The organism is Pseudomonas sp. HP_14 (assembly GCF_055283875.1).
In genome coordinates this window covers 57,672-114,574 of sequence record NZ_JBTOQI010000010.1, presented here as the reverse complement: position 1 = coordinate 114,574, position 56,903 = coordinate 57,672, and the positions used below count along the sequence as shown (strand labels likewise).

Annotated in this window: 55 protein-coding genes and 3 tRNA genes (1 of these 58 only partly in view); 16 read left to right on the top strand and 42 right to left on the bottom strand. The window is 57.9% G+C overall.

Annotated elements, in window-relative coordinates; all coding sequences use genetic code 11:
- Positions 1-37 precede the first annotated feature (37 nt).
- The gene (gene dctA, locus ACYASS_RS09495) at positions 38-1,339 is read left to right on the top strand and encodes a C4-dicarboxylate transporter DctA (RefSeq protein WP_463585943.1); all 1,302 of its coding nucleotides are present in this window, start codon (positions 38-40) and stop codon (positions 1,337-1,339) included.
- A gap of 86 nt (positions 1,340-1,425) precedes the next feature.
- Here dctA and ACYASS_RS09490 read toward each other — a convergent pair whose 3' ends face one another.
- Positions 1,426-2,298, bottom strand: a complete 873-nt coding sequence (locus ACYASS_RS09490) for an HDOD domain-containing protein (protein WP_463585942.1) — start codon at positions 2,296-2,298, stop codon at positions 1,426-1,428.
- Positions 2,299-2,548: 250 nt separating this feature from the next.
- Between ACYASS_RS09490 and ACYASS_RS09485 the strand changes: the two genes are divergently transcribed.
- Together ACYASS_RS09485 and ACYASS_RS09480 are read left to right on the top strand one after the other, a co-directional pair.
- Positions 2,549-3,688, top strand: coding sequence for a nitrilase-related carbon-nitrogen hydrolase (locus ACYASS_RS09485; protein ID WP_463585941.1), 1,140 nt, complete (start codon positions 2,549-2,551; stop codon positions 3,686-3,688).
- A gap of 2 nt (positions 3,689-3,690) precedes the next feature.
- Positions 3,691-4,731, top strand: coding sequence for an AraC family transcriptional regulator (locus tag ACYASS_RS09480; RefSeq protein ID WP_463585940.1), 1,041 nt, complete (start codon positions 3,691-3,693; stop codon positions 4,729-4,731).
- Positions 4,732-4,765: 34 nt separating this feature from the next.
- Here the strand turns inward: ACYASS_RS09480 and ACYASS_RS09475 are convergent, their stop codons facing one another.
- Entirely contained in the window at positions 4,766-4,891 is a 126-nt protein-coding gene (locus ACYASS_RS09475; RefSeq protein WP_463585939.1) for a hypothetical protein, read from the bottom strand.
- A 357-nt stretch (positions 4,892-5,248) separates the two neighbouring features.
- On the opposite strand from ACYASS_RS09475, the gene ilvA reads away from it, so the two are divergent.
- Positions 5,249-6,772 (top strand): threonine ammonia-lyase, biosynthetic, encoded by a 1,524-nt coding sequence (gene ilvA, locus ACYASS_RS09470; RefSeq protein ID WP_463585938.1) that lies wholly within the window; start codon positions 5,249-5,251, stop codon positions 6,770-6,772.
- A gap of 112 nt (positions 6,773-6,884) precedes the next feature.
- Here ilvA and ACYASS_RS09465 read toward each other — a convergent pair whose 3' ends face one another.
- Complete coding sequence (locus ACYASS_RS09465; RefSeq protein ID WP_463585937.1) at positions 6,885-7,700, bottom strand: DUF2242 domain-containing protein; 816 nt, start codon at positions 7,698-7,700, stop codon at positions 6,885-6,887.
- Positions 7,701-7,958: 258 nt separating this feature from the next.
- On the opposite strand from ACYASS_RS09465, the gene dapA reads away from it, so the two are divergent.
- From dapA to ACYASS_RS09425, 8 genes are all read left to right on the top strand, one after another.
- Entirely contained in the window at positions 7,959-8,831 is an 873-nt protein-coding gene (gene dapA / locus ACYASS_RS09460) for a 4-hydroxy-tetrahydrodipicolinate synthase (RefSeq protein ID WP_243247685.1), read from the top strand.
- A gap of 19 nt (positions 8,832-8,850) precedes the next feature.
- Positions 8,851-10,017: an iron-containing alcohol dehydrogenase gene (locus ACYASS_RS09455; protein WP_463585936.1), complete on the top strand. Its 1,167-nt coding sequence runs from the start codon at positions 8,851-8,853 to the stop codon at positions 10,015-10,017.
- Entirely contained in the window at positions 10,014-11,276 is a 1,263-nt protein-coding gene (locus tag ACYASS_RS09450; protein WP_463585935.1) for a four-carbon acid sugar kinase family protein, read from the top strand. Before ACYASS_RS09455 ends, ACYASS_RS09450 begins: the two co-directional genes overlap by 4 nt.
- Positions 11,269-12,291, top strand: a complete 1,023-nt coding sequence (gene pdxA, locus ACYASS_RS09445; RefSeq protein ID WP_463585934.1) for a 4-hydroxythreonine-4-phosphate dehydrogenase PdxA — start codon at positions 11,269-11,271, stop codon at positions 12,289-12,291. The genes ACYASS_RS09450 and pdxA overlap by 8 nt, the downstream gene beginning before the upstream one ends.
- 75 nt (positions 12,292-12,366) lie before the next feature.
- Entirely contained in the window at positions 12,367-13,797 is a 1,431-nt protein-coding gene (locus ACYASS_RS09440) for a sodium:solute symporter family protein (protein ID WP_463585933.1), read from the top strand.
- Positions 13,784-14,908 carry a sialidase family protein gene (locus tag ACYASS_RS09435; protein WP_463585932.1) on the top strand — a complete coding sequence of 375 codons (1,125 nt, stop codon included), beginning with the start codon at positions 13,784-13,786 and terminating at the stop codon, positions 14,906-14,908. The genes ACYASS_RS09440 and ACYASS_RS09435 overlap by 14 nt, the downstream gene beginning before the upstream one ends.
- Before the next feature lie 177 nt (positions 14,909-15,085).
- Positions 15,086-15,769, top strand: coding sequence for an SDR family NAD(P)-dependent oxidoreductase (locus ACYASS_RS09430; protein ID WP_463585931.1), 684 nt, complete (start codon positions 15,086-15,088; stop codon positions 15,767-15,769).
- A gap of 79 nt (positions 15,770-15,848) precedes the next feature.
- A complete protein-coding gene (locus tag ACYASS_RS09425) occupies positions 15,849-16,616 on the top strand; it encodes a DeoR/GlpR family DNA-binding transcription regulator (protein WP_463585930.1) in 768 nt (255 codons plus the stop codon).
- A 5-nt stretch (positions 16,617-16,621) separates the two neighbouring features.
- Here the strand turns inward: ACYASS_RS09425 and ACYASS_RS09420 are convergent, their stop codons facing one another.
- Positions 16,622-17,539 carry a LysR family transcriptional regulator gene (locus ACYASS_RS09420; RefSeq protein ID WP_463585929.1) on the bottom strand — a complete coding sequence of 306 codons (918 nt, stop codon included), beginning with the start codon at positions 17,537-17,539 and terminating at the stop codon, positions 16,622-16,624.
- A gap of 106 nt (positions 17,540-17,645) precedes the next feature.
- On the opposite strand from ACYASS_RS09420, the gene ACYASS_RS09415 reads away from it, so the two are divergent.
- Both ACYASS_RS09415 and ACYASS_RS09410 read left to right on the top strand, forming a co-directional pair.
- Positions 17,646-18,524 carry an MBL fold metallo-hydrolase gene (locus ACYASS_RS09415; RefSeq protein ID WP_463585928.1) on the top strand — a complete coding sequence of 293 codons (879 nt, stop codon included), beginning with the start codon at positions 17,646-17,648 and terminating at the stop codon, positions 18,522-18,524.
- Positions 18,521-19,168 (top strand): DsbA family protein, encoded by a 648-nt coding sequence (locus tag ACYASS_RS09410; RefSeq protein ID WP_463585927.1) that lies wholly within the window; start codon positions 18,521-18,523, stop codon positions 19,166-19,168. Before ACYASS_RS09415 ends, ACYASS_RS09410 begins: the two co-directional genes overlap by 4 nt.
- Before the next feature lie 336 nt (positions 19,169-19,504).
- Here the strand turns inward: ACYASS_RS09410 and ACYASS_RS09405 are convergent.
- From ACYASS_RS09405 to ACYASS_RS09260, 30 genes are all read right to left on the bottom strand, one after another.
- Positions 19,505-19,581, bottom strand: a tRNA-Asp gene (locus tag ACYASS_RS09405).
- A gap of 128 nt (positions 19,582-19,709) precedes the next feature.
- Positions 19,710-19,786 (bottom strand) — tRNA-Asp (locus ACYASS_RS09400).
- A 56-nt stretch (positions 19,787-19,842) separates the two neighbouring features.
- Positions 19,843-19,918: transfer RNA gene (locus ACYASS_RS09395), tRNA-Val, on the bottom strand.
- A gap of 178 nt (positions 19,919-20,096) precedes the next feature.
- Complete coding sequence (locus tag ACYASS_RS09390) at positions 20,097-20,861, bottom strand: SDR family oxidoreductase (protein ID WP_243247696.1); 765 nt, start codon at positions 20,859-20,861, stop codon at positions 20,097-20,099.
- A gap of 11 nt (positions 20,862-20,872) precedes the next feature.
- Positions 20,873-22,084, bottom strand: coding sequence for an O-succinylhomoserine sulfhydrylase (locus ACYASS_RS09385; protein ID WP_122807826.1), 1,212 nt, complete (start codon positions 22,082-22,084; stop codon positions 20,873-20,875).
- Between the two features lie 18 nt (positions 22,085-22,102).
- Complete coding sequence (gene purF / locus ACYASS_RS09380) at positions 22,103-23,611, bottom strand: amidophosphoribosyltransferase (protein ID WP_111755670.1); 1,509 nt, start codon at positions 23,609-23,611, stop codon at positions 22,103-22,105.
- Between the two features lie 12 nt (positions 23,612-23,623).
- Positions 23,624-24,211: a CvpA family protein gene (locus ACYASS_RS09375; protein ID WP_243247698.1), complete on the bottom strand. Its 588-nt coding sequence runs from the start codon at positions 24,209-24,211 to the stop codon at positions 23,624-23,626.
- A 97-nt stretch (positions 24,212-24,308) separates the two neighbouring features.
- A complete protein-coding gene (locus tag ACYASS_RS09370; protein WP_463585926.1) occupies positions 24,309-24,974 on the bottom strand; it encodes an SPOR domain-containing protein in 666 nt (221 codons plus the stop codon).
- Positions 24,958-26,265 carry a bifunctional tetrahydrofolate synthase/dihydrofolate synthase gene (folC, locus tag ACYASS_RS09365; protein WP_463585925.1) on the bottom strand — a complete coding sequence of 436 codons (1,308 nt, stop codon included), beginning with the start codon at positions 26,263-26,265 and terminating at the stop codon, positions 24,958-24,960. The genes ACYASS_RS09370 and folC overlap by 17 nt, the downstream gene beginning before the upstream one ends.
- A complete protein-coding gene (gene accD / locus ACYASS_RS09360) occupies positions 26,262-27,182 on the bottom strand; it encodes an acetyl-CoA carboxylase, carboxyltransferase subunit beta (RefSeq protein ID WP_243247701.1) in 921 nt (306 codons plus the stop codon). Before accD ends, folC begins: the two co-directional genes overlap by 4 nt.
- Positions 27,183-27,457: 275 nt before the next feature.
- Positions 27,458-28,078 carry a phosphoribosylanthranilate isomerase gene (locus ACYASS_RS09355; RefSeq protein ID WP_463585924.1) on the bottom strand — a complete coding sequence of 207 codons (621 nt, stop codon included), beginning with the start codon at positions 28,076-28,078 and terminating at the stop codon, positions 27,458-27,460.
- 60 nt (positions 28,079-28,138) lie between these two features.
- Complete coding sequence (gene truA / locus ACYASS_RS09350; RefSeq protein WP_463585957.1) at positions 28,139-28,963, bottom strand: tRNA pseudouridine(38-40) synthase TruA; 825 nt, start codon at positions 28,961-28,963, stop codon at positions 28,139-28,141.
- 156 nt (positions 28,964-29,119) lie between these two features.
- Complete coding sequence (locus ACYASS_RS09345) at positions 29,120-31,945, bottom strand: motility hub landmark protein FimV (RefSeq protein WP_463585923.1); 2,826 nt, start codon at positions 31,943-31,945, stop codon at positions 29,120-29,122.
- A 115-nt stretch (positions 31,946-32,060) separates the two neighbouring features.
- Positions 32,061-33,071, bottom strand: a complete 1,011-nt coding sequence (locus ACYASS_RS09340; RefSeq protein WP_463585922.1) for an aspartate-semialdehyde dehydrogenase — start codon at positions 33,069-33,071, stop codon at positions 32,061-32,063.
- 80 nt (positions 33,072-33,151) lie between these two features.
- Entirely contained in the window at positions 33,152-33,712 is a 561-nt protein-coding gene (locus ACYASS_RS09335; protein WP_463585921.1) for a DUF1285 domain-containing protein, read from the bottom strand.
- A gap of 10 nt (positions 33,713-33,722) precedes the next feature.
- Positions 33,723-34,328: a DUF4823 domain-containing protein gene (locus tag ACYASS_RS09330; RefSeq protein ID WP_122664931.1), complete on the bottom strand. Its 606-nt coding sequence runs from the start codon at positions 34,326-34,328 to the stop codon at positions 33,723-33,725.
- Positions 34,329-34,479: 151 nt separating this feature from the next.
- Complete coding sequence (locus ACYASS_RS09325) at positions 34,480-35,142, bottom strand: TetR/AcrR family transcriptional regulator (protein ID WP_243247706.1); 663 nt, start codon at positions 35,140-35,142, stop codon at positions 34,480-34,482.
- 450 nt (positions 35,143-35,592) lie between these two features.
- Positions 35,593-36,378, bottom strand: a complete 786-nt coding sequence (locus ACYASS_RS09320; protein ID WP_463585920.1) for a TatD family hydrolase — start codon at positions 36,376-36,378, stop codon at positions 35,593-35,595.
- Positions 36,379-36,389: 11 nt separating this feature from the next.
- On the bottom strand, positions 36,390-36,746 hold the full coding sequence (locus ACYASS_RS09315; RefSeq protein WP_243247708.1) for a PilZ domain-containing protein: 357 nt from the start codon (positions 36,744-36,746) through the stop codon (positions 36,390-36,392).
- 41 nt (positions 36,747-36,787) lie between these two features.
- Complete coding sequence (locus ACYASS_RS09310) at positions 36,788-37,774, bottom strand: DNA polymerase III subunit delta' (protein WP_463585919.1); 987 nt, start codon at positions 37,772-37,774, stop codon at positions 36,788-36,790.
- A complete protein-coding gene (gene tmk, locus ACYASS_RS09305; RefSeq protein ID WP_243247710.1) occupies positions 37,767-38,399 on the bottom strand; it encodes a dTMP kinase in 633 nt (210 codons plus the stop codon). Before tmk ends, ACYASS_RS09310 begins: the two co-directional genes overlap by 8 nt.
- A 19-nt stretch (positions 38,400-38,418) precedes the next feature.
- Positions 38,419-39,576, bottom strand: a complete 1,158-nt coding sequence (gene mltG / locus ACYASS_RS09300) for an endolytic transglycosylase MltG (protein WP_463585918.1) — start codon at positions 39,574-39,576, stop codon at positions 38,419-38,421.
- On the bottom strand, positions 39,576-40,394 hold the full coding sequence (gene pabC / locus ACYASS_RS09295; protein ID WP_463585917.1) for an aminodeoxychorismate lyase: 819 nt from the start codon (positions 40,392-40,394) through the stop codon (positions 39,576-39,578). Before pabC ends, mltG begins: the two co-directional genes overlap by 1 nt.
- Positions 40,394-41,638, bottom strand: coding sequence for a beta-ketoacyl-ACP synthase II (gene fabF, locus ACYASS_RS09290; RefSeq protein WP_463585916.1), 1,245 nt, complete (start codon positions 41,636-41,638; stop codon positions 40,394-40,396). The genes pabC and fabF overlap by 1 nt, the downstream gene beginning before the upstream one ends.
- 109 nt (positions 41,639-41,747) lie before the next feature.
- The gene (gene acpP, locus ACYASS_RS09285) at positions 41,748-41,984 is read right to left on the bottom strand and encodes an acyl carrier protein (RefSeq protein WP_007253394.1); all 237 of its coding nucleotides are present in this window, start codon (positions 41,982-41,984) and stop codon (positions 41,748-41,750) included.
- A 185-nt stretch (positions 41,985-42,169) separates the two neighbouring features.
- Positions 42,170-42,910, bottom strand: a complete 741-nt coding sequence (gene fabG / locus ACYASS_RS09280; RefSeq protein ID WP_122664939.1) for a 3-oxoacyl-ACP reductase FabG — start codon at positions 42,908-42,910, stop codon at positions 42,170-42,172.
- Positions 42,911-42,924: 14 nt separating this feature from the next.
- Positions 42,925-43,863 carry an ACP S-malonyltransferase gene (gene fabD / locus ACYASS_RS09275; protein ID WP_463585915.1) on the bottom strand — a complete coding sequence of 313 codons (939 nt, stop codon included), beginning with the start codon at positions 43,861-43,863 and terminating at the stop codon, positions 42,925-42,927.
- A gap of 154 nt (positions 43,864-44,017) precedes the next feature.
- Complete coding sequence (gene plsX, locus ACYASS_RS09270; protein WP_463585914.1) at positions 44,018-45,025, bottom strand: phosphate acyltransferase PlsX; 1,008 nt, start codon at positions 45,023-45,025, stop codon at positions 44,018-44,020.
- A 4-nt stretch (positions 45,026-45,029) separates the two neighbouring features.
- Positions 45,030-45,212 carry a 50S ribosomal protein L32 gene (gene rpmF / locus ACYASS_RS09265; RefSeq protein WP_002552688.1) on the bottom strand — a complete coding sequence of 61 codons (183 nt, stop codon included), beginning with the start codon at positions 45,210-45,212 and terminating at the stop codon, positions 45,030-45,032.
- A 13-nt stretch (positions 45,213-45,225) separates the two neighbouring features.
- A complete protein-coding gene (locus ACYASS_RS09260; protein ID WP_122664942.1) occupies positions 45,226-45,753 on the bottom strand; it encodes a YceD family protein in 528 nt (175 codons plus the stop codon).
- Between the two features lie 105 nt (positions 45,754-45,858).
- Between ACYASS_RS09260 and ACYASS_RS09255 the strand changes: the two genes are divergently transcribed.
- A complete protein-coding gene (locus ACYASS_RS09255; protein ID WP_463585913.1) occupies positions 45,859-46,437 on the top strand; it encodes a Maf family protein in 579 nt (192 codons plus the stop codon).
- Positions 46,438-46,882: 445 nt separating this feature from the next.
- Here the strand turns inward: ACYASS_RS09255 and ACYASS_RS09250 are convergent, their stop codons facing one another.
- From ACYASS_RS09250 to rluC, 3 genes are read right to left on the bottom strand one after another with little or no spacing between them, the layout of a single operon-like run.
- Positions 46,883-47,887, bottom strand: a complete 1,005-nt coding sequence (locus ACYASS_RS09250; protein WP_122664944.1) for a S49 family peptidase — start codon at positions 47,885-47,887, stop codon at positions 46,883-46,885.
- A 4-nt stretch (positions 47,888-47,891) separates the two neighbouring features.
- A complete protein-coding gene (locus ACYASS_RS09245) occupies positions 47,892-48,593 on the bottom strand; it encodes an HAD-IA family hydrolase (RefSeq protein WP_463585912.1) in 702 nt (233 codons plus the stop codon).
- Complete coding sequence (gene rluC, locus ACYASS_RS09240; protein WP_463585911.1) at positions 48,583-49,539, bottom strand: 23S rRNA pseudouridine(955/2504/2580) synthase RluC; 957 nt, start codon at positions 49,537-49,539, stop codon at positions 48,583-48,585. Before rluC ends, ACYASS_RS09245 begins: the two co-directional genes overlap by 11 nt.
- Positions 49,540-50,251: 712 nt before the next feature.
- On the opposite strand from rluC, the gene rne reads away from it, so the two are divergent.
- The gene (gene rne, locus ACYASS_RS09235) at positions 50,252-53,548 is read left to right on the top strand and encodes a ribonuclease E (RefSeq protein ID WP_463585910.1); all 3,297 of its coding nucleotides are present in this window, start codon (positions 50,252-50,254) and stop codon (positions 53,546-53,548) included.
- Positions 53,549-53,770: 222 nt separating this feature from the next.
- Here rne and ACYASS_RS09230 read toward each other — a convergent pair whose 3' ends face one another.
- The 5 genes from ACYASS_RS09230 to lpxK all read right to left on the bottom strand — a co-directional run.
- On the bottom strand, positions 53,771-54,364 hold the full coding sequence (locus ACYASS_RS09230; RefSeq protein WP_463585909.1) for a nucleotidyltransferase family protein: 594 nt from the start codon (positions 54,362-54,364) through the stop codon (positions 53,771-53,773).
- Positions 54,365-54,509: 145 nt separating this feature from the next.
- On the bottom strand, positions 54,510-55,529 hold the full coding sequence (gene murB / locus ACYASS_RS09225) for a UDP-N-acetylmuramate dehydrogenase (RefSeq protein ID WP_463585908.1): 1,020 nt from the start codon (positions 55,527-55,529) through the stop codon (positions 54,510-54,512).
- Positions 55,526-56,290, bottom strand: a complete 765-nt coding sequence (gene kdsB / locus ACYASS_RS09220) for a 3-deoxy-manno-octulosonate cytidylyltransferase (RefSeq protein WP_243247721.1) — start codon at positions 56,288-56,290, stop codon at positions 55,526-55,528. The genes murB and kdsB overlap by 4 nt, the downstream gene beginning before the upstream one ends.
- A complete protein-coding gene (locus tag ACYASS_RS09215; protein ID WP_058437370.1) occupies positions 56,287-56,472 on the bottom strand; it encodes a Trm112 family protein in 186 nt (61 codons plus the stop codon). The genes kdsB and ACYASS_RS09215 overlap by 4 nt, the downstream gene beginning before the upstream one ends.
- 17 nt (positions 56,473-56,489) lie before the next feature.
- Positions 56,490-56,903, bottom strand: partial view of a tetraacyldisaccharide 4'-kinase gene (gene lpxK / locus ACYASS_RS09210; protein ID WP_463585907.1) — the end only. The gene runs 582 nt beyond the window's last position; the window shows 414 of its 996 coding nt (coding positions 583-996); its start codon lies beyond the right edge, outside the window; the stop codon is at positions 56,490-56,492.

The following is a 56,903-nucleotide window of genomic DNA, read 5'->3' as shown; positions in this document are numbered from 1 at the left end:
CCCATTACTCGCTAATAAAAACAACGAGATTGCAGATATGTCCACGACTACAAAAAAACCGTTCTACAGGGACCTGACTTTTCAGGTCATCGCTGCCATGGTGCTGGGCATCGCATTCGGTTTTCTGGCTCCGGAGCTGGCGGCGAAGTTCAAGATTCTTGGTGACATATTCCTCAAACTGATCAAGACCGCCGTCGCGCCTCTGGTGTTCTTCACCGTGGTGCACGGCATCGCCTCGGCGGGTGATATCAAGCGGGTCGGCAAAGTTGGCTTGCGGGCGCTGATTTACTTTGAAGTGGTGTCTACGCTGGCTTTGGCTATTGGTCTGATCTGGGGCAACCTGTTGCAGATCGGCTCAGGCATGCATGATGCGCATCCAAGCAGCGCCACCGCAGCCGCCGCCAGCGCAGCCGTCGCCAAGGGCCATGGCCCGACGTCAACCATGGATTTCATCTATGGCATTTTCCCGGACAACTTCGTCGGTGCGTTCGCAGGTGGACAACTGCTGCAAGTGCTGGTGATTTCGGTGCTGTTCGGCTTTGCCTTGCTGGCCCTGAAGCCTGAACGTCGTGAAGTGATCGAGGACGGCCTGAGCCGTATCTCCGAATGCTTCTTCGAATTCATCAACCTGATCATGAAGTTCGCGCCGCTGGGTGCTTTTGGTTCGGTGGCCTATGCGGTAGGCAGCAACGGCACTGCGGTGCTGATGTCGCTGGCTAACCTGGTGTTGATGTTCTATGTCGCCATCGCCTTCTTCATCTTTGTGGTACTGGGCATTGTGTGCCGGATTGCCGGTTTCAGCCTGTGGCGTTTCCTCAAGTACATCAAGGACGAGATCTTCATCGTGTTGGGTACGGCGTCCTCGGAAAGCGCCCTGCCACGCCTGCTGCAAAAACTGGAAAAATTTGGTTGTTCCAAACAAAGCGTCGGCCTGGTACTGCCTACCGGTTATGCGTTCAACCTGGACGGCACATCAATCTACATGTCGCTGTGCGTGCTGTTCATCGCCAATGCTTACGGTGTGCCACTCAGTTGGGAGCAACAGTTGGGCATGATTGCGATCATGCTGGTGACGTCCAAAGGCGCAGCAGCGGTATCGGGTGGCAGCTTTGTGGTATTCGCCGCCACGGTCACCGCCATTGGCGTGCTGCCCGCAGAAGGTCTGGCGCTGCTGTTCGGGGTGTACCGTTTCATGTCCATGGCGATCGCCACCTGCAACACGATCGGCAACAGTGTGGCGACGGTAGTGGTGTCCAAGTGGTCGGGAGAATTCGAAGAGCAGACGGCGAAAGCGGAATACTCGCGAGTGCTTGGACGTAACCCTCAAGCTGCGCTCTAGATACAACTGTCAGCGTCAGGAAGTCTTACGTCTTTGCCGGGACGCGCGCTCAAAAAGCGCGTCCCGCAAAGCGCTACAAACACTACTTAACGCGCACCCAACTCACGAATATTCGCCTTCAACTCCTGAAAGTCATACTCGGACAAGCCGACATAATCGAGCACCAGATGGCTGATGGTGTTCCACTCGTGATCGGCACTTTCCTTGCCCAGTACACGATACGACTCACAGATGTGTTCGGCCATTTTCAGGATCGATAGCAGGTTCTTGACCTGACTGTGTTGCCCAGTGTCATCACTGAACACCGCGTAGGCGTTGTGATGCCGGGCAATGGTCGTGGCCATGTGCTCGGGCAGGCGCCAGGCTTTGGCGGTGTAGTAGCCGACCACCGCGTGGTTGGTGTTGAACGCTTTGTTTTCTACGTCGACGACGCGCTGTTGCTGGTTCGCACCGGCGTAGCCCTGCTCCAGCACCGTCATGTAGTTGGGGAATTTCTTGTACATCAACGGCACGCCACAATCGTGGAACAAGCCCAGTGCATAAGCTTCGTCAACCGCTTGAGAGCCCAGCCGTTTGGCAAGCGCCAGGCAGGTCATGGCGATGTCCTGCGCGGTGTCCCAGAAACGGTTGAGGATAACGATGGACTCATCGTTCATCCCGCCACGGATGGACAGGCCGTTGACCATGTTGATCACCGAACGGCTGCCCAGCAGATTGACTGCGCGCGGAATCGAAGAAATCCGGTTGCTCAAACCGAAGTAGCTGGAGTTGACGATTTTCAGCAAGGCGCCAGCGATGCCAGGGTCCTGGGAGATGAGACGGGCAATCTCCGCCAGATCGGGGTCGGGCATGTACTGCTCGATCTGCAAGTCGACCAGGATCTGCGGCTGCGGCGGCACAGTGATGCCTTGCAAAGCCTGCTTGATTTTCTCGTCGGTAAACTCTGACTCTGCTGACATACGCTTCCCTGAACACTCACCCAATACGTGATACGGCCCGACTCTAGCGAATAGGAAAGACATTTGCGATGGGGCATTGCCTGATTGACAACGCCACTGACTGGAGGCGCGGACCTGCGGGCTGATTCCGTGCGACAAAAAACCCGTCATTGAAAGGAAAAAAGTTCGTTAAGCCGTTGTTTTCCCGTAGTCTCGGCACACATAACCTTACACAGCCACAATCAGGGATCGTCAGCACTTCAACTTACTTATGCGTACATTTTTTACTATTGCCATTGGTTTGGTACTCACGGCTGCTCTTGTCGGCTACGGTTTCTGGACTGAACAACGTCCGGTGGGCCACTACCTGTCGGACCTGCGCATCCAGCTCGTGGTCGACGAAGGCCAGCCGAGTGAACGCGGCAACCTGCTGGGCATCCAGCCAGAACTGTTCCCTGCCGACTACCAGAGCACCGGACGCCTGCACCGCAAACTGGCCGCCTACCTGCAACAGGCTCGCGACCAAGGCCTGATCAACAGCCGGACCATCGTTGTACTGCCTGAGCATGTGGGCACCTGGCTGGTTGCCAGTGGCGAGAAAAATGAGGTCTATCAGGCCGTCAGCATGGATGAAGCGCTGACGTGGATATCCCTCAGCAACCCGCTCAAGTTTCTTGGCGCAGTGCTCGGCGCCAAGGGTCACAACTGGCTAGACGACGCACACTTGCGCATGAAAGCGACCTCTATGGCCGAACAGTATCAAACGCTTTTCGGCGGGTTGGCCAGGGAGTTTGGTGTCACGCTGGTCGCGGGGTCCATCGTGCTGCCTGAACCGACCATTGAAAACGGTAAATTGAAGCTCGGCAGTGGCCCGCTCTATAACAGCAGTGTGGCTTTCGGCCGGGACGGCCACCCTCTCGGCCAGCCCCAGCGCCAGCTGTTCCCGATGGCGTATCAACGCCATTATGTCCATTCAGCCACCGACTTGAATGTCTTCGACACCCCAGCGGGCAAGCTGGGCATATTGATCGGCAGCGACAGCTGGCATCCCGGCAATTACGCCAGTCTGAACAAGCTGGGTGCCGAATTGATTGCCGTGCCCGCCTTTGTCATCGGCTCCGGCCACTGGACCAGCCCGTGGCGAGGCTACCGCACGCCGGATCTGCTCGGCGCAACCGGGCTGAACACGGGTGATATCAGCGAAGGTGAAGCGTGGCAGCGTCTTACCCTGACCAGCCACGCGCCGCTCAGCACTGCCAAGGCCGGTGTCAGCGTTTTCATGCGCGGCCAGCTGTGGGATCAAGGCAGTTCGGGGCACAGTTTCGCCAGCCGCGATGGCCGCCATATCGTCGAACCGTCGCCGGATGACAAAGCCCATCGTGGCGCTCGCCTGATCAATATCTGGCTATGAGCATGACCCCATCGCCTACACGTCTTGGTGATTTGTCAGTGGGGTTTGTTCAAAGCCTGGCCGATGCGGTGCGCAGTTTTGATCAGGATCCACAGCCATTGCTGGAGCAATATGGCCTGGATCACCCAAGGTTGGCCGAGGCCGGAGCGCGTTTGTCCATTCCGCGTTACATGCGCCTGGGCCATGCTGCCATTCAACTGACCGGCCAGCCCGGCCTTGGGTTGCGAATGGGCCGTTTGAGCCACATCAGCCAATGCGGTCTGGCGGGAGTGACAGCAGCCCAAGCCCCGAACGTTCGCGAGGCGGCTCGCACCCTGATCCGTTTCGAAGCCTTGTACGGTTCAAACTACCGTGGCCAGTCGAGCTTTTACGAGGACGCTGAAGGTGCCTGGTTGCGGTTCTACTCCATCAGCCCCTACAACGGTTATAACCGCTTTGTGGTGGACTCGATCATCGCCAGTTGGCTGCAGCAACTTTCCAGCCTCAGCGAAACTGAAGTGCGCGCTGAGCGCATCGAGATTGAATTTGACGCGCCCGGCTATGCCGCTGAATACAGCGAATTAAGCACACAACCAGTGGCCTTCGCCGCCGCCACCAATCAGCTGCGCCTGAACCAGCACACGTTGAGCCTGCGCAACCCGCAGCACTGCCCCAGTACCTGGGCACATCTGCTCCTGCTGTGTGAAAAAGAGCTTGAACAGTTGACCCGCACCCGCAGTTTGCGGGAGCGCATCACCCGCCTGCTGGGACCTTTGCTCAACGGGGGAAGGGAACCGGAGCTGGAGGAGATTGCTGCCCGACTGAAACTGCCCGCCTGGACCTTACGCCGCAAACTGGCCGAGGAAGGCACGGGTTTTCGCAGCCTCCTGAACGACACTCGGCGTGATCTGGCGATGACGTATATCCGCGACACCGAACTGGCATTCGGTGAGATTGCCTATTTGCTGGGCTTCGCTTCTGCGGAAGCCTTTCAGCGGGCCTTCAAACGCTGGACCGGCCGAACGCCCGGAGAGTTTCGGCGGAGTCAGCGCAGGCAGGATTGAATTTTCCAAATTCGGTTGCGCTTTCTGTAGGAGCTCACAACTCAGTCGCATCATCCGCAGGCTCAGGTGGATCCAGCTCAAATGCCTGGTATTCCAGCAGTTCTTCTTGATAGTCGTCCATAACGCGTGCCCTCTTGGCTGTTCTTTGAAATGACGTCATTCACTGACCACTGCCCTCACCATAAAGTGCCAAGGTGAAGGAAAAATGACTTGATCATGAAACATACGATACGCGCCGATAAGGATTTAGCCTTGCCTGTCTTGACTTGCAAAGAGCTTCCGCAATAGTCTTCAGGCCATGAACGTAACCAAGCATTTCGTCGGCCAGATTATTATTACCGCCATTCCAGCCATGGCGGGTTAGCCGACGCGTGCACCCAACCCGCCCAAGAGGCGGGTTTTTCTTGTCTCCTGGGCTAACCAAGTCGAACCAGGAGTCACACATGATCAGCATTCAAGCCGCCCTTTTCTCTTCTCAGGCTAAGCGCATCGTCACCCATTGCACGGGGCCGACACGATGACCGACCTGCTCAATCACTACGCCCGCAAGATCCTCACTTCCCGCGTTTATGACGTGGCATTGGAAACCCCATTGCAGCATGCTCGCCAGTTGTCCGGGCGGCTGGGCAATCAGGTGCTGCTCAAGCGCGAAGACTTGCAGCCCGTGTTCTCTTTCAAGATCCGGGGTGCCTACAACAAGCTGGCGCAGCTCAGCCCTGAAGAACTGGCCCGTGGCGTCGTAGCGGCTTCGGCAGGCAACCATGCGCAAGGTCTGGCCCTGGCCGCAAAAACGCTCGGTGTTGCCGCCACCATCGTGATGCCCAAGACCACGCCTGAAATCAAAATCGAGGGCGTACGTTCTCGCGGCGCAACCGTGGTGCTGCACGGTGACTCCTTCCCGGAAGCACTGGCCTACTCGCTGAAACTGGTGGATGAGATGGGTTACGTCTACATCCACCCCTATGACGACCCCGACACCATTGCCGGGCAAGGCACGGTGGCGATGGAGATCCTTCGTCAGCAGCCGGGCCAGCTCGACGCGATTTTCGTTCCGGTGGGTGGCGGCAGTTTGATTGCGGGCATCGCGGCGTATGTGAAATACCTGCGGCCGGACATCAAAGTGATCGGCGTCGAGCCAGACGACTCCAATTGCCTTCAACAGGCCATGGCCTACGGCGAGCGCGTGGTGCTGCAACAGGTCGGTCTGTTTGCCGACGGCGTGGCTGTGGCGCAAATCGGCCAGCACACGTTTGAAGTCTGCAAGGATTACGTCGACGAAGTGATCACGGTCAGCACCGATGAAATCTGCGCGGCAATCAAAGATATTTACGATGACACCCGCTCAATCACCGAACCTGCGGGCGCGATGGGCGTGGCCGGGATCAAGAAATACGTCGAGCAATACGGCATAAGCGGCCAGACGCTGGTGGCAATCGACTCAGGCGCCAACGTCAACTTCGACCGCCTGCGCCACGTCGCCGAGCGCGCTGAACTGGGGGAAGGTCGCGAAGCGATCATCGCCGTGACCATTCCCGAACAGCCAGGCAGCTTCAAGGCCTTCTGCGAAGCGATCGGCAAACGCCAGATCACCGAATTCAACTACCGCTATCACACCGACCGCGAAGCGCACATATTCGTCGGAGTGCAGACTCACCCCGAAACCGATCCGCGCAAAGCGCTGATCGCCAGCCTGACGGAGCAGGGTTTTCCAGTGGTTGATTTGACCGACAACGAACTGGCCAAGCTGCACATTCGCCACATGGTCGGCGGACATGCCGAGCGGGTCAGCGATGAAGTGGTGTTCCGCTTTGAGTTCCCTGAGCGTCCCGGTGCGCTGTTCAACTTCCTTGACAAGCTGGGCGGTCAGTGGACGATTTCGATGTTCCACTACCGCAATCATGGCGCGGCAGATGGCCGGGTTGTGGCGGGATTAGTGGTGCCTGAAGACGAGCGGCACCTGATCCCACCGGCACTGGCCGAGATTGGTTATCCGTATTGGGATGAAAGTGAGAACCCGGCTTATAAGCTGTTTTTGGGCTAATGCGATGATCCCGGTAGGAGCGAACTTGTTCGCGAGAGGCTAAGCCTGCATACACAGGTATATCGTCTCGCGAACAAGTTCGCTCCTACCGGTGAGGGCGGTGGCCTCGGGGTTACTGTGCTGGCACAGCTTCCGGCTCGGCTGGCGGAGCGGCCTCAACCGGGGCTTCTTCGGCAGGAGCAGGTGCCGGTTCAGCCTGAATCGACTCTGCTGGCGCAGCCGGAGCAGGCACTGGCTGGCTGGATTCAACTGCGGGCGCAGTTGTCGGCTCTGCTACCGGCGCGGGTGCCGCCGCCGGTGCCGGTTCAACCAGCGCAGCCGGTTTTGGCGCGGGCACCGTTTGCTCCGGCACGCCAAGCGCAGCCTTGGGGGTTTCTTTGATGTTGGCAGCTTTTTTCGCTTCAGGCGGCATGAAGTTATCTACCAGCATGAAGAACCGATCGTAGAACTTGTCCGACGCCACGGTCTCGCTTGCCACTTTGACCATCGAGTCGTCAGTGGAACCGATCGGCATCGACACCGAACCCAGCACACCAACACCCAGACTGGCCGAGTTGTTGGTTTTCTTCAGCGCGTAGCGATCCTGCAAGGCGTTGGCGAATACCGTCGAGCTTTTGTCAGTGGTGTCGTCAGCGGCACAGACCACATTGAAGCTGATCTGCATGTGAGTCTCGCCAGTTTGCTGGAAGCTCTTGTTACCGCTGATCATCTTCGGGTCACTGCTGGTGATGATGTAGCCCTGACTGAGCAATGCGCGGCGCGCGGCTTCACAGGAAGCCGAGTCACTGACCGGGTAAGTCCTGGAAAAAGTCCCCGCGTCATCAAAATTCTCATGCTCGTAGACTGCGGTTTTTTTCGAAGAACAGCCCGCGATCGCCAGTAAGGCAACGGCGCAGCATGCGGTACGAAAGTTAACTAAGTTAGGCATCAAGGATCCTGGGTAAAAACGGTCAGCAGAACTGCGGACTGGAAAACGTCGGTAAGTCTGCAACAAGGGACGCGCAGGATCAACGCGCAGATGGAAAGGATCTTGTTACAACGGCCACACCAAGGCCTGTCTGACAGCGGCAAAGGCCCACAGAATGATCGTTTCAATCACCAATGATTAAAACGATCAAAAACACTTGCATTTTATGATCGTTTTAATCATTGTGGATCTCACTAAGAATAAAACGAGAATCCCATCATGCAATTTCGCGGCATTATTCCAGCCCTGGTCACGCCCTTCACTGCCGATCAGCAGGTTGACCATCACGCACTCCGCGCTCTCGTCGAAAACCTTATTCAAGCTGGCGTGCACGGTCTGTTCGTGCTCGGCACCAATGGCGAGTTCTTTACCCTTTCAGAAGCTGAAAAGCTGGAAATCGCCCGCGTTACGGTTGAGGCGGCTGCCGGTCGCGTGCCGGTTGTGATTGGCACAGGTGCCTTTGCCACTCGCGAAGTGATTGAAATGAACAAAAAAGTGACGGACATCGGCGCAAATGCACTTTCCGTCATCACGCCCTACTTCAATGCCATCAGCCAGAACGAGTTGATCAAGCATTACGAAGCCATCGCCAACGCCTCCAGCCTGCCCCTGATGATGTACAACATTCCGGCCAAGACCGGCATGTCCATTGGCATTGGCGCGGTCGCCGCCCTGCATCAACACCCGATGATCAAAGGCATCAAGGACAGCGCCGGTAACTTCGATGCTCTGGTGCAGATGATGAAATACCGCAGCGACGATTTTGCGGTCTTTGCCGGTACCGACTCACTGATCTATTGGAACCTGCTGGCCGGTGGCGACGGTGCGATTGCCGCTACAGCCAACGCCGTGCCGGATCTGGTCATGTCGATCTGGAACCATTTTCAGGCAGGCAACCACGACGCTGCGCGAGTTGCCCAGGAAGCGCTGCGTCCGCTGCGCGATGCCTTTGCCATGGGCACCATGCCCGTTGTGCTGAAAAAAGCCACTGAACTGCTCAATCTCCCGGTCGGACCTTGTCGCGCGCCGGTGCAGCCGCTGGATGCTGCTGCCGTGCAAAAACTGGAAACCCTGCTTGCGGTTTACCGCTGATCTGCCAGGAGACGCACCGATGTCGACCTATCATTTTCAAACCGTCAAACACGTGATTCATGGCCCTGGCAGCCTTGACCAACTGACTGAAAAACTGCCGCTGCTCGATACACCGCTGCGCAGCGTTGTGCTGGTGACACAAAACGCCATGCACAATTTGGGCGTCACCGAAAAGGTCACTGCCCGACTGACAGCCGTCGGTATCGCCGTGCACATGATCGACAACGTCGAAATAGAACCGACGCTGGAAAATATTGAACGGGTTTTTCGTGAAGACGTTGCGCCTCATGCACCTGACGCCTTGATCGCCATTGGCGGCGGTAGCGTACTGGACGCCGCCAAGCTGTTTTCGGTCATGCTCACCAACGACACGCCATTGCGAGACCTGCTGGGCGTCGACAAGGTCAGCCATCCCGGCAAGCCCATGGTGCTGGTACCAACTACCTCGGGCACCGGCTCGGAAGTGACACCGAATGCTATCGTCACCCTGCCCGACGAAGAACTGAAGATTGGCGTCGTCAGCCGTCATTTGTTGCCTACGCTGGTCATCCTCGATCCACTGCTTACGCTGAGCTTGCCACGCAGCATCACTGCCGCGACCGGCATGGACGCTTTCGTGCATTCGCTGGAATCGTTCATCTCCATCAAGGCAAATCCGATCAGCGACGCCTTCGCGCTGGAGTCCATGCGTTTGATCGCGGGCAGCATTGTCGAGGCTTACCAGCAACCGGAATCGGTTAGCGCACGCGGCGACATGTTACTCGGTTCGATGTACGGCGGTCTGGCCCTGACCGCTGCCGGTACCGCCGCTGTGCATGCCATGGCTTACCCGTTGGGCGGCAAGTTTCACGTCACCCACGGCGTTGCCAACGCCATGCTGCTGCCGCATGTGATGGCCTTCAATCTGGACAGCTGCGCAGATCGTTTGAAACGCGCCGCCTGTGTCTGCGGTGTTGCAGAACAGCAGGACAGCGATGAAGTCGCCGCACAGAAACTGATTCAGCAGATTCGCGAATGGACCGCCACCCTGAACATTCCTCAGGATTTGCGTGAGTTCGGCGTCGGCGAAGAGCACTTGGCCGACATGGCAGTGGCCGCCTCCAAAGTCACCCGCTTGATGGCCAACAACCCCAAGGCGCTGAGCCTGACCGACATCGAAAACCTCTATCGGTGCCTGCTGCCATGAGTGCCGGGAATGTATCGGGCTTGTTGATCATTGCCGACGATTTGTCCGGAGCCGCCGATTGCGCAGCAGGTTTTGCCCGGCGCTTGTCGACCGAAATAGTCTTCGACGGCCACGACACGCCATCAAGCGCAGCAGTGGTCGCCATCGATGTCGATTCACGGCGACTTGACCCGGTAGCAGCCGCGCATGCCAATACCGCCATCGTGCAGCAGCGACAGTACGCCAGCCGAGCGCTCTACAAGAAAATCGACTCGACGCTGCGCGGCAATGTCGCGAGTGAAGTCGCCGCACTCCAGGCTCATTACGGCCTGGCGATTGTTGCGCCAGCCTTTCCGGCAATGGGCCGTACCACTCGAGACTCGGTGCAGTTGATCAACGGCATCTCCGTTGCGTTGAGTGATGTCTGGCGCAATGAAAACCTGACGGGCACCGGTAATCTGCTGGATAGCCTCAGCGCAGAAGGCTTGCGCTGTGTAGCCGCCGATATCGACACCGTGCGTGACGAAGCAGCATTGGCCAGCGCCCTGGATCAAGCCTTCAAAAGCAACGTGCAGGCGCTGGTTTGTGATGCGGTGACCGATGCGGACCTGCAACGTCTGGCCCGCGCAACCGCGCCACTGTATCGCCAACTGTTCTGGGTCGGCTCGGCAGGCCTGGCCAATCATCTGCCCGAGGCTCTGGGTCTGCCCGCCTCTGGCGACATCAGCGTGCAAAGCCGCTCACCGGTATTGACCGTGGTCGGCAGCATGTCACGGCATTCGCAACAACAGGCCGCCACACTCGCCGAGCACAGTGGCTGTTTCTGTCTGGAAATAGACGCCGCCACCCTGCTCGATCCGGCTCGCCATGAACAGCGTGAACAACTGATCACCCTGCTCTATTTGCGCCTGGCCAAGGGCGAAGACAGCTTGCTGACCTTGAGTCAGGAAGAACGTGATCCATCGGTCGCCGCACAACTCAGTAGCGCCCTCGCCGAATGGTTGAAACCTGCGATCGCCGTCACAGGCTCGCTGATCGCCACAGGTGGCGAAACCGCCCGCGCCATTCTCACTGCCGCTGGCATCAATCGTCTTGAAGTTCAGGGCGAACTGGCCCCCGGCGTCGTGCTTTCCCGTTCCGAAACGGGCTTGAACGTTGTGACCAAAGCCGGAGCTTTCGGCCAACCGGACACGCTGTTTACCGCCTGGCAACAGCTTCACGGCCGCAGCCTATCCATTGCGGACGCGCCCCACCATAAAAAGGAAATCCATCATGTCTGAACGTCCCGTGATCGGGATCACCATGGGCGATGCCGCCGGTGTGGGTCCGGAAATCATCATGAAAACCCTGGCGCATCAGTCCGTGTACGACAGCTGTCGGCCACTGGTCATCGGTGATGCCAAACGCCTTGAAGATGCCAACCGAATCGTCGGTGGCAGCCTGCGGGTCAACAGCATCGCCTCTCCAGCCAATGCGCGCTTTGAAATGGGCACCGTGGACTGCATCGATCTGGGGCTGATCCCCGCCGACATGCCCTACGGCAAGCTGTCGGCCGTGGCAGGCAACGCAGCGTTTCGCTATATCGAGCGCACTGTGCAGTTGACTGAAAGCGGCGATCTGGATGCGATCTGTACCGCACCGCTGAATAAAGAAGCGCTGCACGCAGGTGGGCATATTTTCCCCGGCCACACTGAAATGCTCGCGCACCTGCTGGGCATCGAAGAAGTCTCAATGATGCTGATGACCCCGACCCTGCGAGTGATTCACGTCACCACCCACATCGGCATCATCGACGCTATCGCGAAAATCGAACCGGGACTGGTCAAGCGCACCATCGAACGCTGCCGGGAAACCCTGACCCGCGCCGGTATCGAAAACCCTTTGATCGCAGTCTGCGGCATAAACCCGCACGCGGGTGAAAACGGCCTGTTTGGCTATGGCGAAGAAGAAACCAAGATTCAGCCCGCCATCGAAGAACTGCGCGCCCGCGGCTGGCGTGTGGAAGGTCCGCTGCCCGCTGACACGCTGTTTTTTCGCGCAGGTCGCGGTGACTTCGATGCCGTCGTTGCCATGTACCACGACCAGGGCCATGGCCCGGTAAAAGTCATGGGCCTGGAAGCCGGCGTCAACGTCACCGTTGGCCTGCCCGTTATCCGCACCTCGGTTGACCATGGCACGGCGTTCGACATTGCCGGTAAAGGCATCGCTGACGAACGCAGCCTGATCGAAGCCTTGCGCCAGGCCGTCGAGCTGGCGACCCGCAAGCGGGAGACACGCCAGTCGGTGGCTGTTTAAGCCGCGCAATCTTTCAAACCAATCCCTGAAGTCCTCTGAAACAACGCGCCACAAAAACAACAACGGAGCGAAATGATGGAAACCTTCAACTCGCAGGACACTGCGATCATCATCGGCATGGTCGTCGTTTACATCGTCATCACCACCTGGATGAGCTTGCGACTGCGCAGCAAGACCAGTGAGCAATACATGGTCGCCGCGCGCACCATGCCCGCCTTTGTCGTCGGCATTCTGATGATGTCGGAGTTCATCGGCGCAAAATCCACCGTCGGTACCGCACAGGCAGCGTTTGAAAGTGGCTTTGCCGCTTCCTGGTCGGTGATCGCCGCCGCCATTGGCTTTCCGCTGTTCGGCCTGCTCATGGCCCGCAAGCTCTATAACTCGGGCGAATTCACTATTTCCGGGTTCATCGCCAAGAAATACGGCACCTCCACCAAGCTGGTCGTTTCGATCATCATGATCTACGCACTGCTGCTGGTGAACGTCGGTAACTACGTCAGCGGCGCAGCAGCGATTGCCACCGTGATGAAGATCAACCTGCCTACTGCGGCGTTTATCACAGCGATCATCAGCACCCTGTATTACGTGTTCGGCGGCCTGAAAAGCGTGGCCTACATGAGCATCCTGCATACCGCTGTGAAATACGTTGGCGTGATGATCGTGCTGTATGTGGCACTGAATCTGACGGGTGGCTTCACCCCGGTGATTCAGAACATGCCTGAGCACTACTTCACCTGGGATGGCGCCATCGGCGGCTCGAAAATCATGGCGTGGATCATCGGCACGGTCGGTGCGATCTTCTCCACCCAGTTCATCATCCAGGCGATTTCCTCGACGCCTGACTCGAAAGCGGCGCAGCGCTCGACCTTCTACGCATCACTGCTGTGCATCCCGATTGCGTTGGCCCTGGGTTTCATCGGGGTTGCCTCAAAATACCTGCATCCGGACATGGGCAGCCTGTACGCCTTGCCGATCTTCCTGCAATCGATGAGCCCGGTATTAGCGGGTGTGGTGACCATTTCTCTGGTCGCCTCGATCTTCGTCAGTGTCAGCACCGTAGCGTTGGCCATTGCCTCACTGGTGGTCCGCGACTTCTATGTACCGATGCGCAAACCTTCGGTGGATCGCGAACTCAAGGCCACTCGCTTCATCGCTCTGGTCATCGGCTTTGTACCTCTGTTCTTTGTGTTCTTCGTACCTGAAATTCTCAACCTGTCGTTCTTCACCCGTGCGCTGCGCCTGTCCATCGCCGTCGTGGCCATGATCGCCATCTACCTGCCATTCTTCGGCTCGGGCCGCGGTGCGACGTTGGGCCTGATCGCCTCGTCCGTTACTACCAGCGCCTGGTATCTGCTGGATAACCCGTACGGCATCGATAACATGTACGTCGCGCTGGTCACTCCGGCCATCGTGATTGCTGTAGAGCGCCTGTTTCCGCAAGCGATCAGCCGCCGTCAGGATAAGCCCGGCAATGACAAACAAGAGGTCTCCCATGCCAATCAGTAATCAACGCCAGGACGCCTTCCTGCCAACGCCTTACGCGCAGAACCATGCTGCGAACCTTCACGAACTGACCGATGGCACGGTGCTGTGCACCTGGTTCGCCGGAACTCAGGAAGGCATGGCGGATATCTTTGTCCTGCTTTCGCGCCGTGATCCACAGACGGGCGTATGGAGCAAACCGGAAAAACTGTCTCAGGATGACACTCGCTCAGAGCAGAACCCGATCCTGTTCCAAGCGCCGCAAGGGCCTTTGTGGTTGATCTGGACCGCGCAGGTTTCCGGCAATCAGGAGACGGCGATCATTCGCCGTCGCTTGTCGGAGGATCAGGGCAAGACCTGGGGCCCGGTGGAAACCCTGTTCGATGAACCGGGCACCTTCGTGCGCCAGCCGCCGGTGGTGCTGGATAACGGCGACTGGCTGTTGCCGGTCTGGTATTGCATCACCCTGCCCGGCGAAAAATGGGTCGGTAATCACGACGTCAGTGCAGTGATGATTTCCAGCGATCAGGGGCAAAACTGGTCGCGCCATGACGTCCCGGACAGCACCGGCGCCGTGCACATGAACGTTCATCAAGTGGCCGACGGCAGCTTGCTGGGCCTGTTCCGTAGTCGCTGGGCCGACTCTATCTACAGCAGCCGCTCCAGCGATCGTGGACGCAGCTGGAGCGTACCGGTTGCCACTGAACTGCCGAATAACAACTCGTCGATCCAGTTTGTGCGGCTGATCAGCGGCGAACTGGCGCTGGTCTACAACCCGGTCAGCGCCGAAGGCCACAGCCAGCGCCGGGCTTCGCTGTACGACGAAATTGAAGATGAAGGCGATGACCGCGTGACACCGGGCCAAACAGCGGATGGCAAAAGCGCAGTGTGGGGCATCCCCCGCGCGCCCATGAGCCTGGCGCTGTCCCATGACGACGGGCAAAGCTGGCCGGTGCGTCTGGACCTGGAGTTGGGTGACGGCTTCTGCCTGACCAACAACTCTCAGGAAAAGCTCAACCGCGAGTTTTCCTACCCGAGCATTATCCAGGCCCGGGATGGCAGCCTGCATGTGGCGTTCACGTATTTCCGACAGAAGATCAAGCATGTGCATTTGCCGCTGGCGGCAGTGCGCTGAATGGTATTAACCACCTACAAAACAAACCCAGCATTCTGAGTTGAAATGCATTTCCTGTAGGAGTGAGCTTGCTCGCGATGGCGTTAGATCAGGCGATAATTTATCGACAGAAAAAATCGAATCGCGAGCAAGCTCACTCCTACAGGACCCGCGTGTATGACGGAGCGGCACCTTTTTATGACCCCGACAAAAATAGCCGTACTGACCGGCGTCAGTTCCGGCATCGGCATGGCCATTGCTCAGCGCTTGCTGACCGAAGGCTGGCGCGTGCATGGCCTGAGTCGCCGCCCTGCCGATATCGATCACCCACTCTTGCGCTGGACTGAATGCGACCTGAGCGATTTGCACGCGCTTGAACAAGCCTTGCAGCCCATCGACACGCTGGACGCGATTGTTCACGCGGCGGGCTTCATGCGCACCGCGCCGCTAGGTCAGTTGAATCCGGACGACGCTCAAGCGATGTGGCAGGTCCATGTGGCGGCGGCCAGCCATCTGGTCAACACCCTGCATGGCAGGCTGCGTACCGGCGCAAGAATCGTGATGATCGGCAGCCGCACCATGCAAGGTGCCCATGGACGCAGCCAGTACTCGGCAAGCAAAGCGGCGCTGCAAGGCATGGTGCGTTCCTGGGCCATGGAACTGGCACCTCAAGGCATCACGGCCAACCTGATTGCTCCCGGCGCGACTGAAACGCCAATGTTGCTGGACCCGGCCCGCAGCGGCACTCCGCCCAACAAGCCGCCCATTGGCCGCTTCGTGCAGCCGTCTGAAGTCGCCGGCATGGCGGCGTTTCTGCTCGGCCCCGATGCGGGAGCCATCACCGGGCAAAGTCTGGTGATCTGTGGCGGCGCTTCGCTATAGACTCGCCGGTTATGCGGTTGCATTGCACCGCGGTTTAATGTGATAACCCCTTTCTCCTCGTTCACTAGCAAGGCTGTTCATGAAAGTCGCAAATCGCCGTCAATCGATACTGGAACTGGTCCTTTCAGGAAAGTCGAACGTCGATGAACTGTGCGCCCAACTGGGCGTATCGGAAGCCACGGTGCGCCGGGACCTCACCGCTCTGGCGGAAGAAGGTCTGGTGATTCGCACCTATGGCGGCGCGGCTCATGTCGGTATGCGTGAACCGGAAACCTCGGTAGAGGAACGCCGCCAACAACACAGCCAGGAAAAGACCGTCATCGCCCGTGCCGCGCTGGCGCATATCCAGGATCACGACACGCTGTTCCTTGAAGGCGGCACCACCACCAGCGCACTGGCTCAGCTACTCAATCAGCGTCGCGGCCTGCACGTCATCACCAACAACCTCATGGCGCTGGCTGATCTTGCGCTGATTCCTGAAGGACGCATCACCGTGCTTGGCGGTGATTTGCGCAGTGCAAGCATGTCGACCTACGGCGTGACGGCACAGGCTGCCCTTGAGCACCTGAGCGCTGACAAGGTTTTCCTGAGCGCCGATGGTGTAGTGGCCGAACTGGGCCTGTGCGAAGCCAGCGCAGAGCAGGCTTACCTCAAAGAAACCATGATCGCCCGCGCTGCCCACATCTATGTGCTAGCCGACGCCACCAAGCTCGGCCGCGCGCGCCAGCAACACTGGACACCGTTGCGTCAGCCGTGGACGTTAATCACTCATGAACTGGATGACCCATCGTTGCTGGCGCCGTTTCAGTCGCGGCGCTCGATCATGGTGGAAATCGCCCGCCTCTGACGTTTCTATCTGGAGCTCGCCGGAATGCTGTCCCAAGCGGGTTCAGGGGCAAAGCGTTGCGCGAGAAAATCGAGCATGGCCCGCATGGCTGACGACATGTGCTTGCGGGAGGCATACACCGCAAAGATGCCCAACTCCATCGGCTGATAGGCCTCCAGCAATGCCACCAGTTGTCCTTGCTGAATCAACGGGGCCGCGAGGTAGGTCGGCAACAACGCCACGCCTGCACCACACAGCGCAGCCTGCATTGTGGTGATCGCATCATTACTGCTGAGATTGCCCTTCACGACGACACTGTGTGGCAGGTCGTTGCGTGTGAAGTGCCAAAGGCTGTGGCTGTGATAGGAATGCGTCAGGCAGTTATGCAGCGTCAGGTCTTCGACCACCCTAGGCATTGAGTGCCGCTTCAGGTAGTCCGGCGAGGCGCAGACCACGGAGCGGCAGGTCGTCAGGCGTCGTGCGATCAGATTAGCGTCCAGCTCATTGGTGATCCGAATCGCCAGATCCATGCGCTCATCTACCAGATTGACGGTGCGATCCAGGAGCACCATATCGACGCTGACTTGCGAATAGCGCCCGACGAAATCAGTCACTGCGTGCATCAGTTGCGCCTGCCCGAACGAGGTGCTGGCGGTCACGCGCAGCAATCCTTTGGGTTCATCTTCTGGAGCGGCAACGACGGCACGCATGTCTTCAGCCAGATCAAGCATTCGCCGACATAAAGGCAAAACTTCAGCCCCGGCTGCGGTGAGGTTCAGGCGTCGGGTGGTGCGGTGCATCAAACGGGCACCCGTCCAGTCCTCCAGCTCGGCAAGAAATCTGGAAATCACCGGCCTTGATAATCCGAGCTTGTCCGCCGCTGCGGTCTGGCTGCCACAATCCACGACAGTTACAAAAGCCTGCATTGCCGCCAATTTATCCATGATTCGACCGTTTTCAGAAACAAACTTGCGTTCAATCTAGCGTTTTTCGCTCTATAAATCTCAACTAACCTGCCAGCTCCTTACTCAGGCCATGATGGAGCTCGACATGATTTCGCTGTCTGCACGACGTTTATTAGCGGCTTTTGCCCTGCTCGGTTTCGCAGGTACAAGCCTGGCCGCACAGCCACTCAAACTGGACATCTATAACCCGGGCGAAGAAGCCATCTTTCCGGTTTCGTCGGTTCTGGTGACGGGCAAGAAGGATGCGGTTCTGGTTGATGCGCAGTTTTCCAATACGCAGTCCTATCAGATCGTCGAAAAAATCCGCAAGAGCGGGAAAAACCTGACGACGATTTACATCAGCCATGGCGACCCGGACTTCTATTTCGGCCTACAAACCATCACAACGGCCTACCCAAAGGCCAAGGTTGTGGCCAGTGCCCGGACCGTTGCGCATATCAACGAAACCAAGGATGCCAAGCTGGCTTACTGGGGTCCCAAACTGGGCGCAGGCGCGCCGGACAAAGTCATCGTGCCTGAAGTACTACAGGGTAATGAACTGACGCTTGAAGGTCAGAAGCTGCAAGTGGTTGGCCTGGACGGTCCTCAACCCGACCGCAGCTTCGTATGGATCCCGTCGATCAAGGCCGTAGTCGGCGGCGTGGTGCTGTCCAACAACATTCATGTGTGGATGGCTGACACCCAGAGCGCCAAATCCCACCAGGACTGGCTGGCGACCCTGGCGACAATCGAAAAACTCAAACCAGCGACCATCGTGCCGGGTCACTTCCTGCCGGGCGAACTGACCGCACTGCAATCACCGAACTTCACGGCCAGCTACATCAAAACCTTTGATGCCGAAACCGCCAAGGCCAAAGACTCTGCCGCACTGATTGCCGCGATGAAAGCGCACTACCCGAAACTGGCCGATGAATCATCATTGGTGCTGAGCGCGAAAGTAGCCAAGGATGAGATGAAGTGGTGAGTGAGCCGATTAGCGTCACTTATCTTTTCGATCCCTTGTGTGGTTGGTGCTATGGAGCGTCGCCGACACTCAAGCGTCTCGAGGCGCTGGAAGAGTTCAGCGTTACGCTCTCCCCTACCGGCTTGTTTGCCGACAGCAACTCGCGCCCGATGGACGCTGGTTTCGCTGATTTTGCCTGGTCCAATGATTTGCGCATCGGCACGTTGACCGGTCAGCCCTTCAGCGAGGCTTATCAACGTCAGGTACTTGAGGATCACACCCGCCGATTTGACTCAGGGCCGGCAACGCGTGCTCTCAGCGCGGTGGCTATGACTGAGCCGTCGCGGGAGCTGGAGGCCTTGGCAGCCATACAACGTGGCCGCTATGTTGAGGGGCTGGACATCACCAGTCTTGAGGTACTTGCCCGCACTCTCGGGAGCATGGGATTGAATGAGGCCGCCAGCCTGTTGCTTGCGCAGGATGGTGGGTTACTGAGTCATTCCCGTGAGCGGGTCAAGGTAGCGCAGGGGTTAATGGCTCAGATGGGCACGAGCGGTGTTCCTGCGCTTGTGCTGGGGACAGGCAAGGAAAGACGCCTGATCAGCTCGAATACACTGTTTGGCAGTTGGGAGGGCTTGCTCAAGGATTTGCGTGCCCATAGGTAGGCCGCTGGTGCAGCACTGTCTAACCGTAAACGAATAACCTGTAGGAGTGAGCTTGCTCGCGATAGCGTTTTATCAGATGCGATTTTTTTAATTAATAAATCGCTATCGCGAGCAAGCTCACTCCTACAGGTCCAATGTTTGCTGCGAGACATAGCGGTTCCATGGTCATCACGGGTGCTCCCCACATGAAATGCATTTCAATTCAGAAGATTGCATTTGCCAGGGGTTCTAGCCGCGAGGGCAGCGTACCTGAACATAAAAATCAGGCAAAAAAAAGCGACCTGTTAAGGTCGCTTCTCTTCGCTTCAAGGAGTTCAAGGGCCTCGAAGCTATGTATGGCGCAGCGGACGGGACTCGAACCCGCGACCCCCGGCGTGACAGGCCGGTATTCTAACCGACTGAACTACCGCTGCGTATCGCTCGGACTTTCGTCCGTTTGAATCGTTAAAGCAGGTTTTCGAGAACCTGCTTCGTTGTAACCCTGACTGAGAAGCCTTGAGGCTTTTCAATCGCAGACCAGACTAATCTGATCTGTCAAATATGGCGCAGCGGACGGGACTCGAACCCGCGACCCCCGGCGTGACAGGCCGGTATTCTAACCGACTGAACTACCGCTGCTTGTCGGTGGACTTACGTCCGGTGTAGCTATGTTTGCAACTTTGAAACTCACGAAGTGGTGGGTGATGACGGGATCGAACCGCCGACCCGCTGCTTGTAAGGCAGCTGCTCTCCCAGCTGAGCTAATCACCCTTTGCTTCGTTGAGGCCGCGAAATTTACGCACCTAACGAACCTAAGTCAATACCCTGCTTGAAGTTTTTTTAAGAGCAGCTTCCAGCCGCAAGTTTCAAGCTCCAAGCCAAAAACAAAAAAGCGAACCCTTGGGCTCGCTTTTGCTTTCTCTTGCAGCTTGTCGCTTACAGCTTGCCGCTACTCAACATAAATCATCTTCTTGCTCATGCCACCGTCCACGACGAACTCTTGCCCCGTGACGAACCCGGCATTGCGCGACAGCAGCCACGCGACCATTGCAGCCACATCATCGACCGTGCCTACCCTGCCCGCCGGGTGCTGCGCATGATCAGCCTCCGAGAGCGGCTCAGCGCGCCGCACGGAAGGGTCCCGTGCGTCGATCCAGCCCGGGCTGACGGCATTGACGCGGATCTCTGGCCCGAGACTGATGGCCAGTGAGTGCGTCAACGCCAACAGACCGCCTTTACTCGCCGCATAAGCCTCGGTATCGGCTTCTGACTGACGAGCGCGGGTTGAAGTCAGATTGATGATGCTGCCCGCATGGGCACGCAAATACGGAGCGCAGTGCTTGGCCAATAGCATCGGGCCGCTGAGATTGATCCCCAACACCCGATTCCAGTGCGCCAGGCTAAGGCTTTCAAGCGTGGTGTTGTGAGGATCGGCGATCGCCGCATTGCAGACCAGCGCATCGAGGCGACCGAACTGACCAATGACCTCGGCCACCCCCGCCGCCACCTGCTCCTCGCTGGCAACATCCATCGCGATAAAGATGGCGTTGTCGCCCAGCGTCTCGGCAACCACAGCGCCACGCGCACGATCGACATCCACCAGGACAACTTGCCAGCCCTCGGTAATCAGCCAGGCAGCAATACCCAGACCAATTCCGCGAGCTGCACCCGTCACCAAAGCCACCCGCCCGTTACTGGTGCTGGCGGCTTCCATTACCCAATCATTCACAGCGCTGCCAGACCACGCGCCAGATCCGCTTTCAGGTCAGCGACATCTTCCAGACCTACAGCAACCCGGATCAGACTGTCGCGAATACCCGCAGCTTCACGCTCCTGAGGCGCCAGACGACCATGGGACGTGGTGCTCGGATGCGTGATGGTTGTTTTGCTGTCGCCCAGGTTGGCGGTGATCGAAATCAACCGGGTGGCGTCGATGAAGCGCCATGCGCCTTCTTTACCACCCTTGACCTCGAAGCTCAAAACCGCGCCGAAAGCCTTCTGCTGACGCTTTGCGAGAGCATGTTGCGGATGGCTTTCGAGACCGGCGTAATGCACCTTCTCGATGCCGTCCTGCTGCTCCAGCCACTGGGCCAGCTCAAGAGCACTGGCACAGTGAGCGCGCATGCGCAGGTTCAGGGTTTCGAGGCCCTTCAGGAAGATCCAGGCGTTGAACGGGCTCAGCGTCGGCCCGGCAGTGCGCAGGAAGCCGACAACTTCTTTCATCTGTTCGCTGCGACCGGCAACCACACCGCCCATGGAACGGCCCTGGCCGTCAATGAACTTGGTGGCGGAATGCACCACCATGTCAGCACCCAGCGCCAGCGGCTGCTGAAGCGCTGGTGTGCAGAAGCAGTTATCGACGACCAGCAGGGTGCCTTTGGCGTGAGCGATTTCTGCCAGAGCGGCGATATCGACCAGTTCCGCAAGAGGATTGGATGGCGATTCAACAAACAGCATTTTGGTGTTGGGTTTGATAGCGGCATCCCAGCCAGCCAGTTCGGCCAGCGGCACGTAATCCACTTCAACGCCAAAACGCTTGAAGTACTTCTCGAACAGACTGATGGTCGAGCCGAATACGCTCCGGGAAACCAGCACGTGATCGCCAGCGCTGCAAAAGCTCATGACAACAGCCATGATCGCGGCCATGCCGCTTGAAGCGGCAACGGCCTGCTCGGCGCCTTCCAGCGCGGCGATACGCTCTTCAAAAGAGCGCACCGTCGGGTTGGTGTAGCGAGAGTAAACGTTGCCCGGCACTTCGCCTGCGAAACGCGCAGCCGCATCGGCGGCTGAACGGAACACATAACTTGAGGTGAAGAACAGCGGATCGCTATGCTCGCCTTCCGGCGTGCGGTGTTGACCGGCACGCACGGCAAGCGTGTCGAAACCTACGCCTTCAAGGTCGCTGTCCAGCCGACCGGCATCCCATTCCTGAGTCATGCGCCCTCTCCCTGATAATTAGTTGTTGTACAGATCGATGATCGCACTCACCGCCTGAGTCTTGACCTTGGAGGCGTCGTTACGCGCCTGCTCGATCTTGTTCAGGTAATGCTCGTCGATATCACCGGTCACGTACTTGCCGTCGAAGACCGAGCAATCGAAGTTATCGATTTTGATCTTCTTGCTACCGCTGACCGCTTCGATCAGGTCATTCAGATCCTGATAGATCAACCAGTCGGCACCGATCAGGTCGGCAACGTCCTGCGTGGTGCGGTTGTGGGCAATCAGTTCGTGAGCGCTTGGCATGTCGATACCGTAGACGTTCGGGTAACGAACGGCCGGCGCAGCAGAGCAGAAATAAACGTTCTTGGCACCGGCTTCACGGGCCATCTGGATGATCTGCTTGCAAGTGGTGCCGCGCACGATGGAATCGTCCACCAGCATGACGTTCTTGCCGCGGAACTCCAGTTCGATGGCGTTGAGCTTCTGACGCACGGATTTTTTACGCGCCGCCTGGCCAGGCATGATGAACGTACGGCCGATGTAGCGGTTCTTGACGAAACCTTCGCGGAACTTGACGCCCAGGTGATTCGCCAACTCCAGTGCCGCCGTACGGCTGGTGTCCGGAATCGGAATAACCACGTCGATGTCGTGATCCGGACGCTCGCGCATGATCTTGTCAGCCAGCTTCTCGCCCATACGCAGACGCGCCTTGTAAACCGAGATGCCATCGATGATCGAGTCCGGACGCGCCAGGTAGACGTGTTCGAAGATGCACGGTGCGTACTTTGGATTGGTCGCGCACTGACGGGTGTGCAGCTTGCCATCTTCGGTGATGTAAACCGCTTCGCCCGGGGCCAGGTCGCGAATCAGGGTGAAACCCAGTACGTCCAGCGAGACGCTTTCGGAGGCGATCATGTACTCAACGCCTTCGTCGGTGTGACGCTGACCGAAGACGATCGGACGAATAGCGTCCGGGTCCCGGAAACCGACGATACCGTAACCGGTGATCATCGCGACCACGGCGTAACCGCCACGGCAGCGCTTATGCACATCGGTGACTGCCGCGAAGATGTCTTCTTCGGTCGGCTGCAACTTGCCGCGAACCGCCAGTTCATGGGCAAAAACGTTGAGCAGCACTTCCGAATCGGAATTGGTGTTGACGTGGCGCAGGTCAGATTCGTAAATCTCTTTGGCCAGTTGCTCAACGTTGGTCAGGTTACCGTTGTGCGCCAACGTGATGCCATACGGCGAGTTGACATAAAACGGTTGGGCTTCGGCCGAAGTCGAGCTGCCCGCGGTTGGATAGCGCACATGACCAATACCCATGTGGCCAACCAGACGCTGCATATGGCGTTGGTGGAACACATCACGAACGAGGCCGTTGTCCTTGCGCAGGAATAACCGGCCATCATGGCTGGTTACGATACCGGCAGCGTCCTGGCCGCGGTGTTGGAGGACGGTGAGCGCGTCATACAGCGCCTGATTGACGTTCGACTTACCGACGATACCGACGATGCCACACATGCGACACAACCCCTACTTAGTGGAACTGGATTTACCGAGCACTTCCTGCGGCATTGTAGGCGGCAGGAGGTGTTCCTTGAACGGCAGTTCAGCAGGTACGCTGACTCCGCTGGCGAGCCACTTGCTGGACATCCCGAGAATCAGGTTTTTCGACCAGTCAGCGACCATGAGAAATTGCGGCACCAACCTCGATTGCTGCCACCATTGATCCTGTTGTACCGGCCCCAGGCTCAACAGCCCGACAGCCACTACTACAAGCAAGCCTCCGCGCGCTGCGCCAAAGACCATGCCGAGAAAGCGATCGGTCCCGGAAAGCCCGGTGACACGAATCAGTTCCCCAATAAGAAAGTTGATCATTGCGCCGACCAGCAAAGTGGCGACAAATAGAATAGTACAGGCCGCAATAACCCGAAACGACGGCGTTTCGATGTAATTGACCAAATAACCTGATAATCCCGCGCCAAACATCCAGGCGACAACACCTGCAATGATCCAGGTCACCAGCGACAGGGCCTCCTTGACGAAGCCGCGCTTGAGACTGATCAGAGCGGAGATAGCGACGATCGCGAGGATCGCCCAGTCGACCGGGGTAAAGGGCACGTTTGAGCCTGCAAACAGATAAGGCGGCGCATTTTAGCAGAGCGCCAGCCTGCCGGTAAGCGAGATTTCCGGCAGGCGTGCAATCATCTGAAAAGCATCAACCCTGCTCAGGCTGAAAGCGCACCACAATGCCCTTGAGCTTCTGCTGCTTGTCGAGTTGATCGCGCAGGCGATCAGCTTCTGCACGCTCGATCAATGGCCCCACAAACACCCGGTTCACGCCGCCCGCAGTACGGATATAGGCGTTATAGCCCTGGGTGCGCAGGGTTTTCTGCAGATTGTCGGCGTTGGCACGATTGGACATGCTCGCCAACTGCACAGACCAGCTTACCGACAGACCGTTCGCGTCGACACCTGACGGCGTGGCTGGTTTGGCAGCCGCTTGTGCTGGCGGAGATGCTGGTGCTGGCGTCGGAGTTGGCGGGGTCGCTGGCTTGGTAGCCGGTTTGGCTGCAGCCGGGGTCGCAGACTTTACCTCGGACGGAGCGGGAGCGATCGGCATCGAGGGTGCCTGGGTTTGCGCGGCTATTTCATCATCGCCAGGTACTGGCTCCTGAGTTGGAACCTGCGGCTCGGGAACCGGAACCGGCTGAACCTGCACTTGAGGCGTCACGGGCGCTTGAGGCGCTGCAGGCGCATCGACCTGAACATGACGCGTTTCGTCCTGACGCGTGAACAGCATCGGCAGGAAGATCACCGCCACGGCGATCAGCACCAGCGCGCCGACCATACGCTGTTTGAATACGTTATCCAGCAGAGCCATTTGCAGCTTCCTCTATGGCGTGCCGGGTCAACCATTCCAGGGCCTCGGCAACACAGTAAAAAGACCCGAACAGCAAAATCTCGTCATCGGCTGTAGCGTGCGCGCATTGGGCTTCCAGTGCTAACGCGACACTCTGATAGGACGTCACGTGTGCGCCAAGGTTCTGTAGTGCCACCTGCAAATCGGCCGCAGACCGGCTGCGCGAAGTCGGAAGCGGCGCAACCGCCCAGTCATTGATGCTGGAAGCCAGCTCTGCAACGACACCTTCCAGCTCTTTATCAGCCAGCAGACCAAATACCGCGAGACGCTTGCCCGCCAACGGACGTTGAGCCATGCGTTGCGCCAGGAAGTGTGCGGCGTGAGGGTTATGCCCCACATCCATCAGCAGGTTCAGGCGCTTGCCGTGCCAGCTGAAAGAGCGACGATCCAGGCGCCCGATAATCCGCGTATCAAGCAACGCAGCGCTCACCTGCTCAGGCTGCCACGCAAGATCCAGCAGTAGATAAGCCTGCAAAGCCAGGGCGGCGTTTTCCATGGGCAGGTCGAGCAGCGGCAGGTCGCGCAACGCCACCTGTTGCCCCTGCCCGTCGCGCCCCATCCAGCTCCAGCTGTGTTCATTGATCGAAAGATCGAACTCACGTCCACGCAGCATCAGTGGACAATTGAGTTTTCGAGCCTGATCAAGCAGCGGCGCTGGAGGATCAAGATCGCCGCACAGCACTGGACAACCGTCACGAAAGATACCGGCTTTCTCGAACGCAACAGACTCGCGGGTATCACCCAGCCAGTCCGCATGATCAACACCGATGCTGGTCACAACCGCAAGATCGGCATCGATGAGGTTGACGGCATCGAGACGACCACCGAGGCCGACCTCAAGCACCGCCACATCAAGCGCTGCCTGCTCGAACAACCAGAAGGCTGCCAGCGTACCCATTTCGAAATAGGTCAGCGTGACATCGCCACGGGCAGCCTCTACAGCCGCGAACGCATCGCAAAGCTCAAGATCAGTCGCCTCAACGCCCTGCACCTGTACACGCTCGTTGTAGCGCAGCAAATGCGGAGAGCTGTAGACACCGACTCTAAGGCCCTGAGCACGGAGCAAAGAAGCCAAAAAAGCGCAGGTCGAACCCTTGCCGTTGGTGCCTGTTACCGTAATCACCCTGGGCGCCGGCCGGGTCAGGCCTAATTGCTGCGCAACCTGACGCGACCTGTCCAACCCCATATCAATGGCAGATGGATGCAACTGCTCAAGCCAGGCGAGCCAGTCGCCCAGGGATCCTGGCGTCATACGTTGGCTGGCGCCGGAGGAACGATTACAGGTTCCAGAACCGGAGCGACGAACTTCGGCGTCGGCAGGTTCATCATCTGTGCCAGCAAGTTGCCCAGACGCTGACGCAGTTCCTGACGATGAATGATCATGTCGATTGCACCGTGCTCCAGCAGGAACTCGCTGCGCTGGAAACCTTCTGGCAGCTTTTCACGAACGGTCTGCTCGATAACACGAGGCCCAGCGAAACCGATCAGTGCCTTTGGCTCGGCGACGATTACGTCACCCAGCATGGCCAGACTCGCGGAAACACCACCGTAAACCGGATCGGTGAGCACGGAAATGAACGGCAGGCCTTCTTCACGAAGACGGGCCAGTACGGCCGAGGTCTTGGCCATCTGCATCAGCGAGATCAGCGCTTCCTGCATGCGCGCACCGCCGGAAGCGGCGAAGCAGATCATCGGGCAGCGTTTTTCCAGCGCATAGTTGGCAGCCTGAACAAAACGCTCGCCGACAATGGCGCCCATCGAACCACCCATGAAGGAGAATTCGAAGGCAGACACCACAACCGGCATACCCAGCAGCGAGCCGCTCATGGAAATCAGCGCGTCTTTTTCGCCGGTCTGCTTCTGTGCACCAACCAGGCGATCCTTGTACTTCTTGCTGTCGCGGAACTTGAGACGGTCAACCGGCTCCAGTTCAGCGCCGATCTCGGAACGGCCCTCTTCATCCAGAAAGATATCCAGACGAGCACGAGCGCCGATACGCATGTGGTGGTTGCACTTGGGGCAAACGTCCAGGGTCTTTTCCAGCTCTGGACGATAAAGCACCGCTTCGCAGGATGGGCATTTATGCCAGAGGCCTTCAGGAACCGAGCTTTTCTTGACCTCGGAACGCATGATCGAAGGGATCAGTTTGTCTACCAACCAGTTGCTCATGCTTTATTTCTCCAGTACCGGTGGCTCGAACGCCGGGTGATTCAGCACCCTGCGCATGCCCTTTAACTAATTCGTAAATGACTTGAAGCTGCTTGCCTGTGGCTGTCACATCGCGTGCCCAGCCTGGTGCGCAGCTTCAATCGTGATTCAACAACCGTGGCGAGACCATTCGAACCTCACCCGTAAAAAACTGCCCGCATATCCGGGATGTCTGCCTGTCGTACAGACAGGGTTATGGACGGTGGCCGACGAAAACCCGTCACATCGAACCGCCATCAGCAGCCGTGCACCGCACTCATGAACGCGCGAATCTTGTCATGATCCTTGATGCCGCGGCTCTTCTCGACCCCTCCACTGACGTCCACCGCATACGGTCTGACCTGGGTGATGGCCTGAGCCACGTTGGCCGAGGTCAAACCACCGGCCAGAATAATCGGTTTTTCCAGACCGGTCGGGATCAGCGCCCAGTCGAACGTTTCGCCAGTACCACCCGGAACACCCGCGACGAAAGTGTCTAGCAGGATACCGCTGGCCCTTGAGTACAAACGGCAACTGGCAGCGATGTCGTCACCAGCCTGCACCCGCAACGCCTTGATGAACGGACGATGATAGCCGTCGCACTGCTCGGGCGTCTCATCACCATGGAACTGCAACATGTCCAGCGGCACTGCATCCAGCGTTTCGTTGAGTTCACAACGACTGGCATTGACGAACAGGCCGACCGTGCTGATAAACGGCGGCAACGCTGCAATGATTGCCCGCGCCTGCTGAACACTGACCGCTCTAGGGCTTTTAGCGTAAAACACAAAGCCGATGGCATCGGCACCCGCCTCAACGGCAGCCAATGCATCTTCTATGCGGGTAATCCCGCAGATCTTGCTGCGAACGGCTGACATGTAAAGAAAACCTCAAGCCTTTCGGGAAAGGCCGGATGTTAACAAATGCTGTTACAGGCGTCAGCCGTCAAGTTCCGAGAACCCTGTGAGAAAGTGCGGCCCGATATAGCGCTCGGGCAACGGGAACTCGTCGCGGTACTCAACCTGCACCAGGTACAGCCCGAACGGATGAGCCGTAACCCCTCCGGTACGACGAACCTTGCTCTCCAGCACTTCACTGGCCCATTCAACCGGACGCTCACCCGCCCCGATAGTCATCAGCACGCCAGCAATGTTACGCACCATGTGGTGCAGAAATGCATTGGCACGCACATCGATGACGATCATCTTGCCGTGCTGCGTGACCCGCAGATGATGCAACTGTTTGACCGGCGACTTGGCCTGACACTGCCCGGCACGAAAGGCACTGAAATCATGAGTCCCCACCAGGTACTGCGCCGCCTGGGCCATACGCTCGACGTCCAGCGGACGATGGTTCCAGGTGATTTCCTGATTCAGGTGCGCCGGGCGAATCTGATCGTTGTAGATGACGTAGCGATAGCGTCGTGCGATGGCCTTGAAGCGGGCGTGGAAATCAGCGGGCATCACCTTGGCCCAACTGACACTGATGTCATGGGGCAAATTGATATTCGCGCCCATCACCCAGGCCTTCATTGAGCGCTGAGCCTGGGTATCGAAATGTACGACCTGCCCACAGGCATGCACACCCGCGTCGGTTCGACCGGCGCACATCAAAGACACCGGCGAGTCGGCGACTTTCGACAAGGCGTCTTCGAGGGTTTCCTGAACGGTCAGCACTCCAGAGGCCTGACGCTGCCATCCCGAATAGCGCGAGCCCTTGTACTCGACACCGAGCGCTATTCGGGAAAAGCCTTCGGCAGCCATTTCGGCAGCCGGGTTATCTATGTTCGCCAAGAGGTAAAAGCCTGTCGGATTGCAAAATGGCGGCCATTATAGGGCCGTCGAAAAAAGACGCCACGTGCCCGACGCCATAAATGCAAACGGCCGCATAAGCGGCCGTTGCAGTACAGCTGGGTCAGATCAGGCAAGACGAGAGAGCATGTCACGCGCCTCGGTCTTCTGACCGTCATCACCTTCGGAGACAACCTCATCAAGGATGTCGCGAGCGCCGTCGCTATCGCCCATCTCGATGTAGGCACGCGCCAGATCGAGTTTGGTAGCGGCTTCATCGGTGCCTGCCAGGAAATCGAACTCCGGCTCGTCATCCATCGTAGCCATGTCATCAGCCGTGAAGCTTGGCGACTCGAAAGGCTCGGCCATAGGCGGATGCTCAAGATTCTGCGACAAACGCTCCAGCTCGGCGTTTACGTCGTCGATCTCGGAAGCAAACGCCTGAGCAGCAGGATCGGATTCAATTTCATCCGACAGCGACAAATCGAAATCATCCGGCAAGTCCAGATCGTGCTCTGGCTCAGGCTCCACAGCAGGTGCTGCTTCTCCCAGGTCCAGAGGCTCACTGTCCAGGCTGAGCAGGAAGTCATCTTCCGTGGTCAGCGCAGGCTCGTCCTCGGCCAGATCCAGATCGAAATCAGCCAGATCATCAGACGCACTGGCAACAGGCGCTTCAGTCTGCTGCTTCAACAGCGATTCAAAGCTCGGCTCTTCTTCAGCGGCTACCGTCGGCGCATCCAGCTCAAAATCAGCTACATCAGCCGGCGCGCTCAGATCAACCACGTGCTCGGGTGAGGCTTGCTCCAGATCATCGAGACTCAGATCGAAATCATGCTCGAAGTCATCGACAGGCGGAACAACCGCTTCCTCAGCAGAAGTAACAACGACCGGTTCTGGTTCCTGCTCTGGCTGTGGCTCGGGTTCAAGCACAGGCTCAGGTTCTGGTTGCACTTCCAGAACCGGAGGCTGCGGCTCATCTTCATCAAGCAGCAGTTCTTCAACGTATTTCGCATCCAGCTCAGCAGCCACTGCAGCCGCAGTGGCTGTTGCCGCCGCAGCCACAACAGCTGCGGTAACCATGGTCGGGTAACGACTCTTTAGCTGCTCGACCTCAGCTTGATGCTTTCCCCGTGCCACCACTTTGCGCTCATGCGCCGCGAAGGCTTTGGTGTTGCCTTGCTCCGCGTAGATTTCCATCAGTTTCAGACGGATATCATCGCGAGCCGGATCTTCCTTTACCGCCTCTTCCAGCAATTCAACTGCCTGATTCATACGGCCGTAAGCGATATGAATTTCAGCCTGAACCAACGGATCGGCAGGACGCTCTTTTGAACCACCAGCAGGGCCCGGCGGCGCCATTGCCACGTTAGGCGAAGCAACACCCAGACCTTCGAAGCTGGCTTGCGGCAACTCCATATCCATATCGGACACGAAATCCGACTCTTCAGCCAGTGCACGCGCCATACGCTTGTGCTTCTCGGCTTCGGCCTTGGCGTTACGACGGCGAGCCAGGAACAACATCAGCAGAAGCAGGAACAGCACCACAGCGCCGCCGATGATGCCAAGCACTACCGGATTGCTGAGCAACTGTTTGAATGCGCTATCCGCGTCGGATTCTGGCTCAACCACCGGTTCAACCGCCAACGGCTGATCTGCGCCGGGCGCGGTGACCTGAGCGGCCCCCGCAGGCAGCGCATCTTCTGGCGCGATTTCACCTAGTGGTTTGGCGGCGGCTTCAGGGCTGCCTGGAGGAGGCACTACGGCTGCCGGCATGGCCGAATCAGCAGGAGTCGCAGCTGGCGTTGCGGGAGGAACAACACCTCCAGCAGCCTGCATTTTAGCGAGTTGATCGCTTTTCAGCTGGATCAGACGCTGCATTTTGTCGAGCTGACTTTGCAGGTCGTTCATGCGGCTTTTGAGTTCCGCGTTATCACGACGTGCCGTGTCCAGATTTTCCTGAGCCACGGCCAGCTTGTTGCTTAATTCTTTTTCAGTTGCCGAGCCTTTACCCGCAGCGTTCGATCCTGCTGAAACGAGGCTCAGGTTATCGCCTGCTTCAACGCGGGAAGGTGCCGCTCCGGCACGATCTCGCCGGGTTGCATCCACCTGGCGAGCGCCGGTTGAGGTTCTGCGCCCTTGACGCCACGCCTGATTCTGCGCAGCGACTTCAGTGATCGCTTGAGGCTGAGGCATTGTGGTCGACTGCGATGGCGTCGGCAGTCGCAATACCTGACCCTTCTTCAGGCGGTTGATATTGCCGCCGATGAACGCATCAGGATTCAGCGCCTGAATGGCCAGCATCGTCTGCTGCACGGTACCGCCGTTGCGATTTTTCTCGGCAATTTCCCACAGCGTGTCGTTATTGCTGGTGGTGTATAGAGCAGGCTTGGCATTGGCTTCCGCAGCAGGTGCCGGAGCACTTGGCGCCTGAGTTTCAGGTGTGGGGGCCGGAGCCGCAGGCTGCTCGGCAGTTGGCGCCGTCGAAGGCAACTGGGTCTGGGGAGTGGCAGCAGGTGCCGAAGCAGCCGCTGCAGCCGCCGCCGCTTCCGGGGAATACTTGGGCGGATCAAGCAGCAGGCTGTACTCGCGCAGCAGCCGACCATTTGGCCAGAGCACCTGAACGAGGAATTTTACGAAGGGTTCACGTACCGGCCTACTGGAGGTGATACGCAAGACACTCTTGCCACTGGCATTGATCACCGGCGTAAACGTGAGATCGCTGAGAAACGCCTGACGGGTAACCCCGGCCTGAGCGAAATCGGCGGTCGTCGCCAGACTTGGCACGACTTGCGAGGCATTCAGGCCCTGCGCTTCCGTCAATTCGATTTCAGCTACCAGCGGCTGGTTCAGGGTCGACTTGACCGACAATTCCCCAAGCCCCAGCGCATGCGCCATTCCAGATGACAGCGCCGAAGCCGCAGCAATTGCTAAAACCAGTTTGCGAACCTGAACCATAGCCCATCCCTTGTTAAAAAATTCCTCGGCATCCGAGAGGTAAAAAGTACTCATCTCAGGTGCTTGGAGGACACGCCTGGCTAGAATGATTCTTCAAATTGAAGCCAAGTATCTTTTACACATAGTCTTTTATCAACAATTCAGCGACCTGCACAGCGTTGAGAGCGGCACCTTTGCGTACATTATCCGACGTGACCCACAGATTTAACTGACAAGGATCGTCGATTCCGCTCCGCACACGTCCTACATAAACAACGTCCTGCCCTACAGCATCACCGACTGCAGTCGGGTAATCACCCACCTCAACCAGCTCAATCCCGGCCGCCGAATCCAGCGCCTTGTTGACTGCTGCAAGGTCGACAGGTGCCGCCGTTTCCAGCGAAACCGTGAAGCTGTCGCCAAAGAACACCGGCGCCTGCACGCTCGCAGCGGAAACCTTCAGTAAAGGCAGAGCCAGCAACTCTCGCAACTCCGCGACCAAACGCTTTTCCAGCGGCACATGCCCCTCAGCATCCGGAGCGCCCACTTGAGCCAGCAGGTTAAAGGCCATTTGCCGATCAAAAAAGCGCGGCTCCAGCGGGCGGACATTAAGCAACTCGGTGGTCTGGCGCGCCAGCTCGGCAACGCCTTCACGCCCCTGACTGGACACCGCCAGACACGCGGTGACGTTGACCCGCTGGATATCCAGAACAGCCAGCAACGGCGTCAATGTCAGCGCCAGCGCTGCCCCGGACGGACTTGGGCTGCCCAGTTGAAACGGCTTGCCGTACGACTCGATCAGTGCGCCATTGATTTCGGGAATAACATTTGGCGCTTCGTCCGGGGACAACCCGCCAGACAGATCAACAACCGAGCACCCGGCCGCCGCTGCACGTGCAGCATAGCTACGGGTCACTGCCGGACCGGCAGCAAAGAAAGCCACCTGCGCCTTGCTGAAGTCGAACTCATCGACTTCACGCACCCGCACATTTTTGCCCCTGAAAGGCACGGAGTGACCGGCCGACTCAATGCTGGCCAGCAAATGCAATTGCGCAACAGGGAAGTCACGCTCTTCGAGAATCTGGACGATGGTTTCGCCGACAGTACCGGTGGCGCCGATAACGGCAATATCAAAGGACTGATTCATGCAAAAACCTCAGGTAAAACGGGGAGCGGCACTTTAACCGCCGAGTACAAAGCAGGCAATTGACAGGGCTACTTATCGATTTATGGCTCAAGGCCTATGGGAAAGAACTCCCCGCGACTCCAGACACCCAGCCAGCGCTGACCGTCGATGTCACGGGGAACCGCCAGCTCTACCAACTGGTAGAACACATTGCGATTGATCAAGGCCTCCAGATTGGCCCGCACGTGAACATAAGGTGCGGGTTCCTCGGTCTGCGGATCAATCAGCACCCGTAGCGGATGCTTAGGCCCCGCCTCGGTCTCATCGTCAACATTGGTAGAGAAACGCAGCCTCTGATGCTCGCCCTCCCCTTCAACGGTCAGACTGATCGCCACAAAAGGCGCATCGTCGACACGGATACGGACCTTCTCCACCGGAGTAATCAGGAAATAATCATCACCGTCCCGGCGCATGATGGTGGAAAACAACCGGACCATCGGTTTGCGACCAATCGGCGTCCCCAGGTAATACCAGGTGCCGTCCCGGGCGATACGCATATCGATATCGCCGCAAAACTCCGGATTCCACAGATGGACAGGCGGCAGCCCTTTGCTCTTGGGGATCTGCGCCAACAGATCATTGGCCTTGCCCGGACCAGTCATTGCTTGCTCCTTAGCGGCTCAGACCCAACAGGCTACGAGCGTATTCCTCAAGCGGCGGGCCGAGCAAATCTTCTGGTTTATTGTCGTAGAACGTCAGCAATCCGCCACGGATACGGATACGCGCCGTATCAATCAGGTAGCGAGTGCTGGTTTCGATCAGCATGATCTGGATCACACCATTATCAATACCCAGTCGATCCAGCGCTTCCTGGTCAGACCATTCATCGGTATTGCCGATACGATCGTCAGCCTTGGCAAAACGAGTGTAGAGCAAGTAGTGGGCACCGAAACCACGAGCCTCGGTCATTGCCTCGTCCAGCCCAAGCGGGGCACGGGCGCGACGGACCATGGGAAAGTATTCAACGAAGCCATTAAAGGCTTCTTCCGCCACCACGTTCTGTTTGGGACTTGGGCTGGAGTTAGGCGGCACGAATGCGCCTTGGGCGATGTAGATGAATGAATCGGCCTGTATACGCCAGTTGCCGATACGGCGGGTTTCGCCATGATCGAGAACCCCGGCATCACTCAGTTGATCCTTGGCACCTTGAGCCAGATCACTGACTTTCATGCAACCACTCAACGCCAACAGCGCCAGTAACAGAACCAGGCTACGCATTATTCCCCTCCCAGATGCCGGTGACGGAAAACCGGCGAATGGTCGTCGGATGCAGCTTCCGAGCCAGACAGCACCCGAAAGCTGAATAATGCGGGCTTGAAGATAAAAAGCGCCTGATGTTTCTACTCGATTGAGGCTGTGTCGACGCTTATTACTGGCCTGCAGGGTCCGCTTTCGGATCAACAGGCACGTCACTATCGCGCTTGCGCTTATTACCCATGCGCACCCCGATATCCATCAGGAACTGGAAAAAGCCCTCCTGATCTTCCAGCACATTGCTCCAGAACGGCGAGTGATACAGCGCAACAGCGCCATGCACCAGAGCCCAGGCGGCGCAATAGTGAAAATAGGGAGGTACGTCTTCGAGTTTGCCTTCGTTGATCCGCCCCTTGATCAACAGTGTCAGGTGCTCGAAGTTGGAGGCACGAATCTTGTGCAGTTCCTCCACCAGCTCAGGTACCTGATTGCCTTTGACGACCTTCTCTTCGAGGCGATCAAACAAACGATAACGCTGTGGGTCGCGCATGCGGAACTCGAAGTAGGCGCGGGACAGCGACTCTTTGTCTTTTTCCAGATCCGCCGAATGCAGCAACTCGTTCAAATCCCGCTCATAGTCGAGCATCAGGCGCAGATAGATTTCAGCCTTGGATTTGAAGTGTTTGTAGATGGTGCCTTTGCCAATGCCCACGGCATCCGCAATCATCTCGACAGTAACGCTGTCTTCGCCCTCGTCGAGGAACAACTTAAGCGCGGTGTCGAGAATTTCCTGCTCACGGCGGCGAAACTCACGGACCTTACGAGGTTCTTTTTGCATATTGAGAAGGTCTGCACGGCTCAAAATCGAAGCTCGGTATTATGCCTAACTTGCGCGAAATTGCACGGATCATCCAACCAGGGTTCACTAAATGCGTGGAAAGCCGGTTTCGGACGAAGACTGTCAGACAATCTTGAGTTTCACGCTGACTCGGCTCCCACAAAGGTCTGATCTCATGCGGGAGCTGAGCTTGGTCTGGGCGCATCGGACGATAAGGTGAATGCAAAACGGACTCAAGAACCCTGGCGCTATTCCAAATCTGTTTAAAAAACGTACAGAAGCGACTGGACGCCTTGCGATCCTGACCAATACTTAGTTCGTTGGCGCGACATCTCCCCCAAGTGGCGTGCCGATAAAGGTGCCGATGGATAGCGCACCTTTGTTTTACTCCTAATGGTCTTAACCCGGATTCCCCCCCCAGAACCCGGGTTTTTTTTGCCTGTAATCCCATCAACCCTTGAGATGGGCCAGCGGAAACAGGCGAGCAAAGTTAGCCGTTGTCATTTCAGCAAACTGCTCATAGGACTCGCCGCGCAACATCGCCAGAAACTCGGCGACTTCTCGAACGTACTGCGGCAGGTTTGGTTTGCCGCGATAAGGAATTGGCGCGAGATACGGTGAGTCCGTTTCAACCAGCAACCGATCAGCAGGCACCTGGCGCGCCACATCACGTAGCGCATCCGCATTGCGAAAAGTGACGATGCCCGAGAGAGAAATATAGAAACCCAGGTCTAGCGCGGCCTTGGCCATCTCCCAGTCTTCGGTAAAACAGTGCAACACACCGCCCTGGGGCAGAGCGGCTTGACGCAACAGGCTCAACGTATCGGCACGTGCACCACGAGTATGAACAATGACCGGTTTGCCGGTGATGTTCGCTGCTTGAAGGTGCAACCGGAAAGACGCCTGCTGAAGTTCTGCTGCCTCGGGCTCGTAATGATAATCCAGCCCGGTTTCGCCGATGGCGACGACTCGCGGGTGATCCAGCTCCTTGAGCAACCAGTCCAGGGCTGGTGTTTCACCTGGCGTCAGGTCCAGCGGATGGATACCCACCGAACAATCGACATCGTCATAACGCTCGGCGAGCGCCTTGACCGCACCCGCGTTGTCGGCGCTGACGCCAATGCACAGAAAATGCCCGACACCACGCCCCCGGGCAGCCTCAAGGGCAGCATCCAGTGAACCGGAATGTTCGGCGAGGTCGAGGCGGTCAAGGTGGCAATGGGAATCTACAAGCATGAAATAAACATCTACATCGTGTGGGTAGGACGGTCGGACTTCAAAGCACCGGCCAAATAGGTTTCGATCATGGTACGCGCGGTATTGTCACCGTCATTGAACTGCACACCCACTCCAGCGGCGCGGTTACCCTGAGCGCCCTTGGGAGTGATCCATGTCACCTTGCCGGCCACCGGAATTTTCTCCGGCTCATCCATCAGATTCAGCAACATGAAAACCTCATCCCCCAGCTTGTAGCTTTTGCTGGTCGGGATGAACAGCCCGCCATTTTTGATGAATGGCATATAAGCGGCGTAGAGAACAGCCTTGTCCTTGATAGTCAGAGACAAAATGCCATTTCGTGGACCTGAATTCAGCGGCAAGCTCATGACAACTCCTTGGTATCGGAATAAAGACAGCCGGGCAACATCTAGCGCTGGCCAGTCAATCCAGCCCACTGAACCAGCAACGCTTCAAGCAACAGCACCCGGTTCAAATTGGCCTTGGACATGACTTTCTGGCGTTGAGCGAGGATCCAGTCCTGAATTTCAAGCACCCTGCCCTGCGCGGACTTCTGGGCCAGATACTGCACTACTTTGCGCATATCCTCCAATCCCAACCCTTGCTCATCTTCGGTCAATTGATAACGCAGGATCAGGTGCGACCAATCACAGAACCAGTCAAACAAAAGCAACAGAGGGATGTCTTTCCAGCCTTCCGCAAGCTGCGTCGGTGATTGTTGCTGCTTGAGCAGTTTTTTCACGCCATCCACGACCTGAGCTCGTTGCTCGCGCACACCCTGAGCCTGAAGGCTGACGGCGGCAAGCGGCGACCCCGCCGCCAGCGTGAGCAACTCAAAACGCTCGCTTTCGCTGCATTCGGGCAATGCCTTGGCCAGCCAGACCAGGCTCATCTCTTCGCTGGGTAACGGGCAAGCCTGTTGCACACAGCGACTTTTGACCGTAGGTAACAATCTGCTCGGCTGATGGCTGACCAGCAGCAACACGGTATTACCAGACGGCTCCTCAAGGCTTTTGAGCAGGGCATTGGCGGCATTGATGTTCATCGACTCGACCGGCTCGATCAACACGACTTTGCGGCCACCCATTTGCGCGGTCTGCACCACAAAACCCACCAGATCACGAACCTGATCGACCTTGATCGCCTTGTCCGCCTCTTCCGGCTCCAGCACGTAGTTATCGGGGTGACTGCCCGCCGCGAGCAGCAGGCAAGACTTGCACTGACCGCACGCTTCCAGACCTTCCGGTCGCTGGCACAGCAGACTGGCCATCAGGCGCTCGGCCAACGCTCGCTTGCCAATGCCGATCGGCCCATGTAGCAGATAAGCGTGGGCGTGCTGAGAGCGACCGGCCAACTGTTGCCACAACTGCTCTTGCCAAGGGTAAGCTTCAGCCACGGTACAGACTCAACAGCTCGGGCAGCAATGCATCGAGGGATCGTTGCACTTGAGGCAGCGATTGCGCGGCATCCACCAAACGATAACGAGCAGGTTCAGCCTTGGCACGATTCAGATAAGTGCTGCGCACTGCGTCAAAAAAGGTTCGACCTTCCTGCTCGAAACGATCCAGTCGCCCCCGCGCCGTAGCACGCGCAAGACCCACTTCCACGGGCAAATCGAATACCAGGGTCAGGTCCGGCCGCAAAGCGCCCTGCACAAAACTTTCCAGTGTAGCGATACGCTCGTGAGACAAACCACGGCCACCGCCCTGATAGGCGTAAGTGGCATCTGTGAAACGGTCGCACAGCACGATGGCACCACGCGCCAGCGCGGGGCGAATCACTTCGGCCAGATGCTGTGCGCGGGCTGCAAACACCAGCAGCAGCTCGGTATCGGCATGCATCGCTTCGTCGCTGGGCGCCAGCAACAGCTCGCGAATGCGTTCGGCCAGCGGGGTGCCGCCCGGCTCGCGCGTCAGCAGCACATCAATGCCTTCAGCGCGCAGTTGCGCGGCAAGGTATTCACGGTTGGTGCTTTTACCCGCACCCTCCGGACCTTCTAGGGTGATAAACAGGCCGGTCACAGGCTGTACTCAGTAGGATTCATTGTGATTTTTGCTCGCTCGGGGCAGCGCTTTCTTCAGATTTGGAGGCGTCTGTCGTTGCAGGATCAGGCTCGACCGGCGGGACTGGCTCAGCGGGTGTGGCCGGTACAACCGGGGGCGCGACGGGACCCGGGCTTGATCGGTAGTCGGCACGACGCTTGAGCTGAAACTCACGAACAGCAGCGTTGTGCGCATCCAGGTCGTTGGAAAAGACGTGACTGCCATCGCCTCTGGCGACGAAGTAAAGACTGCTGCCTGCCACAGGATTGAGCGCCGCGTGAATCGCTTCACGCCCTACCAATGAGATAGGCGTGGGCGGCAAGCCGGTAATGACATAAGTGTTGTAAGGCGTAGGCTCTTTCAAGTGAGCACGGGTGAGCTTGCCGTTATAGCGCTCACCGAGACCGTAGATCACGGTCGGGTCGGTCTGCAGCAACATCCCGAGAGCCAACCGGCGAACGAATACCCCGGCAATCTGCCCACGCTCCTGCGGGACGCCGGTTTCCTTTTCAACCAGCGATGCCATGATCAGCGCTTGATAAGGGTCGGCGTAAGGCACATCTGCTGCACGCTTCGCCCACTCGTCATTCAGCACCTCATCAAGGCGCTTGTAAGCTTGTTTGAGGATCTCGGCGTCGGTCATGCCACGCACGTAGCGGTACGTGTCAGGGAAGAACCGGCCTTCGGGAAAGACGTCCGGGTGACCGATTTTGGCCATCAGCTCCGAGTCCGTCAGATTTCCCAATGTTTGCTCAAGCTTGGCCTGCTTACCCAGCGCTGCACGCACTTGCCGGAAATTCCAGCCTTCGACCAGGGTCAGGCTGTATTGCACGACTTCGCCACGCTGCCACAGCGCGAGCAAGGATTGCGCATCCATACCCGGCGTCATGCGGTATTCACCGCTGTGCAAAGCCTCATCCGACAGGTTAAAGCGCCAGTAAAGTCGCAGCCAGAAAGCATCCTTGATCACACCGTCGGCTTGCAAACGGTTGAGCAGACCGCCTGGCGTAGAACCGGCAGGAACGTCGAGCATCTGTTCCTGGGTAACGTTCAAGGGCTGATGCAACGCCTCGTTCTGCTGCCAATAGGCAAAACCCAACCCAAGACCTGCCAGGACCAGACCCGTTTCCAGCAACAGCAAAAATTTTCGAATCACTAAGCGATATCCAGAAGGGCAACAGCTGTGCGCTGCAGTTTACGGGTGAGCGGCCCAACCGGCCAGCTCAGCTGTTCGAAGCCATGTACCGGCCAGATGCCATAGACACTGTTACAGACAAATACTTCGTCAGCGTGTTCCAGATCAGCCATCTGCAGGTCACGAACATCAACTTGCACCCCGAGCGTCGGCGCCTGCTCCAGCAGGGCAGCACGCATCACTCCGGCTACACCGGCGCGACTCAGATCAGCCGTGATCAACAGGCCATCACGGACCATGAACAGATTGCTGTAAACCCCTTCAATAACGCGCCCGGAGGTATCACGCATCAGCCCCTCGGCAAACTCGGGGCTCTGCCATTCCGAGCGGGCAAGCACCTGCTCAAGACGATTCAAATGCTTCAAGCCCGCCAACAAAGGTTGTTCGGCCAGACGAGTGACGCAGGGAAACAGACGAACACCCAGCTCTGCATGAGCAGCAGGATAGGCAGGCAGTGGACTGCCCTGAAGAATTCTTAGCGCCCGGGAATGTGGATCAGGGGCATAGCCGCGCTGACTGTCGCCACGGGAAAGAATCAGTTTCATGACGCCATCGCCGAGCTGCGCGGCAAAAGCCAGCAGCTCGTCACGAATCAGAAGATGATCAGCCGTGATGCGGAGACGATCACAGCCTCGCTGCAAGCGCTGCAGGTGCTGATCCAGTAGCGATGGGCGCCCTGCCCTTACGGCGACGGTCTCAAACAGACCATCACCGTAAGCAAGGCCTCTATTCCTGACAGAAAGCGTGTCGGCCGGACGTCCATCTATCCAGCCTGACATCACTCGGCGAACCGGCGGAACACCAGTGAGCCGTTGGTTCCGCCAAAACCGAAGGAGTTGGAGATCACCACGTCGATTGGCATGTTGCGCGCCTCATGTGGCACGAAGTCCAGATCACAACCTTCACCTGGCTCATCCAGGTTGATGGTCGGTGGCGCCACCTGACCGTTAATGGCCAGCACACTGAAAATAGCTTCAACGGCACCGGCCGCACCCAACAGGTGACCGGTCATGGATTTGGTGGAGCTGACCGCCAGCTTGTAAGCGTGGTCGCCAAATACACTTTTGATTGCATTGGCTTCGGCAAGGTCGCCCGCCATGGTCGAGGTGCCGTGGGCATTGATGTACTGAACCTGATCAGTGTTGACCTGAGCATCCTTCAGCGCATTACGAATGCAGCGCGCAGCACCGGCGCCATCGTCTGGCGGCGAAGTCATGTGGTAAGCGTCGCCGCTCATACCAAAGCCGATCAGCTCGGCATAAATCGTCGCGCCACGTGCCTTGGCATGCTCCAGTTCTTCAAGAACAAGCGCACCGGACCCGTCAGACAGCACAAAACCATCACGGCCTTTGTCCCAGGGACGGCTGGCGCGAGTCGGATCGTCATTGCGGGTCGACAGCGCCCGGGAAGCACCAAAGCCGCCCATGCCCAGCCCACAGGCTGCCATTTCGGCACCGCCAGCGATCATCACATCGGCTTCGCCGTAGGCAATATTGCGTGCAGCCATGCCAATGCAATGCGTGCCGGTGGTGCAAGCCGTTGCAATGGCATAGTTAGGCCCCTGTGCGCCCAGATGGATCGACAGGAAACCGGAAATCATGTTGATAATCGAACCAGGTACGAAAAACGGCGAAATACGCCCAGGCCCCTGCTCATGCAGAGAACGGCTGTTGTTTTCGATATTGGTCAGGCCACCGATTCCAGAACCCATGGCAACGCCAATGCGCTCACGGTTTTCATCGGTGACTTCCAGGCCGGAATTACGCACAGCCTGAAAGCTGGCAGCGAGACCGTACTGGATGAATAGATCGAGCCTGCGAGCCTCTTTGGGCGCCAGATACTCTTCGACGTTGAAGCCCTTGATCGAACCGCCAAAGCGGGTCGTGTAAGCCGAAAGGTCTGTGTGTTCGATAAGGTTAATGCCACTGCGACCAGCCAGAATACCCTGCCAACTGCTCGGCACATCCGTACCCAATGGCGACAGCATACCCATACCGGTGACCACGACGCGTCTACGCGACACAGGACTCTCCTTTTCTCTCATTGACTACACAGGACATCGTTTTAAAGAAAAAACCGCACGCCGGTAAGGCAGTGCGGTTTTCCCATGACCCAGCAACGATTACTAAATGTTACGCCTGGTGGGCAGTAACGTAATCGATAGCAGCTTGAACAGTGGTGATCTTCTCGGCTTCTTCGTCAGGGATTTCGGTCTCGAATTCCTCTTCCAGAGCCATTACCAGCTCAACGGTGTCAAGGGAGTCGGCACCCAGGTCTTCAACGAAGGAAGCAGTGTTAACCACTTCCTCTTGTTTGACGCCAAGTTGCTCGGCAACGATTTTCTTGACGCGCTCTTCGATGGTGCTCATACCGTGTTTTAACTCCTAGTGGACAAATTCAGGCAGCTGGCCGATGGGTAAGTGTATAGAAGAGGATTTGCGTATTTCAAGCTAAACGCAATTCCCGATACGCCCATCACCCTCTGCCCATTAAAAGATTTCAGCTTTATAACGGATTTTAGACAGCCCGTATTACATTTTTTTGAAACGGGCGATCACATATACATGCCGCCGTTAACGGGGATTGTAGCCCCGGTAACGTAGCCTGCACCTTCCGAGGCAAGAAAAGCGACAACATGCGCAATCTCTTCTGCCTGCCCCAGGCGACCCAGAGGAATCTGTGCCGTCAGGGAATCTCGTTGCGCCTGGGGTAGCTCACGGGTCATATCGGTATCGATAAAGCCCGGAGTTACCGAGTTCACGGTTACGGCACGCGAACCCACTTCACGCGCCAGGGCGCGACTGAAACCTTCCAGACCCGCTTTCGCGGCGGCATAGTTTACTTGGCCTGCGTTGCCCATGGCACCCACAACAGAACCAATACTGATGATTCGACCCCAACGCGCCTTGGTCATACCGCGCAAAACACCCTTCGACAGACGGAAAAGGCTGTTCAGGTTGGTGTTGACGACATCATTCCACTCGTCGTCTTTCATGCGCATCATCAGGTTGTCACGGGTGATGCCGGCATTGTTGACCAGAATCAGTGGCGCACCCACGCGCTCCTGAATCTGCGACAGCACGGAATCAACGGATTCGGCGTTGCAGACATCCAGCATAAGGCCAAAGCCTTCGATGCCGTTTTCCTTGAACGTCGCACTGATGCGCTCGGCACCGGACTCGGAAGTCGCGGTCCCGACGACAACGGCGCCATTACGACCCAATTCCAGGGCAATGGCTTGACCGATACCACGACTGGCACCGGTCACCAGTGCAACTTTACCTTGCAGGCTCATGCAAGCTCTCCTAATCAGGCCAGTGCCGCACGGGCGGCGGCGTAGGCGTCTGGGGTATCCAGGTTGTAGGTCGTCACGCCTTCGGCGCAACGCTTGTTCAGACCAGCCAGGACTTTGCCCGGGCCACACTCAATCAACTGGGTAGCGCCATTTGCAGCCAAAGCCTGGATCGACTCGACCCAACGGACCGGCTTGTACAACTGTTGCAGCAGATCGGTTTTCAACGTGGCCAGATCTGTCACGACACTGGCGCTGACGTTCTGCACCAATGGAATCTGCGGAGCCTGCCACTCAATCGCTTCGATCGACTCAGCAAAACGCTCGGCCGCCGGACGCATCAACTCACAGTGCGACGGAACGCTGACCGGCAATGGCAGGGCACGTTTTGCGCCACGCGCCTTGCACAACTCCATTGCGCGCTTTACAGCCTCGACGGAACCGGCGATGACGACCTGGCCCGGCGAGTTGAAATTGACCGCGCTGACCACTTCGCCCTGAGCCGCTTCGGCGCAGGCAGCGATAACATCGGCATCATCCAGGCCAAGAATGGCAGCCATGCCGCCCTGACCGGCCGGAACGGCTTCCTGCATCAACTGCCCGCGACGCTCTACCAGCTTGACTGCGTCAGCCAGGCTCAGACTCTGCGCCGCGACCAGCGCGCTGTACTCACCCAGACTGTGACCGGCAACAAAAGCAGGAACAGCGCCGCCCTCAGCCAGCCATACATGCCACAGGGCAACAGAAGCGGTAAGAATGGCCGGCTGGGTCTTGTCGGTCTGATTGAGCGACTCCACCGGACCTTCCTGAGTCAGCGCCCAGAGGTCATAACCCAAGGCATCGGATGCCTGCGCGAAAGTATCGAGGATCAAAGGATGCTGTGCGCCCTGATCGGCAAGCATGCCGAGCGATTGCGATCCTTGACCCGGAAAGACGAATGCGAGGGATGCAGACATTAAACAAGCCCCTGATTATTGTCGTCGAAATAAACGCCCGGCCTTGGCCGAGCGCGAGAAATTCTAATTACAGCCACTTGCCGATTTTGATGACCGGTCAGTCAGCAGCGTCACATTCTAGCGGAGATGAACCGCAAACGTCGCCAGAGAAAGCCTATAACAACTCTCCAAGGCGCCCATGCAAGCGTTGCGGCAGGTTTTCCTGAATCTCGATCAGCGCCCGCTGAATCGCACTTTGAAAGCCTTGCATACTGGCAGAGCCGTGACTCTTTACCACAATGCCTTGCAACCCGAGAAAACTCGCACCGTTGTGCCGGGCAGGCGCCAGATCTGCCTGTAAACGCTTTAGCAAGGGCATCGCCAGTGCACCAACCGCCCTGGACAACACATTTTGCCTGAACAAGGTTTCAATTCGCGCAGAGATCATGCTCGCCAACCCTTCGCTGGACTTCAGCACGATATTGCCGACAAAGCCGTCACAAACGACAACATCTGCCTCACCGCGATACAACCCGTCACCTTCGACAAAGCCTGTGTAGTTCAAGCCCGGAGCAGCCTGCAAAAGGCTCGCCGCCAGTTTGACCTGCTGATTGCCCTTGATGTCCTCGGTCCCGACGTTGAGCAGCGCGACCTTTGGCCGCACCACACCCAGCGCCTCAGCCGCCACCGACCCCATCACTGCAAATTGATAGAGATTTTCGGCACTGCAATCGACGTTCGCCCCCAAATCCAGCAACTGGCAGTAACCGCGCTGGGTTGGAATGGCTGCAACCATGGCTGGCCGATCAATCCCCGGGAGGGTTTTCAGCACAAAACGCGAGAGCGCCATCAAGGCCCCCGTGTTACCGGCACTGACACAGGCTTGCGCCTGCCCGCTTGCCACCAGATCCAATGCCACACGCATCGAAGAATCAGGCTTGCCACGCAATGCCTGAGAGGGCCGCTCGTCCATGGCAATCACTTCGCTGGCGTTCACAACGCGCAGACGTGAGCGATCCACACCTGAATGGCGGGAAATCAGTTCTTCAATAAGGGGGGCTTGACCCACAAGGATCAGATGAAGCGAGGGCGTAGCAGTCAGGCACGCGAGGCTAGCCTGAACAATGTTGCGGGGACCGAAGTCCCCGCCCATTGCGTCGATCGCGATGATCGGAGCGGACAAGAAATTACTCGTCAGCGCCCTTGTCGATCACTTTACGACCACGGTAAACACCTTCCGGCGAAACGTGGTGACGCAGGTGAATTTCACCAGTGGTCTTTTCTACCGACAGAGTGCTTGCCTCAAGAGCGTCGTGCGAACGACGCATGTCACGGGCAGAGCGGGATTTTTTGTTCTGCTGAACAGCCATAATTGATTAACTCCTAAACGTTTGGGTCACGCTTTAACTGCGCCAATACACTGAACGGGTTGGACCGCGTTACCTCGTCCACGCTCGGTTCGGGCTCATCGAGACCCGCCGGCTGCTGGCATTCTTCCGGATGATGAGCAGGCACAATGGGCAAGGCGAGCAAAAGCTCCTCCTCGATCAATGCCAGCAGATCCAATGGATCTTCGCCCAGTTCCAGCACGTCATAACCTTTCGGTAACGACTGGGTATTCGCACCCTCCTTCACCACGGCGTAACTGCACTCGCTGTGGATCGGCAGGGTGACCAGCTCAAGACAACGCTGGCAAACCATTTTGACTTCGACGTCGATTGCACTGTGGATAACCACGGAGCGACGTTCGTCACGCTCAAAAATGAATTTGGCCTGCACCGTACCGACGGTGTCGGAAAGCGGGTCGCAGAGTCTCTCCAAATCAGCCAGCAGCACTTCACCTTGAAGGGTAGTGCCACGATCAGCCAATTTGCGCGGGTCAACGTGAGGTGGAATCGGGTCATTCAACATAGGCGCAGCATTCTAGGGACGACCCCAAGGCATGTCAAAGGAAATTCAGGCCAATAATCCTGCACAAGACTGATTAGAATCAGTTTTCACTTTCTGGAGAACCGCATGTTGCCTTTACTCCTCGCTTCCAGCTCACCTTATCGCCGGGAATTGCTCGCCAGACTGCGCCTGCCGTTCGTCTGCGCGTCGCCTGATATCGATGAAAGCCACCGACCTGACGAGGGCGCAGTGGAGCTGGTCCGCCGCCTCGCTGAAGAGAAAGCCCGCGCGCTTGCAATCGAGTATCCCGGACATTTGATCATTGGTTCGGATCAGGTGGCTGTGCTGGATGGCGAGATTCTTGGCAAGCCTCATACGTTCGAACGTGCGCGAGATCAGTTGAGCAATGCCAGTGGATCTGGTGTGACTTTTTTGACTGGCCTTGCCCTTCTCAATAGCTCGACGGGGGTTTGTCAGGTTGATCATGTGCCGTTTACGGTGCATATGCGTACGCTGGATCAGGCTTGTATCGAGCGTTATTTGCGTGCGGAGCAGCCGTATGACTGCGCGGGCAGTTTCAAGGCTGAGGGGTTGGGTGCCAGTCTGTTTCGGAGTACTGAGGGGAGTGATGCTACGAGTTTGATTGGGCTGCCGCTGATTCGGTTGGTGGATATGCTTATAAAGGAAGGCGTGCAGGTGCCCTGATTGGGCATCGGACACGACCATCTTCATGCAGTGTTTTTTTGTGTACATATCCGTTACCGCTTTCACGGCGGCTATTGGTTGCGCTTTTACAGCGCGTCACTTTCGAAGAGCGCGAAAGTAACCAAAGCGCTCTTGCCCCACCACTTGGCACCTCGCTGTCGCTCGGTGTACCCGAACACAGACCCTGAACCGTGGGCCGCCGCAATGAGCCATCCATGGCCCAATGCGGCTAACCCGGCGTCCTGCCGGGTTACCCACACTTCAGAATCTGCGTTCGGCCAGCGTGGTTTAACGGGGCGCCCAAGATCAAAATCAAAAGCGTGGCGGCCTGACAGCCGACCTCATGCGCGGGCTTACCGAGCTATGGGCAGTGATGGCCGAACCGACCAGACCACAACAAAAAACCCGACCAATGGCCGGGTTTTTTATTGGGTCCGATTCGCAATCAGCGAAGCGTCGGTCCTTTGAAGCCTGCCCACATTGCGATTTGGTCAGCGACGCTGGCGCCCAGTTTTTTCGAGAAGCGATCGAACGGGGATTCCTGAACGGTGAAGTCGACCATTTCTTTCTCGCCGATTACTTCACGCGCGACGTAGCTGGAGCTGCCCAGTCCGTCGATCAGGCCCAGCGGCAGCGCTTGCTCGCCCGTCCAGACCAGGCCGGAAAACAGTTCCGGATGGTCTTTGTCTTTCAGGCGATCGCCGCGACCCTGTTTCACGCTGGCGATGAACTGGCGGTGGGTGGTGTCCAGGACGCTCTGCCAGAATGCGGTCTCGTCTTCTTTTTGTGGCTGGAACGGATCGAGGAACGACTTGTGCTCGCCCGACGTGTAGGTTCGACGATCCACACCCAGCTTTTCCATTGCACCGACAAAGCCGAAGCCTGCCGCGGTGACGCCGATGGACCCCACCAGACTGGCCTTGTCGGCGTAGATCTGGTCAGCGGCGCTGGCGATGTAATAGGCGCCCGAAGCTCCCAGGTCGGTGATCACGGCGTAGACCTTGATCTCCGGCTTTTCGGCACGCAAGCGACGAATCTCATCGGCAACGTAGCCCGACTGCACAGGGCTACCGCCCGGGCTGTTGATACGCAGGATTACGCCTTTGGTTTTCGGGTCCTCGAACGCCGCACGCAGGCTGCCAACGATGTTATCGGCGCTGGCAGGCTCCTTGTCGGCGATCATGCCTTCGATCTGGATCAGCGCGGTGTGATGCGCACTGCCAGAAGCACTCTTCTCGAAATCGCCCAGCGGCGTGAACAGGAACAATGCCGTGATCAGATAAAGGAAGGTCAGGCACTTGAAGAAAATCCCCCAGCGACGCGAGCGACGCTGCTCCTGAATGCCTGCCAGCAAGGTTTTTTCCAGCAACTTCCAGCTCTTCGCATCAGCCTTGCTGTCTGCGAGCTCATCCTTGTCCTGCGAAACCGGTGCTTTCCATTCGTCCGACATTTATTTACGACCCCAACAATGAAGACTGACGACTGCGATCACCCAGCCAGGTGCGCAGCTCGGAAAAATGCTCGATAGCCAACTGTGGCTCGTAGGTACGCAGCGAATCCAGCGATTGGGCACCGTAGCCAACAGCCACTGAATCCATGCCAGCGTTACGCGCCATCAACAGATCGAAAGAAGAATCACCCACCATCAACGCCCGCCCCGGCTCAACCCCGCAATACTGCAGGATTTCATTGAGCATCAGCGGATCAGGCTTGCTGGCGGTTTCATCCGCAGCGCGGGTGATGTCGAAATAATCGAGCCAGTCATGCGCCTTGAGTACACGATCAAGGCCGCGACGCGCCTTACCCGTCGCTACGGCCATCTTGTAACCCTCGGCGCGCCAGCCTTCAATGGATTCGCGCACTGCCTCGAACAAAGGCGAAGCGACGTCGTTATCCATGGCCATATAGCTGTCGGCGTAATGCTGACGGAAGTCGATCAGGTCATTGGCCGTGATATCCGGATAAAGCGTTCGAATCGCTTCGGGCAGCCCCAGACCGATAATGCCTTTGATGGCCAGCTCATCACGCTCCGGCCTGCCGCTTTCTACAGCTGCGGCGCGCATGGCGGCGACGATACGACCAATGGAGTCGGCCAGCGTGCCGTCCCAGTCGAAAATCAACAAATCGTACTTCGATGATTCAAAATCAGGTCGCACTCAAACGCTCCACGGTCTTGGCCCACATCTCATCCACGGGTGCCTGCAATTTAAGCTCGCCACCATCCTGCAGTGGCACGGTCAGCATGTAAGCATGCAAGAACAAGCGCTTGCCGCCCAGGTCACGAATCTCGCGACTGAAGTCTTCGTCGCCGTATTTGGTATCACCTGCAATTGCGTGCCCCGCATACAGCGTGTGCACGCGAATCTGGTGAGTACGGCCGGTCACCGGCTTGGCCTCGACCATAGTGGCGAAGTCACCGAAACGGCGCAGCACTTTGAAAATCGTCAGTGCCTCTTTGCCTTCATCATTGACCTCGACCATGCGCTCGCCGGAACGCAGATTACTTTTGAGCAACGGAGCACTGACGCGCTTCTGGGCGGTATCCCAACGACCGCGCACCAACGCCATGTAGCGCTTGTCGACGCCGTCGCCGCGCAAGGCCTCATGCAGGTGGCGCAACATGCTGCGCTTCTTGGCAATCATCAGCAGCCCGGAAGTGTCGCGATCCAGGCGGTGCACCAGCTCCAGCTCTTTGGCATCCGGACGCATCTGCCGGAACGCCTCGATAACACCGAAATTCAGGCCGCTGCCGCCATGTACGGCAATACCTGCGGGCTTGTTAAGCACGATCAGCGCCTTGTCCTCGTAGACAATCGCCGCTTCAAGGCGCTGCAGGAGCCCCTGAGCCACAGGCACAGGTTCATCCCGCTCAGGCACGCGCACCGGCGGAACCCGGATGATGTCGCCCGCCTGCAACTTATACTCGGGCTTGATCCGCCCCTTGTTCACCCGCACTTCGCCTTTGCGCAAGATGCGGTAGATCAAGGTCTTGGGCACGCCTTTGAGGAAAGTGACAAGAAAGTTATCGATACGTTGACCGGCATATTCCGGCGCAACCTCTACCAGCTGGACGCCAGGGGTTGGAGGGGTGATATTCGTCATGGCGCAAATCATAACAATTTTTATGGATTTGAAGCACTTAATGATTGCTGCTATAGTCGCGAACGCCGCCAAAAGCGGCCTGGACAGCGGACAAACGGTTTATGACCGGCCCTGCCCTACGCAATTCACGAGGACGCGAGGCCGTCCTACGGGGCTTTCGGTGACAACGGATTGGCTGCAAACGTAACAAGCGCAGGTGACATGAGGCCTGATAGACGCCAGATCGCAGAGTTATCACTCGCCTTCAGAGCTAAAAAATCACGGCCAGTTCACAAAGTGCAGTCGTTTACAGACGCTCCGAGCGAATGTTTCGGAAACAAACGCCTTAAGCCATGATGCGCGACCCTCCCTCTGGAAGGCCGCGGTAAATGCCAACCCGTTGCGGATTCTGCGCACGGCAGCACCCGAATTATCAGGGATACGTGTAGGGTGGAGACGCACAACCATCGGACTGTGTAGCACAAGGCTTGTTTTAGACGCTTCATCTCGTCCGCTACCGATGGTCGATTCCTCCTCCTGACAAAGCTTTTGCTGAAAGGGTGTCTTTTGTCACCACAGCAAGCAGGAAACGTCGTCGCGACTCCGGCCCCGTTGGCCGTAATCTCGCTAGACACTGGAGTGTCCAACCACTCCTGACGTGCCCTGACACCGACCGTGAGAAGTCGTGTGTGCCGAACGCCGTTTCCGGCAGCCCGGAAACCGACGGTACTACATGAAAAGAATGCTGATTAATGCAACTCAACCCGAAGAGTTGCGCGTTGCACTGGTAGACGGCCAGCGCTTATATGACCTGGACATCGAGTCCGGTGCCCGCGAGCAGAAAAAGGCCAATATCTATAAAGGCCGGATCACTCGCATCGAACCCAGCCTTGAGGCTGCCTTTGTCGATTTCGGCTCTGAGCGCCACGGCTTCCTGCCTCTCAAAGAAATCTCCCGCGAGTACTTCAAGAAAGCCCCCGAAGGCCGCGTCAACATCAAGGACGTCCTGACCGAAGGCCAGGAAGTTATCGTTCAGGTCGAAAAAGAAGAGCGCGGCAACAAAGGCGCAGCCCTGACGACCTTCATCAGTCTGGCCGGTCGTTACCTGGTCCTGATGCCAAACAACCCGCGTGCAGGCGGTATTTCCCGTCGCATCGAAGGCGAAGAGCGCAACGAACTGCGCGAAGCGCTGAACGGCCTGATTGCTCCAGCCGACATGGGTCTGATCGTTCGTACTGCCGGCCTGGGCCGCAGCAGCGAAGAAATGCAGTGGGACCTCGACTACCTGCTGCAACTCTGGACCGCCATCAAAGAAGCTTCGCTGGACCGCGCTGCTCCATTCCTGATCTACCAGGAAAGCAACGTCATCATCCGCGCCATCCGCGACTACCTGCGCCAGGACATCGGCGAAGTGCTGATCGACAGCATCGAAGCCCAGGAAGAAGCCCTGACCTTCATCCGTCAGGTGATGCCGCAGTACGCCAGCAAGATCAAGCTGTACGAAGACAGCGTTCCGCTGTTCAACCGTTTCCAGATCGAAAGCCAGATCGAGACCGCCTTCCAGCGCGTCGTTGAACTGCCTTCCGGCGGCTCCATCGTTATCGATCCAACCGAAGCCCTGGTGTCCATCGACATCAACTCGGCGCGCGCCACCAAAGGCAGCGACATCGAAGAAACCGCTCTGCAGACCAACCTGGAAGCGGCTGAAGAAATCGCCCGTCAGTTGCGCCTGCGTGACATCGGCGGCCTGATCGTCATCGACTTCATTGACATGACGCCGGCCAAGAACCAGCGCGCCGTGGAAGAAAAAGTCCGCGAAAGCCTCGAAGCTGACCGCGCTCGCGTTCAAGTCGGTCGCATCTCGCGCTTCGGCCTGCTGGAAATGTCCCGTCAGCGCCTGCGTCCATCGTTGGGCGAAAGCAGCGGTATCGTCTGCCCACGCTGCAACGGCACCGGCATCATCCGTGATGTTGAATCGCTGTCGCTGGCTATCTTGCGCCTGATCGAAGAAGAAGCCCTGAAAGACCGTACCGCTGAAGTCCGCGCTCAAGTGCCGATTCCGGTTGCGGCTTTCCTGCTCAACGAAAAACGCAACTCGATCACCAAGATTGAACTGCGCACCCGCGCCCGCATCATCATCCTGCCGAACGATCACCTCGAAACGCCGCATTTCGAAGTTCAGCGTCTGCGTGATGACAGCCCGGAAGCCCACACTCTGCAGTCCAGCTATGAAATCGCTGCCGCTGCTGCTGAAGTGGAAGAAGTTCAGCCAGCTGCCGCCACCCGAACCCTGGTTCGTCAGGAAGCTGCAGTCAAAACTGCTCCACCGCGCGCCAACGCTCCGGTTCCGGTTGAGGCCGCCGCTGCTGCTCCAGCGCCAGTCGCTCACGAGCCAAGCCTGTTCAAAGGTCTGGTCAAGTCTCTGGTGAGCCTGTTCGCCACCAAGGAAGAGCCAGCCGCACCGGTTGTGGTTGAAAAGCCTGCCGCCGAACGCCCTGCGCGCAACGAAGAACGCCGCAACGGCCGTCAACAAAGCCGTGGCCGCAACAACCGTCGCGACGAAGAACGCAAGCCGCGTGAAGAACGCGCCGAACGTGCGCCACGCGAAGAGCGTGCTCCACGTGAGGAACGCGCACCTCGTGAAGAACGTGCACCGCGTGCTCCACGTGAGGCCGTCGACGAAAACAATGCAGCACCGCGTGAAGAACGCCCGGCCCGCGCACCGCGTGAAGAGCGCGCACCTCGTGCTCCACGCGCGCCACGTGAAGACCGCAAGCCGCGTGAAGAGCGTGTACGTGAACTGCGCGAACCTCTGGATGCCGCTCCGGCAGCCGATGCTCCGCGTGAAGAGCGTGCACCTCGCGAGGAACGCGCTCCACGCGAAGAGCGCCAACCCCGTGCGCCGCGTGAAGAACGTGCACCTCGCGCTGAGCAGGCCGCAGCTGCGGTCAGCGAAGACGAAGTGCTGCCGAACGAAGAACTGGCTACCGAAGATCATCAGGACGGTGCAGAAGGCGATCGCCCTCGCCGCCGCTCCCGTGGTCAGCGTCGTCGCAGCAACCGTCGTGAGCGTCAGCGTGACGCAAACGGCAACGTGATCGAAGGTTCCGAAGGCGCTGAAGAAGAAGGCAGCGAATCCGGCAACTCCGATCAGGCAGCAGGCCTGGCTATTACAGCCGCTACCGCAGCCGTTGCCAGCAGCGTTATCAGTGCACCAGCCGAAGCCGAAGCCAACCGCCAGGCCGAGCGCGCAACTGCTACCGTGGACTCTACCGACTCGTCTTTCGTACCGCAGGCTGTTATCGAAACCCCTTCGATCCAGACTCCAGCGTTCGAAGCTCCGGTTGAAGCATCGGCAGTAGAAACGCCTGCTGTTGAGGCTCCAATTGCTCAAGACGCACCGAAAGCCGAAAAAGCTCCGGACGTTGAAGTGCAGTCTGCTGAAGTGCCAGCGGTTGTCGAAGCGGCTCCTCAGGTCATCGCTGAAGCCCCGGCTCTGGCTGCACAGACCGAGCTGTTCGAAGCACCACACGCAGAACGTGTTGTTCCTTTCAAGCCAACGCCAGAGCCGACAACACCAGCCACGCAGGTTGAGGAAGTAGCACCGGCTCGCGCGGAGGCTGTAGACACTCAGTCGGCTGAACTGCCAACTCCAGCGCCAGTGGTTGCCGAGGAACCTGCTCCGTACGCCGCACCTGAAGTTGTTGCGACTCCGCCTACCGCAGAAGCAGCAGTGGCGGTTGCCCCTGAAGCTCCAGCTCTGCCGGTCAGCACCAACGGCCGCGCGCCTAACGATCCACGTGAAGTCCGTCGTCGCAAGCGTGAAGCCGAGCGCCTGCAAAAGGAAGCTGAAGAAGCCGCAGCGAATACCGTTGCAGCTCCTGTGGCAGCCGAAGTCGAAGCAGTTCAGCCCGCAATTGAAGCAGTAGAACCTGCTCCGGTTGCCGAGCAGAACCTGCAGTCGACTGACGAAGCCGTCCAGCACCATGAAGCCAAGGAAGAGAGCACCGAGCCTAAACCCCTCGCCTGATCCTTGACTGAATGAAAAAGCCCCACCTGTGAAAGCAGGTGGGGCTTTTTTTATGAGCCTTGGGAATCTGTAGTAATGATGGAATCAACCTTCGCCTACATTGACGCCATCGCGAGCAAGCTCACTCCTACATGGGATCGGGTTGCAACTGTAGGAGTGAGCTTGCTCGCGATGGCGATGCTACGGACATAAATCAGCGTACAGATGGACGTAAATGCCTTATCAAGAAACAAACACCAACCGATCCGGTACATCCACATCCCAAAGGACTCCCGGATCATCTACCTCTATCTGCTGGACACAGCCCTCCCGGAACAATCGCCTCGCGCCCTGATCACCGCTCAACCCCTTCAATGCAGGACCGTATTGGCGACCGAACCCTACTGGATGGCCAAACTCGGTCTTCAGGGCTGGCACAGAGATTCGCCCGTCTTCCAACGAAGCAACAACCTGATGCAGGGTCTGAGGCAGGATAAAAGGCATGTCGCCCAGAACGATCAGCCAGGCACGATGATCCGGTTCGGCAGCCACGGCAGCGGCGATACTGTCGCCCATACCCGCTGAAGCCAGCATGACCAGCTCACAGCCATAGTGGTGAGCAAGCGCTATGATTTGCGAACAGTCGGGCCGGGTAATCACCAGAACCTTGTCGACAACCCCTTGCAGGTTGACGAGCGTCTGCTCCAGTACCGGACGCTCTCTACCATCACGCCCCACGCATGAAGCAAGCAACTTGCTCTGCCCCTGCCCGGCAATGGCTCGAAACCGACGACTTTCTCCGGCAGCGAGGACGATGGCACACACAGTGTTGGTCATGGTTACTCCCTTCCTGGGCATAGGTGACTACACAACACTTAATTCTGTAGAAGCGCACGAGCAACGCGAGGCGGTCTACCTGGCACACCGCCATCGCGGCCTCGCGTTGCTCGTGCGCTCCTACAAGAATCTTTTTTAATTCAACTCAATACAGATTGGGTTCCATTTCCAGCGCAACACCAAAGCGTTTAGCGATGTCAGCCTGGATGCGTTGCGCCAAAGCGTGCAGTTGCAAGCCCGTCGCCTGCCCGTAATTGACCAGAACCAATGATTGCAGCCGGTGAACACCAGCATCGCCTTCGCGATAGCCCTTCCAGCCAGCCTGCTCAATGAGCCAGCCCGCGGCAAGTTTCACCTGACCGTCAGGCTGTGGATAACCCACCAGCGCGGGATACGTTTGGCGGATCTGCTCGGCCAGCTCGGCAGATACCAGAGGATTCTTGAAGAAGCTGCCGGCATTGCCTAGCACTGCCGGGTCCGGGAGCTTTTCACTGCGTATCGCACAGATCGCCGCACTGACATCACGCGGCGTCGGCTGCTTGATACCCTGCTCTTCCAGACGCTGACGCACAGGACCATATTCAAGGTGCAAATGAGGATCACGAGTGAGAAGGAAGCGCACCCGTAAAATCACCCAGCGGCCGATCTCATGCTTGAACAGGCTGTCGCGATAACCGAAAGCACACTCCTCCAGGGAAAAATCACGCAGTTCACCCGTCTGACGGTCAAGCGCCGTCAGACCGTGAAACAGATCCTTGATTTCCACCCCGTAGGCGCCGATGTTCTGCATGGGCGCAGCGCCAACGGTACCGGGAATCAGGCTCAGGTTCTCCAGCCCGGCGAGCCCCAACTCAAGGCATGACAACACGAACGGATGCCACGGTTCGCCCGCCTCAGCCTCGACGACTGCCTGCAGGCAATCTTCCCGCAGGACACGTATGCCGCGACTGGCCATGCGCAACACCAACGCCTGCACATCACCTGTCAGCAGTAAGTTGCTGCCTCCGCCGATCACCATCAGCGGCAGATCATGCTCCGCGCTATAAGCCAGCGCATCGCGCACATCGTCATCGTTATGCGCTTCGGCAAACATCTGTGCTTTTACATCAACGCCGAACGTGTTGAACGGACGGAGTGAAACAGCGAACTGCGGTTGCAACGTCAAATCTCCAGCAAGCGACGAACGCGCTCAAGGTCTTCTGGCGTATCGACGCCAGCGGGTGGTGCTTCCAGCGCATCAGCGACATGAATCCGGATGCCATGCCAGAGCGCACGCAACTGCTCCAGACTTTCAGTATTTTCCAGCCAGCATGGCCCCCAGCTCACGAAGTCATGCAGGAATCCTGCGCGATAAGCGTAGATTCCGATATGTCGACGATAAGGCACGCCCGCAGGCAATTGCTCGCGATCGCTGGCCAGTGCGTCCCGGGCCCAAGGCAATGGCGCGCGACTGAACGTCAGGGCCAGGCCGTTGATATCAGACACGACCTTGACCACGTTCGGGTTGAACAACGCTGCCACGTCATCAATGGGCTCGGCCAGCGTCGACATACGGGCTTCAGGGTGGGCAGCAAGGTTGTCGGCCACCTGATCGATCACCGCAGGCGGGATCATGGGCTCGTCGCCTTGCACGTTGACCACGATAGCGTCGGCTTCCAGACCCAACTGTGTAGCGACCTCGGCCAGCCGGTCAGTACCAGAATTGTGATCGTCACGCGTCAGCAGCACTTCAGCACCAAAGGCCTTGCAGGCCTCAACGATGCGCGCATCGTCGGTGGCGACCACAACCCGTGCCGCGCTGCTCTTGCGTGCCTGTTCCCAGACATGCTGGATCATCGGCTTGCCAGCAATCTCTTTGAGCGGTTTGCCCGGAAAACGACTGGAGCCGTAACGCGCCGGGATAACGACCGTAAATGCTGCTGTCATTTGTCCAGACGCTCTTCAGTGCTCAGCGTGCGCGCTTCGCTTTCGAGCATCACCGGGATGCCATCGCGAATCGGATAAGCCAGGCCTGCGCCTTTGCTGATCAGCTCGGTTTTATCGGCGCTGAGCTTCAGCGGCCCCTTGCAGATCGGGCAAGCGAGGATGTCGAGTAATTTGGTGTCCATAAGAAATCCTGAGCGAATCATGGCAAAAGACGTAACAACTGCGAATCGAACCAACTGATAAAAGCATCGGATGGCACCGCATCCACAGCCAGGTACCACCAGTCATCCGCCGCGAAGGGCCGGCATTTCACGGCATCCTTTTCGGTCATGACAACAGGCAGCGCCGGAGAAAAGGTCAGCGCTTGAGCACTGAAAACAGCATGGTCGGCGAACGCATGGGTGACCGGTCGCCAGTGTAGCCCTTCGAGAGTATTGAAGAAACGCTGAGGATTACCGATGCCGGCCACGGCGTGAAGCGCCTGCCCGGCCGGGAAGAACTCCAGCGCCTGACGCTCGCCGCTGCGCAGATTGACCAGCGCCGAAGGTTGCAACTGAAAGGCATAGCCGTCGTCCCGATCAGCGCTTGCTCCGTTGTAGAGCAACGCATCAAC

What these genes read in the sequence shown, in the direction of transcription:
- ACYASS_RS09490 (WP_463585942.1), bottom strand. Translation starts at nt 2,298, where the DNA reads ATGTCAGCAGAGTCAGAGTTTACCGACGAGAAAATCAAGCAGGCTTTG.
- ACYASS_RS09425 (WP_463585930.1), top strand. Translation starts at nt 15,849, where the DNA reads ATGAAAGTCGCAAATCGCCGTCAATCGATACTGGAACTGGTCCTTTCA.
- ACYASS_RS09455 (WP_463585936.1), top strand. Translation starts at nt 8,851, where the DNA reads ATGTCGACCTATCATTTTCAAACCGTCAAACACGTGATTCATGGCCCT.
- ACYASS_RS09485 (WP_463585941.1), top strand. Translation starts at nt 2,549, where the DNA reads ATGCGTACATTTTTTACTATTGCCATTGGTTTGGTACTCACGGCTGCT.
- ACYASS_RS09230 (WP_463585909.1), bottom strand. Translation starts at nt 54,364, where the DNA reads ATGACCAACACTGTGTGTGCCATCGTCCTCGCTGCCGGAGAAAGTCGT.
- ACYASS_RS09335 (WP_463585921.1), bottom strand. Translation starts at nt 33,712, where the DNA reads ATGACTGGTCCGGGCAAGGCCAATGATCTGTTGGCGCAGATCCCCAAG.
- ACYASS_RS09480 (WP_463585940.1), top strand. Translation starts at nt 3,691, where the DNA reads ATGACCCCATCGCCTACACGTCTTGGTGATTTGTCAGTGGGGTTTGTT.
- pdxA (WP_463585934.1), top strand. Translation starts at nt 11,269, where the DNA reads ATGTCTGAACGTCCCGTGATCGGGATCACCATGGGCGATGCCGCCGGT.
- rne (WP_463585910.1), top strand. Translation starts at nt 50,252, where the DNA reads ATGAAAAGAATGCTGATTAATGCAACTCAACCCGAAGAGTTGCGCGTT.
- ilvA (WP_463585938.1), top strand. Translation starts at nt 5,249, where the DNA reads ATGACCGACCTGCTCAATCACTACGCCCGCAAGATCCTCACTTCCCGC.
- ACYASS_RS09250 (WP_122664944.1), bottom strand. Translation starts at nt 47,887, where the DNA reads ATGTCGGACGAATGGAAAGCACCGGTTTCGCAGGACAAGGATGAGCTC.
- ACYASS_RS09355 (WP_463585924.1), bottom strand. Translation starts at nt 28,078, where the DNA reads ATGTCAGCCGTTCGCAGCAAGATCTGCGGGATTACCCGCATAGAAGAT.
- ACYASS_RS09415 (WP_463585928.1), top strand. Translation starts at nt 17,646, where the DNA reads ATGATTTCGCTGTCTGCACGACGTTTATTAGCGGCTTTTGCCCTGCTC.
- ACYASS_RS09340 (WP_463585922.1), bottom strand. Translation starts at nt 33,071, where the DNA reads ATGAATCAGTCCTTTGATATTGCCGTTATCGGCGCCACCGGTACTGTC.
- ACYASS_RS09345 (WP_463585923.1), bottom strand. Translation starts at nt 31,945, where the DNA reads ATGGTTCAGGTTCGCAAACTGGTTTTAGCAATTGCTGCGGCTTCGGCG.
- kdsB (WP_243247721.1), bottom strand. Translation starts at nt 56,290, where the DNA reads ATGACAGCAGCATTTACGGTCGTTATCCCGGCGCGTTACGGCTCCAGT.
- ACYASS_RS09315 (WP_243247708.1), bottom strand. Translation starts at nt 36,746, where the DNA reads ATGAGCTTGCCGCTGAATTCAGGTCCACGAAATGGCATTTTGTCTCTG.
- ACYASS_RS09430 (WP_463585931.1), top strand. Translation starts at nt 15,086, where the DNA reads ATGACCCCGACAAAAATAGCCGTACTGACCGGCGTCAGTTCCGGCATC.
- fabG (WP_122664939.1), bottom strand. Translation starts at nt 42,910, where the DNA reads ATGAGCCTGCAAGGTAAAGTTGCACTGGTGACCGGTGCCAGTCGTGGT.
- ACYASS_RS09450 (WP_463585935.1), top strand. Translation starts at nt 10,014, where the DNA reads ATGAGTGCCGGGAATGTATCGGGCTTGTTGATCATTGCCGACGATTTG.
- fabD (WP_463585915.1), bottom strand. Translation starts at nt 43,863, where the DNA reads ATGTCTGCATCCCTCGCATTCGTCTTTCCGGGTCAAGGATCGCAATCG.
- ACYASS_RS09260 (WP_122664942.1), bottom strand. Translation starts at nt 45,753, where the DNA reads ATGTTGAATGACCCGATTCCACCTCACGTTGACCCGCGCAAATTGGCT.
- dctA (WP_463585943.1), top strand. Translation starts at nt 38, where the DNA reads ATGTCCACGACTACAAAAAAACCGTTCTACAGGGACCTGACTTTTCAG.
- ACYASS_RS09330 (WP_122664931.1), bottom strand. Translation starts at nt 34,328, where the DNA reads ATGCGTAGCCTGGTTCTGTTACTGGCGCTGTTGGCGTTGAGTGGTTGC.
- dapA (WP_243247685.1), top strand. Translation starts at nt 7,959, where the DNA reads ATGCAATTTCGCGGCATTATTCCAGCCCTGGTCACGCCCTTCACTGCC.
- ACYASS_RS09475 (WP_463585939.1), bottom strand. Translation starts at nt 4,891, where the DNA reads ATGACGTCATTTCAAAGAACAGCCAAGAGGGCACGCGTTATGGACGAC.
- truA (WP_463585957.1), bottom strand. Translation starts at nt 28,963, where the DNA reads ATGGCTGCCGAAGGCTTTTCCCGAATAGCGCTCGGTGTCGAGTACAAG.
- ACYASS_RS09385 (WP_122807826.1), bottom strand. Translation starts at nt 22,084, where the DNA reads ATGACTCAGGAATGGGATGCCGGTCGGCTGGACAGCGACCTTGAAGGC.
- ACYASS_RS09370 (WP_463585926.1), bottom strand. Translation starts at nt 24,974, where the DNA reads ATGGCTCTGCTGGATAACGTATTCAAACAGCGTATGGTCGGCGCGCTG.
- ACYASS_RS09390 (WP_243247696.1), bottom strand. Translation starts at nt 20,861, where the DNA reads ATGGAAGCCGCCAGCACCAGTAACGGGCGGGTGGCTTTGGTGACGGGT.
- rpmF (WP_002552688.1), bottom strand. Translation starts at nt 45,212, where the DNA reads ATGGCTGTTCAGCAGAACAAAAAATCCCGCTCTGCCCGTGACATGCGT.
- ACYASS_RS09465 (WP_463585937.1), bottom strand. Translation starts at nt 7,700, where the DNA reads ATGCCTAACTTAGTTAACTTTCGTACCGCATGCTGCGCCGTTGCCTTA.
- purF (WP_111755670.1), bottom strand. Translation starts at nt 23,611, where the DNA reads ATGTGTGGCATCGTCGGTATCGTCGGTAAGTCGAACGTCAATCAGGCG.
- ACYASS_RS09325 (WP_243247706.1), bottom strand. Translation starts at nt 35,142, where the DNA reads ATGCAAAAAGAACCTCGTAAGGTCCGTGAGTTTCGCCGCCGTGAGCAG.
- ACYASS_RS09215 (WP_058437370.1), bottom strand. Translation starts at nt 56,472, where the DNA reads ATGGACACCAAATTACTCGACATCCTCGCTTGCCCGATCTGCAAGGGG.
- ACYASS_RS09435 (WP_463585932.1), top strand. Translation starts at nt 13,784, where the DNA reads ATGCCAATCAGTAATCAACGCCAGGACGCCTTCCTGCCAACGCCTTAC.
- folC (WP_463585925.1), bottom strand. Translation starts at nt 26,265, where the DNA reads ATGACGCCAGGATCCCTGGGCGACTGGCTCGCCTGGCTTGAGCAGTTG.
- pabC (WP_463585917.1), bottom strand. Translation starts at nt 40,394, where the DNA reads ATGTCAGGCTGGATAGATGGACGTCCGGCCGACACGCTTTCTGTCAGG.
- acpP (WP_007253394.1), bottom strand. Translation starts at nt 41,984, where the DNA reads ATGAGCACCATCGAAGAGCGCGTCAAGAAAATCGTTGCCGAGCAACTT.
- ACYASS_RS09420 (WP_463585929.1), bottom strand. Translation starts at nt 17,539, where the DNA reads ATGGATAAATTGGCGGCAATGCAGGCTTTTGTAACTGTCGTGGATTGT.
- ACYASS_RS09255 (WP_463585913.1), top strand. Translation starts at nt 45,859, where the DNA reads ATGTTGCCTTTACTCCTCGCTTCCAGCTCACCTTATCGCCGGGAATTG.
- ACYASS_RS09440 (WP_463585933.1), top strand. Translation starts at nt 12,367, where the DNA reads ATGGAAACCTTCAACTCGCAGGACACTGCGATCATCATCGGCATGGTC.
- rluC (WP_463585911.1), bottom strand. Translation starts at nt 49,539, where the DNA reads ATGACGAATATCACCCCTCCAACCCCTGGCGTCCAGCTGGTAGAGGTT.
- accD (WP_243247701.1), bottom strand. Translation starts at nt 27,182, where the DNA reads ATGAGCAACTGGTTGGTAGACAAACTGATCCCTTCGATCATGCGTTCC.
- ACYASS_RS09320 (WP_463585920.1), bottom strand. Translation starts at nt 36,378, where the DNA reads ATGCTTGTAGATTCCCATTGCCACCTTGACCGCCTCGACCTCGCCGAA.